Source organism: Lysinibacillus sp. 10T31 (assembly GCF_056394365.1).
Window position 1 is genome coordinate 1 of record NZ_JBFTHS010000020.1, and the last position, 57671, is coordinate 57671.

The following is a 57671-nucleotide window of genomic DNA, read 5'->3' on the forward strand; positions in this document are numbered from 1 at the left end:
AGCAAACAAATTTCGAAGAAGTATCACCAGAAGAACTAACAGAATCATTAAACTATATCAACAACCGACCAAGAAAATGTCTTGGTTGGAAAACTGCAAACGAGGCTTTTAATGAGCAATTGTTGCACTTAATTTGACAAATCATCTAAAGAAAAAACCTATGTTTATTTAGGGACAAGCTATACTTCGAATAGAGAAAACTTTCGAATTGGAAGAATGCGTTTCCATATTCGTTGGGGATATTGGAAAAGGAGAGCTCTTTAACACGAGTTCAGACAATATTATTTTTTCTCGGGGGTCCCGTTATGTCAATTTGTCTAGCAGTCATATCTTATTTTGCTGTGAATACGTTCACTAATGATACACTCCAAAATTTTCTTAATGGACTTTTTTATATGAATGGGTCCCTTTTTCTTTTTACAGCTATTCCGATTATCTATCCAAAATGGTTAAAACCTTATGCTAGATGGTACCGAAACATTAAAAAACTGAAAATATAGAATTTTTGATACCTCTTTAAATATATCGAGTATTACGATATAATCGTTCTAAACGATGTATAAAAGGAGTAAATTTTATGATTAAAGACATAAACAACTATTTTACAACGATTTTCTACCATCTACATACAAAGCATGAAGATACAATTTCGCATCAAAGCGTGCGTATTTTACAGATGATTCAAAAGGAAGATGAAGTAACTGTACGTGATATCGCAGAGTTACTGAATATTTCTCAAAATACAGCGTCTGAGCATATAAAAAAGCTGGAGCGTAATGGCTGGGTGAATAAGGAGAGGGTCATAGAAGATCAGCGCAAAGTAAATCTCCATCTTACAGCAGAAGGGTTTATCATCTTAAAGAAAAACACAGAGTTAGATGATGAAAAACTGCAAAATGCGCTAAACCAGCTTTCAGAAGAACAACAACAAACAGTTTTACAGGCATTTCGTCTATTGAGTGAGGTGTCTAAATAATGTACACATTAGTAAAAATTCTTTGCTCGGCAGCCGTTATTGGTATTGTTACAGAGGTTGCTAGAAGGTTTCCTTCCTATGGGGGCATTATCGCAGCACTACCACTTGTCAGTATTTTAAGCATTATTTGGCTTACTGTGCAAAGTGAGTCGAGTGAGCATATTCAGCGCTTTACGGTTGGTGTAATCGTTGGATTACCAGCAACGATGTTTATGTTGTTTGTTATTTATATGGCGATGAAATCATCTATCCATATCGTATTTGCCATTGGACTAGGTGTCATTTCGTGGGCAGTATTTCTAGGTGTTCAAAAAGCCATTGCTAGTATGTTTAATTTTTCAATTTAGGAGAATGATAGATGACAGTAATTCCTATTCAACAATTACCCCAAAATGATGTATGGCAGTTTTTTAAGGAGCATTGGGGAAGTACAGAAATGGTCATTTCCAGTGGGATTTATGACTGTAGTAAATTAGTTGGATTCGCCTATACAGATGAACAAAACACGATTTTAGGCCTCGTAACGTATATCATTCGTGATAAAGAATGTGAAATTATTTCCCTTGATAGTATTGTGGAGGGAAAGGGGATTGGTTCATTGCTTGTACAAGCAGTTGAACAACATGCATTCGAACAAGGCTGCACAATGATTACCCTCATTACGACAAATGATAATTTACACGCGTTAAAATTTTATCAAAAACGAGGTTATCATTTAGTTGAAATTATACAAAACGCGGTCGAGCAAGCAAGAGCATATAAACCTGAAATTCCTTTAATCGGCAATGATGGGATTCCAATTCGTGATGAAATAAGATTAGCAAAGCAATCTGGCTTATATTGAGTCAGGTTGTTTTTATTTGTATTAAAGGCTAGCGCAAAGAAGTAAATTGACGTAAAAAATCCTCACTAGAACTTGAAGCGACGGATAGACCCTTCGGAATGATGGATAGAACGTCCAAAATCGTGGATAGCCCCTTCGGAATGATGGATAGAACGTCCAAAGTCGCGGATAGCCCCTTCGGAATGATGGATAGAACATCCAAAGTCGTGGATAGCCCCTTCGAAATGATGAATAGAACGTCCAAAGTCGAGGATAGCCCCTCCGGAATGATGGATAGAACGTCCAAAATCGAGGATAGCCCCTTCGAAATGATGGATAGAGCGTCCAAAATCGTGGATAGCCCCTTCGAAATGATGGATAGAACGTCCAAAATCGTGGATAGAACCTTCGGAATGATGGGATAAAACGTCCAAAGTCACGGATAGAACCTTCGGAATGATGGATAGAACGTCCAAAATCGTGGATAGCCCCTTCGAAATGATGGATAGAACATCCAAAATCGTGGATAGAACCTCCGGAATGATGGATAGAACGTCCAAAATCGTGGATAGTCCCTTCGAAATGATGGATAGAACGTCCAAAGTCGCGGATAGACCCTCCGAAATGATGGATAGAACATCCAAAATCGCGGATAGAACCTTCGGAATGATGGATAGAACATCCAAAGTCGTGGATAGCCCCTCTGGAATGATGGATAGAACATCCAAAGTCGCGGATAGCCCCTTCGGAATGATGGATAGAACATCCAAAGTCGCGGATAGCCCCTTCGAAATGATGGATAGAGCGTCCAAAATCGTGGATAGCCCCTTCGGAATGATGAATAGAACGTCCAAAGTCGTGGATAGACACTCAGGAATGATGGATAGAACATCCAAAATCGTGGATAGCCCCTCCAGAGCGACGGAAAAAATCCACTGTTTATTTTCGAGGTTTCATCACCTACGATTTCTCGCTATACTTGATGGGTAGCAAGAAAGTGAGGAAAGAAATGAAAAAATTACTATTTGTTTTATTATTTAGTGTTCTAGTGGTGGGAGCGGCATTTATCATTTATTTAAAAAGCAATCCACCACTTGTCATGAATAGCTATACAAATCCTACAGATGATTCAGCTATAAAAATCGTAGAAATAGAGAATAAAGGACTGCGAGACGTAAAGCTTCAGCAAATACTTGTCAATGATAAAATGCCTGAAAATATCGAGCTCGTCGTGAGTAAATCTGAACCGTTTGAAGCAGAAACGAAGCTAGTGGGTAATCCAAATATTTCGTATTATAAATTAAGGCAGGTAAACATTTTCCCTAGTCAATACATAGATCGCAAAGCCATTGGGAAGCAGCCTCAGTATTATGCCGTGAAGGTCGAAGCACCTAATATTAAAAAAATAACGATTAAGTACGATTATTTAAATATGCCATTTACTTTGAAAGCGGAGTTACAAGCTACTAAATAAAGTGAAACTATATTCAGTGGGGGTTTTCTTTCCCCACTGAATATTAGTTTTTACCAATCGGGGTGGAAGTACTGTACATGACGCTTCGCTTCGGTCCAGATAAATTACTGCTCTTTAATACGCAACATACTCGTTTTTTGTCTTATCATTTATGCCCGTGTCATTTCATAAGATTGTTTGATGAAAAAATCCTATTCCTCCTAAAACATGGTAATCTAATAGTAACAGTCGTTAAGATGTTAGGAGGGACTAAATGGGATTTGTCGTTATCGGCATAGTACTTGTTATCTGTGTTTTCACTGTGACTTTAGTGGTAATTTGGAAGCATTCGAACGAGGATATTAGGCTGGAGGTAACAGCTGTATGTGAAGGAAAAAATGAATTAGATCAAGCTATTATGAAAATATACTTTACATTTTCAATTGGCAAACTGGCACATCGTAAAAAAGAAATAATGGGCAGCATTGATTGGTCAAAAGGATGGATGCCTGTTTGTTATAATTTAAAGGAATATGGAGCCTATCAGGACGAAAAATTACTCCCCGCTACAAATGAGAAAACGTATACAACCTTCGAAATCAACGCTACAAATGCTATAGATCCTCTGGGACGGGGTGAGGGGTATATTGTATTAGTATTAGAGGACCCTATCTCTACAGATAAATCCAGAGCAGGTGTGATTCTTGCAGTAACAGCCAATATGGTGACCTACCAGCTATCTGACTCAACTAGCTGGAATAATGACTTTGCAATGAATCATTAAATAAAAAAGCTATTCGTTAGGAGTAAAGTACTAATGAATAGCTTTTCTATTTGGTAGGGAAATAACGGAACTTATTCAAGTATAATTCGTAGAATATATAAGAAGGAGTGTCTTTGGTGTAATCGTTACTATACTATAAGGAAAAACCTTGGGAGATAGACAATGAAGAGGAATTATACAAATATGCTGCTGGGGTTCAAAAGCACATTGCCATCTTAACCTATGGCAATCAGTTAGATGAACAAGCCTTAGACGAACTTATTGCAACATATCTAACAGAGGATAGCTGCGATGACTCAAATAAATATAATATAAGGTATGATACATATGATGCAGATGTGAAAAGTCCCCATAGGAATCATTGGATTTTTGGAATTCAGATGGATGATGAGCAGCTTTTAGAGTTTGAAGCGACTATCCAACGCTTAGATGGTACTCATGTCCGAATTCAACATAGGAGTAGAGGACATTATGAAGTTGAAATTGAGGGTAAACGATATTCCACAAAGGTATATCGAACTAAAGAGTGCTTGAAGGTTTACAGAGAGCCTGTAGAAGGGGGATATTTACTTTTTATCGACGAGGAGTCAGAAGATAATGTGCTGTTAAGAAGTAAAATGCATATGATGCCAGAAAAATTGCAATCGCTTTCTCTATCAGCGACAATTCCTCGTGAAGAATGGGAAGTATATGTACGAGATTGGATCAAACGATTACTAAAAATCATACAAGAGTGCCGACCAATCATCAACCGAAAAGAAGGTAATAGGTTTTGGATATTTTGACAGATAAATTAATAATGATTGGCTTGTTTATTCTCATCATTCATTCGATCGAAACACTTGCGTATGCAGTTCGATTATCGGGTGCACGTGTAAAATTATTAGCCTCTGCACTATCATTGTTTAATGTCATGGTCATGTTTTCTAGGCTAGCAAACATGATGCAGCAGCCTTTTACCGGAAGTCTGACTGACACAGCACCAACGGAAAACACATTGGCATTTGTGGAACAGCAATTCCGCATACTTATTGGCGCCGCTTCACTAGGTACATTGGTAGGCATTCTACTATTGCCGACATTTGTAGCGATATTTTCAAGGGCTATTATTCATTTGTCTGAGGAAAGAGGCTCCATTCCAGCATTATTCAAAAAAGGTTTTAGTATTGAGTATATCAAACGGGGGATAAAACATATTCATTTGCCAAGCTTTTCATACTTAAAGGGGATTAGCTGGCGTGATATTCCCCTTAAATTATTTATGGTGAATGTCGTTATAACGGCCATCTATACAATTGGTGTCTTGTCTGCACTTTACGCCTCTTTATTAGTTCCTGAAAGATCGAATACTGCTGTGATGTCATCAGGACTTATTAATGGTGTAGCAACGATGTTACTAATTATATTTATTGACCCTAAAATTTCCATTCTGGCAGATGATGTTATCAATCAAAGAGGCAGCTACTTAAGTCTTAAACAAGCTTCTGTTATGATGATGGGATCAAGACTACTAGGCACATTTTTGGCACAGCTATTATTTATACCTGGAGCAAAATATATTGCTTGGTTTACACAATTCATGTAAGGGGGATACACATTGATGACAACTATTCAAGCCGAATAACAGCTTTCTCTATAGAATTAAGAAGGATAGATTGAAGTTGATATTTACATGATAACTTTCAAGGAAAGGAAAATTGATATTTGATGAAAAAATTATGCTTCCTAATTTTGATGATGTTTGTGTTAGTTGCTTGTAGTACGAATCAACAAGGGGAGGTACATTACATAGCGAAAAGTGAGAACTGGAAGGCAGTATATCATAGTAATACCGAGGAGGGCTTACAACTTTATTATCTAGGAGAAGAGAAAGATTTAGGTGATTTACAAATAACTATAGAAGGGTCTAAAGAAAAAATAACATTCGATGACGCCCGAGTGAATATGGATAAGCAGTTTGTCTTAAAGAAAAGAGAAAGTGCAAAAATTTTTAAAAAGGATGCTGTCCCAATTATTCATATTAAGTGGCATTCTGACAAGGAGACTTTAGAAGTACGAAGTGGATGAAAACTTAGCTTAGAGATTGCGATTATATCGCAACTTTCCTGCTAAAAGTGGAATGTGCAGGAAAGGACATACTTGGAAGAATAGTCAAAATTGTTCTGTGAAAAATAATTTTCTAACATTGACAAGTATTGGAGCATTTGTTACAGTAAATAACAATTTCACAAAGCAATGAAATTGGCGATGACAAGGACACGAGTTTTGATAAGCGATTTACAGAGAGGGCGGCCATGGCTGAAAGCTTCCTAATGCAGCTAGCAAATCTTACTACCTTTGAGCAGTGCTTGGAAACTTGCACCGTTATTGCAACGTTACTGCATAGCAATGAGCCACTAGTGCATCTAGTGGGAATTTGGGTGGAACCACGGGTAATCAACACATACTCGTCCCTTTATGGGGCGAATATGTGTTTTTTTTATCTTCATTTACTAAAAAAAGAGTAGAGAACATGTCAAATCAATTAATTAACATTCAATTTCCAGATGGGAAACAACAAGCATTTTCAAAAGGTGTTACACTAACCGACATTGCACAAGCGATAAGCCCAGCTTTACGTAAAAAAGCAATCGTAGGGAGTGTGAACGGGACCATCATTGATTTGACACGCCCGATTTTGGAAGATACACAAATTTCCCTGTACGATGCTAGCTCAAAAGAAGGAATTCAGATTATTCGTCATTCAACAGCTCATTTGTTAGCTCAAGCAATTAAGCGTTTATACCCTGATGCTAAATTGGGGGTTGGGCCTGTAATCGAAAATGGGTTTTATTATGATATCGATATTGCGCATTCCTTTGCCCCTAGTGATTTGCGACAAATTGAAAAAATGATGAAGCAAATTGTGCAAGAAAATATACAAATTCAGCGTAAAGAAGTAACAAGAGCAGAAGCACAACAGCTATTTGCTCATGATGCGCTAAAGCTAGAGTTATTAGAGGATATTCCTGAACATGAAGTTGTGACGGTTTATGAACAAGGAGATTTTTACGATCTATGTCGAGGGCCCCACGTACCTTCTACAGGTAAATTACAACATTTTAAATTAATGAATGTGTCCGGAGCTTACTGGCGTGGAGATAGCAATAATCAAATGCTTCAGCGTATATACGGTGTAGCATTTGCCTCAAAAAAAGAGCTTGAGGAACACTTTGTTTTCTTAGAAGAAGCGGAGAAGCGGAATCATCGAAAGCTTGGAAAAGAACTAGAGTTATTTATGTTTTCGGAAGAAGCACCAGGAATGCCGTTTTATTTAGCAAATGGTCAAATTATTCGCAACGAATTGGAGTCTTATTTACGTCATGTACAAGCAAAATTTGATTATCAAGAAGTACGGACACCATTGATGATGAACCAGCGTCTATGGGAGCAGTCAGGACATTGGGATTACTATAAAGACAATATGTACTTTACACATGTAGACGACCAAAGCTTCGCATTAAAGCCGATGAATTGCCCTGGACATATGTTGATTTTTAAAAATGCTTTACATTCGTATAGAGATTTACCGATTCGTATGGCAGAGTTTGGTCAAGTTCATCGTCATGAATTTAGTGGCGCATTAAATGGACTTTTACGAGTTCGTACTTTTTGTCAGGATGATGCACATATTTTTGTTACTCCACAGCAAATTGAAGATGAAATTGCGCTCGCACTGAAAATTATTGATGAGATATACAAAGTTTTTGGCTTCCAATACGATATTGAATTATCAACACGCCCAGTTGATTATATGGGTGATATTGAACTTTGGAATCAAGCTGAAGCGGCGTTAGAAAACGTACTAACTAATCTAGGCTTTCCTTTTACAATTAATGAAGGTGACGGAGCATTTTATGGACCAAAAATTGATATTCATATTAAAGATGCCATTCATCGCAGTCACCAATGTGCAACAGTACAGCTCGATTTCCAACTACCTGAGAAATTCGATTTAACGTATATCAATGAACAGAATGAAAAAGTAAGACCAGTCGTTATTCATCGAGCGGTATTCGGTTCTATTGATCGCTTCTTAGGTATATTGATTGAGCATTTTGGAGGGGCGTTCCCAACGTGGCTTGCACCTCAGCAAGTTAAAGTAATTGGGGTTGCAGATAGCCATCAAGAATATGTACAGCAAGTAGTTGATGCTTTACAAAAGGAACAAATCCGTGTAAGCATTGACGATCGACAAGAAAAGCTGGGTAAAAAAATTCGTGAAGCTCAAATGAAAAAAATACCTTATATTTTAGTGCTTGGTAATAAAGAAATGGATAATCAACATGTCACTGTTCGTAAATATGGTCAGCAAGCATTAATAGAAAAAACGTTGCAACAGTTTATAGAGGAAATAAAGCAAGAAATACAGCAAAAAGCTTTATCTTATAAAGGGGATTAAACAATTTAGCTCGCCTGCTAGTGGGAATTCATTACCACTAGAGGCGAGTTAAAAAAATGAAATAAATATCGCGATGTATGTTTTTGTAAAAATCACTTAAAAATGTAGTTTTTTTCTTCGAATTTGCTACTATTAATCAATTTTCAAGCATACAATAAATTAAACAACAAACGAAATACATTTAATTGGCGCTGTTCTCTTGATAATTACTATTTCCTAAAAGGATAGTTTGTGTCTCAACGTCAATGACCAGGTATTTATGATAAGTCTCCTGATTATTTTGCTTAAAGGATGCTAAAAAATATACTTGTCGATTGGGATGAATAAAAGTATGTTGAGAGAGGTCTAATTTTTTACGTTTAAAATTTGTTTTTAGATGAAATGTTTCCTCAGCCTTCGCTACGTCCTTAAAGGCTATTTTTTGACGAATGTTTAAGGTAGCATCGTTATATTCCTCATAGATTGTCTTATCTAATTGATGATAAAAATCATTCTCAGTACGAAATGTCTGATATTGATTATTAGGATATTTATAAGATGTAGTTCCAGAAGGTATGCAAAGAATAGGTGCTGTATTTTCTACTGAATCTTGAGGTTGCTGTAGTAAAAAGCTTGAAACGACCAATGATAAAAAAAATACCTGCATTTTTAGGCCTCCTTTTTCCTGTCATAAAGAAGATATCCCATTTTTATGTTGTTTATACGTATCTTTACAATAACAATAGGAATTTTATATTCGGAACCTAAAACAGGATAAAACTAGACGGATCATTGAAAATAGTTTTAGCTTGCTTTATTGATCGCTTTTGAATATTTATTTAGTAGGTCATCTAATTCTTGACTACAATCTACAACGCTAGGATGGGTGAAACCTAAATCCATAGCCTTTTTATACATATCTTTCCTTTTAATTTCAATCTCCATCTTCAAGAATTGTTTAAACGATATATTAACCAAAATCTTTTCCCCCTAAAATTTTTTCTTCATATTCTTGAAATACATTGACCTCGATTCAACTTTTTCATTGTATCTCACCTAAAACGAAAAATATGTCACATTGTGTATAGGTTGAGAAATTCGTAATTTAGTCATAGAAAAATATATTCATTTTTATTTAGTGAATAAATAAGAAATTCTAATATTGTATGTTTTGACCTATTTAAATTACCTTAATTTGCATTAATTATATGTTATTTAACCCTTTATATTAGAATGTTAGGGTTTTTTTTTGGACATATTTAAGGAAAGGGCAAGGGTGATATTTAATAGATTTGCTTCTTTTTTACTATGAAAATCTATGTCGGAATCGACTGAAATTTTAACGGACTACGTATCTTGTCACAATTTATCAAATTAACTTCTTTGCTGTTTGTTATTGAGGAGATTTTATTTTGATTAATAATGTTGAGAATTTTCGAAATATATGGAATGGTGGGTAAATTAGTTTGTGAATCTATTAAATGATAGGAGGAGGGATACGGTGTTGAAGTTAAGGTTACCAATAATATGGGTTATTGTCGTTTCTAGTTTAATGTTAATAGCGTGTTCAGAGATGAAAACAAAAACAGGCGAATCTCCAGGATCAACAGCGGTTACTAACCATTCCGTTCAACACGTGGAAGAGTCTAAATCGACATCTCCGGTCATTGATAGAGATTATGATTTTACATACTTAGAGGAATTGACAGAGGAAAAAAGAACTTTATATGATGAATTTTTACGCAAAGGGAATATTAATAGTTTGAAGACTTTTACACCAGAAGAAATGGTGTTAATTATGATGAATTTAATATTTGAGAATAATTTCGATAAGCTCTATACCATTACCTACAATAACAATGAGCTTCCAGATAAAGAAACCTTTATAGCGGAGTATATAGATTATTTATTAGATGAGCAAATACAGGATTATTTAATGTACAGATACTACGATAATATTTCCTTGAATAAAGATTCTAGCACTGAAAGTATAGCAATAGTTAAAATAGAGATAATTTTTGGAAGCTCTCACTATCTTAAGACATTTGCCTTACTTAAAGAGGATGGTATGTGGAAGGTTGACTTATACAATTATATGAAAGAAAAGAAAGTAAAATCAGAAGAAAAATAGCGGAGGTAATATTGACCGTCATTTACTTTGTAAGACATACTCATTCCCAGCTATACAGCTGATGAGTACAATCGTCCACTTTCTGACAAAGGGTTTGAGGATTGAGGTCATGTAGTCCTTATAAAAGAGCCTTTCAGACGGTAGTGGGCATAGTACAAGAACAAAAATTTAAAGAAAGAATACTATCTAATGGAAATATATTGGATTTTGACGCTGCCATTCATCAAATATGGAGTCATCCAAATTTCGCATTTGAGGATGGAGAATCTAGTGAAACTACAAAGTCTGTTGACCAAAAACCTCAGCGGATGTTATGGAATCGGCTTTGTGCAAGAACAAAACCGATTAGACGCAATTATGCCGAGGCATAATGGATCTGTACCTACATCTGAAGCATTTTAACAATGCCCATAAAACATAAGTTAAGAAATTATTTTTAAGCACTTTAAATAAAAATTTAATTTTTTTAATAATTACTGTAACTTTTATTGGACTTAATCGTACATATTAATAGAATCTAAAACTAAGCAAAGATTAGTAAGATTCACTTTCGCGAATTGACCAGGACTCACTTCATTGCTGAGATTCTGGTCTTTTTGTATTTGTTCCTAAAAAATGTTTTTAAAGCTACTCTTACTCAGGCAATAGCGATATCCAATTGTTTTGATAGCAAAAGCAAAGCGTCAGCTACAATTATTTTCTGTAGCGAAAGCAAAGCGTCAGCTACAGAAGTATGCCGAGGTATAATTGATTGCCTGATGTGTATAAACTAACATTCCAGCATTTCATGTTATGTAAGGTTCAAAGAATTTGGAAAGAATAGAAGAAGGGGCTGTCTACTGGCAGCCCCTTCTTCTATTTTTATCGAGAACTTTATATGATTTATCGAGAAAGCAGATGTTTTTCCACTCTACGAAAAATTGCTTATCCTATTTGAGTCCAATCTTCTCGCAATAAACCAAATAAAACTACATCATGAATTTGGCCGAAGCGGAAAATCTCATTTCGTAGAATACCTTCTTTTGTAAAGCCACATTTTTCATAGGAACGAATAGCTCTTTTATTAAAGCTGAAAACCTGAAGTTTAATTTTATTAATGGAAATATAATTAAAAATAAAATGAATAAGAGTTTTCATGGCATCGGTTCCAAGCCCTTTACCGTGCCATTGTTCGCCAATCGATATGCCTACAAAGCAAGTACTATTTTTCCAGTTGATTCCATAAACACCACAGGAGCCGATAAGCTCATTAGTCGACTTTTCAAATATACCGAAGATAAACTCCTCTTTTTTGCCACTAATACTTTGAAAGAATGAAGAATGATCCTCGAATGTTTTTGGAAAGGGAATTTCGTCGTTGGCAAGGAGCAACGATTTTTTTTCACTTTCAATTTTTACAAATGCTTCTAAGTCGGAGGCAGTCATTTGCTGTAAAGTAATAGATTGACCTGTAAGAAATTCTTTAAAATAATTTTCCATTTTTTTCTCCCTTGTTCAAGGGCTGCAGTTAGAGTCTACACCCCTTGGATTATTTGTTGTATAAACAAAACATCTACTGCAATTTCCGCACTCATATGCACAACTCCTTTAGTTTAGATATCTTTATAGTAGCATTATTGGTAATTAATAGAAATAAATATTTTAATGGCTCATCTCCATAACGAATGGTGATTTCCGTTCCGACTGGGCGCGTCCGATGAGCTTCTTCGCTCCGAGGTTTCAGCTGTGACGCTGATCCCCGAGAGTCGCCCAGTCTCTCCACTCAATTCAACTTATACCATAAATGGCATACGTTTTAATAAATGTATCCCCAATTTTAGGTGATAAATCTATTTAATTATAGTTTTTGAAGGGGGCCAATTTGTCTGATTGTCTACATTTTGTTGCTCTATCCAATTTAGAAAATAGTCTGTGCATTGAATATCGTAGTCTAACACTGCTTTATATACATAAATCGAAGGAAGTACTAGGGATTTCTTAAGTAGTTCTTCTTTAATACTTAAAATATACTTTCGACTCTCCATTGTTAAGGAATCGTTCATTATCGATACTAAATCTCTTGATAGAGGGCCATTCCGTGTTTCAGAAAACAGCCACATATCAATATTCCAAATTTCTGATGGCGTATGCTCATATTGTAAATTAAAATAGTAACCATTAAATGTTGTTTTCGAAAAATTACGATATTTCAATTCTAAAACCTTCGGATTGCTAGTTAAATCAGATAATATCGACATAGCTTTTGCTGCATTCGGGCGAACACAAAATGTTTCGATATCGATATCTTGATCCACTAGTAAATCGCTGTATCGCCGACAATATAAGATTGACCAATTGTATTCCATTTTTCTGGTAGTTCCAATTCTTCTAGAATGAGCATGGCAGTTTCTTTTCGCTTAGAAGCTCTCTCTAATAATTCCAAAATTTACACCTACTCCACAATAAATTTCAAAATCATGTTAGAATACATTATATTTGTCATTTGTTCAATATATTATGAAGAGAATCAACTGTGCCTAGACCAATCTAAAGAAGAAAGAAGGGGAGGTTAATTAAGTAGATTACGAGGACTAAAGATGAAAAGGAGAGCTTCGATGAGATTAAAATTTTATGAAGAAAATGATGATCACTTAATTGAACGATACACGATTACAGAGGAGCAGCTCCGCTATACGATGTCTCCGAAAGAGAGCATTGAACTAGTGAAGCTGGACAAGAATCGTCATGCCATTCTTTTAATAGATCAAGACAAGCTCGTGACCTTCTTTGTGTTACATGAAAAAGAGGGTGTTCAGCCATATTCCTCAAATGAACACGCAATTTTAATCCGTGCCTTTTCGACAGACTTTTATGAACAAGGGAAAGGCTATGCGAAAGCGGCATTACGGCTTTTGCCGGACTTTGTTTTGCAGCATTTTCCAAATATCAATGAGCTTGTGTTAGGGGTTAATCTACCGAATGTTGCCGCACAGTCACTTTATAAAAAATGCGGATTTGTCGATGAAGGAAGGCTGGCAATAGGGTTCAGGGAGAAGATTAAAGTGATGAGTTATTACATGGGTAATATTGATAGAGAAAAACTTGATTAGAAATGGTGTGCTTTAGAAAAATCTTTTTGTCGTACAACCATGAATTTAGCTATAAAAGAATGAGGTGAACAGAATTGCTGGAAGCACGTATGGACCATTTCGATGAAATATGTAGGATTGATCAAGAAGTAATTGGAGATTTTTCGAGAAGGGAGTATTTGCGTACTGCAATTAACGAGAAGCGTTGTATCATTCAACAGAGTGGAAAAGGGATTGCGGGCTTTCTTATTTTTACGAATGACTTTTTTGACAATAGCTTCATTTCATTAGTTATTGTTAAGCCATCTGAGAGAAGAAAGGGCATTGCCACAGCATTATTAGATTTTTATGTAGAGATGTCTACCACTCCAAAAATCTTTTCTTCTACTAACCAATCAAATGCTAGTATGCATAAAGTATTTGAAACGGCGGGATTTATAAAAAGTGGGTTTATTGAAAACTTAGACGAAGGAGATCCAGAAATTATTTATGTGAAATTAAAGTAGTAGAAGGCAAGTCTCGGGCAGTAAGATACTGCTGCGAGACTTGCAACTATGAAAGGTTATTTTTTTGCTCGTATTAATAAAAATGAAGGGCGACGATGCTCATTTTCTAATGAAGGAAGTTTTTGAATAGCTTCTGAATCAGGAAGCGGCTCTAGCATTTTTTCTATCGTTAAGTCATGTGCGATTAATGTATTAATGATTGTAGAAATGCTACGGTGATATTTAACAACACCATCCACAAGCCATGGTCGCTCACGCAAGCCCTCATTATGGTAATCGTCAATTGCGTAATGGCTCCTCTTGCCACTGTCATCATAAATCCAATTATCCTCTATTGATTGACGAGCTGTAACAATCGGATGCTCTACAGAAAAAATAAAAACGCTACCAGGGCGAAGCATTTTCGCAATTTTACCAATTACTGCACTAAAATCCTTAATATAATGTAAGGAAAGCGAGCTCGTTATACAGTCAAAGCTGTTAGGAGCTGCATGATAATCCTCTATTGCTCGCAAATTGTAGTCTATATGCGGATGGGCATGTTCACTTTTAGCAATTGCTAGCATATTGTGTGAAACATCAATAGCGGTTACATGCTGTGCGTTATTTTCTATGCAATAGAACGCAAATCCTCCCATTCCACAGCCGATATCAAGTATTCGTAAATTAGTGATATTAGGAAGCAGGGATTTTAACGCTGGTTTTTCAAGCAAGTTATTATAGTTATTTGGTGCTTGGCGAAGTTTTTGATATTGATGGAAAAATTCAGGATGGTCATAAATATTTTGTTTCATAGTAAACCTCCAATTGTTTTACATAACGTTATGTAACATTTGCGCATACTTATTGTCACATAGCTGCCTCGAAAGAAATAGACTTTTATTTCTAATTTTAGTAAGATGTAGGTTGAGGCATGCCAACTTTTATAGTTCGCCATCTATTTAATTGTATAGATGGTTTTTTGACATGAGGACGTCTTTTTAGAGACCTTTTATACTGTACGTTTTTCACGCCATGAAATTGTAACAATTCGAAAAAATAAGATTATTTAGAGGTAAATGATGGCACTTATTTTTATGAATGACGTTATTTTTATTGGGAGTAATTATGCGGTTTCCCAAAAAATACATTGGAGGATGTTACATTGAGTAAAGAAACATTATTAAGTACAAGTAGTAATTCATTGTTTGTGGCATTTATTTTATTACTAATCGCCATTATACCGATTGGGCTTGCCGTGAAATCAAAAGGAAGGATATTTGGAAAAGTTGGGATATTACTTACATATATTGCTTTTGTCTTACAGCTAGTTTATTTCATTTTAAGGTGGATTGCTGTTGATCATGCACCTGTAAGTAATATGTATGAGTTTATGACATTCTTTGGCATCATGCTTACTGGCAGCTATCTGATCATTCATTTTTTATATAAGCAAATTGTTGTAGGTTTGTTTACCATCTCTGTGTCATTAATTATTCTCGGTTATGGAAGCGTTTTTACAAAAACAGTATCACCACTTGTTCCATCACTGCAAAGCAATTGGTTAACGATTCATGTTATGACCGTTGCATTTTCAAGTGCTATTTTATCGATTTCGTTCGCAACCGGGATTATTTATTTGTTAAGAACATTAGATGTTTCTAAATTTTCGTTTAGTACATTTGCCTTAGAATTTGTTATGTATTGTTTAATTGTCGTAATTGGCTTTATCGGCGTGGCCACATATTTTAACATAGCAGCAGATAAGGTCGAGGTTCAATTTGAAAATAAGCTAGATAAGGTAGAAACAGCCGTTTATACGATGAAGCCGCTAATTGTCAATAAAGATGCAGTAACATCTAGTGGGGATCAGGTTGGTATTTTGCAGATTACAAACAAGTTAGATGCAAAGAAATTGAATTCTATAGTTTGGTCATTTATCGTTGGAACGATTTTGTATGTGTTGATTTTACTCATTACGAGAAGACGGTTAATTGTTTTATTAAAGCCATTAACAAATCGTGTACAGCCAGCATTAATGGATGAAATTACATATCGAGCTGTTGTAATAGGCTTTCCGCTGTTTGCTTTAGGTGGACTTTTGTTTGCCATGATTTGGGCACAGATTGCTTGGAGTAGGTATTGGGGCTGGGACCCTAAAGAAGTGTGGGCACTTATAACATTTTTATTTTATGCTGCTTTCCTTCATTTCCGACTTTCCAAAGGCTGGGAAGGGGAAAAGACAGCTTGGTTAGCGATTATTGGTTTTGGCATTATCGTGTTTAATCAGGTATTTGTAAATCTAGTGATTGCAGGGTTACATTCTTACGCATAAGGATGTTTTGAATGAATTATTTTCTTAAGTTGAATGTAGTGAGTATGTTATATGGGTTAATGTTCTTTATTTCTTTGGAAATGCAAGTGAATTATTATCGCATTGTGAGACTTACGGGGTGGGAAGAGCAATATTTCGATATGATAGCATTACTTTTACATGGTGTTGGTTTTGTTGTAGCAACTATTGTGCTATATAAACTATCATTTAAGTGGATAGCGCATCGTCGATTGGACAACAATTTTGTGGCTACCATATACAGTGCTATTCATTTTTATATTTGTTAGTGTGTATCCGATCACTTATCAGGGAGATATGCCTGCGCCCGTACAAGGGTTAATTCTTTTTGCGATGCTCTTGTTTTATCCATTTTATATAGGAGCTTTGAATATAGTGTGCTATCATTCAAAATTTGAAACTGTACAAATAAAATAACCGTAAAAAAGAGACATCCATCAATTTGGATGTCTCTTGAATTTTGCAATGTTTATTCTAAAGCTAAAATTAAAGCTTTACAACATTAGTTGCTTGTGGTCCGCGGTTACCTTCTTCAACGCCGAATTCTACTTTTTGGCCTTCTTCTAAAGTTTTAAAGCCATCAGATTGAATTGCAGAGAAGTGTACGAATACATCATTTCCACCTTCTACTTCGATGAAACCAAAACCTTTTTCTGCGTTAAACCATTTTACTGTACCTTGTGTCATGTGAACAACCTCCCAAAAAAATTAAACAATCATATTGCTTCGATCGCTTGCAAAAAAATCACATATTCAAAAGCTCGTATTACTTTTGAATACGTGATTTTAACGGCTAAGATGAAGTAATTTAATTATTGTTTTTATTATATATCAGTTCCAAATATTTATCCAGTATATTCCGCTTTTAGTAAGAAAAAATTTACATTAAATCTATTTTTAATAAAATTAGTCTATCCATGCCTTCTCTTTAGCGACAATTACTGCCTCTGCACGGGATTCTACGTTTAGTTTAACAAAAAGTTTGGATAAATAGTTTTCAACGGTGCGCTGTGTGACCCCAATGGCTGAAGCAATTGCTTTATTTGTACAACCTTGTGCGACAAGCTGTAATATCTCTTGCTCCTTGTGGCTTAGTAAAACCTCTTGCTGTACATTTGTTAGATTGGTGCGCTGCTGTACAAAATCTAAAAAATCAGCCGCTAGTAATATCTCACCTCTTAGTGTGGCTTCAATGGTTTGAATAACTTGCTGTTTCGTGGCAAGCTTTGATAATAGTCCATCGACCTTTTTTTCGATAAGAAGTTCGTAATAATCGGAAAGCTCATAGCCTGTATAGAGTACAATCAGTGCTTCTGGTTGCTTTTTCTTAATCACTTCTGAAAGTTGGATGCCATTGATTGGCTTCATATTTATATCGATTAAAAATAATTGAAAAGCTTGAGCATCCATTCTAGACAGAACAGCGGCACTATCCTGCTCAGTGTCTATATGAACATTTGTTAAATCCTGTAATAATGTTTTTGTACCATCTAAAACTACAGGATGGTCATCTACAATAAGAATTTCAATCATGTGATTCCACGTCCTCTTGTATTTGAATAACTATATGCATTCCTTCATTATGACTGGAGGTTATCCTGATGTCCCCATTAAAAGCACGGACACGTTCTCGAATACCGTTAATGCCCATAGAAGCTGAAGATTGCATTAAATCTTCAATATCGCAGCCAATACCATTATCATCGTATTGAAGGATAAAACCTCGATTTATCACTTGTAGTTTTAGTGAAACTTCAGTTGCATCGGCATGCTTAATTGCATTATTTAAAAGCTCCTGTACTAGGCGATAGACAACTAAATGTAAGGTTGCATCTTGAAATTGGACACGTTCTATTTGGGCGTTTAACAAAAAGTCCGCACGTATTTTCACCTTTTGAATCAGTTTTTTTAAGGCGATTTGAAGCCCAAATGTGTCAAGCAATGGGGGGCTTAGATTCTCACAATACTCACGTAAATCCTTCGTTGCATTTAGCAATTGCTCTCGAATGTCTAATACCTTTTCTTTTTTGATAATAGGCGAGCTAGCAATTACATCTAACTCTCTCGCTAAATGAAGTTGCTCTTGCAATATGGTGTCATGTAATTCCTGTGCTAAAATACTTTTTTCCTTTTCAATGATATTCCATAATAATTTATCGAGCCAAGGAAGCTGTGTATCATTGTTATCCTGCATAAGCCTTATTTCACATACTAAATCTTCAATAAGCTTCAAATTATCAATAAACATTGAAACATAGAGGGCAAGTAACTCTAACCAAAGAAGCTCTTCCTTTTGTAATACATGTCTAATTTTTAATATGATTTTTTCTTCACCTGTATCATGTAATAGCAGATGAGTCATTTCATTCTCTATGCTAACTTCGCCATGAGTGAATGGCACATCTTCCGTTATTGATATAATTGTAAAAGCAGTAGTACCTAGCTTTTCTGTTATCTCATACTTGAATTGATCCAGTAATTCTTGCTGGGTTTTTACTTTACCCATACGATTAACGGCAGCATATAAATTATGTACATAATTACCAGTGGATGAAAAAATGATCTTTCGATATTTAAAATCAAGCTGCTCTTTAATATAGAAGCTAATAATGATGACTAGGAATACAAGTATAAAGACAATTGTAATTTCAACAATCGATAGTTTGTCTATTAACAGATAGGTAATGCCTGTAGTTACTATTAATGTACTAAAAAAGGCAAGTGTTGAATAATAGCGTAAACGTGATAATTGATATTCAATATCGAATAATCGTTCATTCACTTGAATGAAGATAAAAGAAAATGGAATAAACAATAAAAATAATGCAGCTACCTCAGAATGCAAAATAGGGTTTTGACTTAATATTTCAGGTATGACGAAAAACAGTAAAAACGGTAAGAAAGGCGTAATAAACGCAATGGAGATTAGTCGGATTTTTGCTAGTTTAGTTCGTAAATAACTAGTTAGTAAAATATAGATGGCATAGAGAACTAGTAAGGCAAACAATCCTAAATTAATTAATGATGCTATCGTCCTGAAATCAGAATTAACTATTATAATGAAATCACTGCAAGGTATTAATAGTATTATTAAATAAAGCCACTTAGTATTGATGTGGCGCCATTCTATACATAGATAGCGGAAATAAAATTGTAAAAAGTGAATAAAAAGCACTATGCATAAAACGATACCAATAGTTATTACTAATGATCCAATTAGATTTCCTCTAGCTGATGCTCCTGTACTTATATATGCCAATGAACAGGTTAACAAAAATAATGTTAGTAGACTAGTTAGTAGATTATCTTTATTTCTTCGACATAAATAAATGGCGACCCCAAAAGATAAGACAAAATAAAACATTGGAAAAATAATTTGCAAATAAAATTCTTCCGGAATATCTTTATGCTTAACTTTAACAGAATGAACATTACCATTAGGCTTCATAAACGTTAGTTCCTTAGCACTTCTAACGATAGAATTGAGTTGGATAGAACGAACATCTTCTGCAGGTTTGCCATCGATTGTCAGTAGAAGATCACCTTTTTCAATGTTGTTTTGCTGCGCCCAATCGGGATAATAGAATTCATCTATGATAGGCTGTCCGCTAGTTGTGTCCACATAAATACAAATTAAAGGTATTTGTATTGCCACTACTAGCACATAAATACCGAGGAGTAAGTAGGTTATGAAAATACTATATGTCCATTTACTCATCGTTTTCTCTCAAATATTTGCATGATAATATTGCCCCATTTCGATCTTAAGTACCTATATATTATCCATAATTATTGGTAATTTTGGAATACCGAAATAAGGTGTTTCGGAAAACCACTATTGCTTTTTCGGAATAACGAAGTAGTTTTTTCGGTGTAGCCTATGATAGTGTAAATCTAGCATTTGTGACGAAAAGGGGGAGCGTTGCATGAAAAAGAAAGGGTTGCTACTAATCCTTTTTTTTCTAGTTGTCATAATGTCGTACCCGAATACAACAATCGCTAAGAACTTTGAGAATGATACGGTGAAAGTAGATATTTGCATTATTGGGGGTGACAATCGTTTTGTCTATAAGATTCCTAAGCATTTACATAATAATACGCCGTATGTTGAGATGAAGAATAATATTGAATCTTCTTTAGAAAGTCATTGGAAGGTCGGGGATGCTCGTTATGAAGCCCACCAGACAGAAGTTGCATATACTTTTTCCATTCAAGATTTAATTAATGAAAAACAAAATGGGCAAATGAAGGTAGCGATACCGTATACTTTTTTAGTAGGAATGTTTGGTGAAAATGATGCCATTCAATTACGCATTTTGGCAAGTAAATTAGTCGATTGGGAAGCCAACTCAAAGGATTGGGCAACACACGGATTTGTTGAACCGCCCACTTATTTTAGTGAGCAGGAATATGTTTATAAGGGAGCGGTCAACGAGCTACTACAGCAGCGGGTAGGACATTTTAATGGCACGGTTATGAAAGGGAAATTGGTTCTACATAGTATTATTTATTTTAACTTTATTATTGCACAGCTTATCTCCTGTATAATTTTATCAAGACGCTTAAAAAAGAGAATAATAGAAGATCCAGAAAACATGCATCAGTTCCGAAAGCTTAACTATATGTATCAAATCATTCCGATATTGATTATCGGTGTGCAAATTGTATTTCTAGTTATGTCAGGGTTACTGACTGCTTTCAGTCTCTATTTTTCTCCAGGGATGGATCTTTTACTTATTATTGTTCCTATTTTATTTAATATTATTTTGTTACCAACATTTTTTGTCACAATTGAGAGCGAAATCTCAAAAGAGCTAGAAAACAATTCCTTTGGTACAGATATGTGAATATTGTTTTTATTGTTTGGTCGTCCAAATGTAGTTATTAGATGTTATAATGGTCAACAGCATACTTGAAGGAGTTGTTGATTCATGGCGCATCCAGAAATCGCGTACTTAAATTTACTACAACATATATTAGAAAATGGCGTTAAAAAGGAAGATCGTACAGGAACAGGTACATATAGTGTATTTGGCTATCAAATGCGATTTGATTTAAGCAAAGGCTTTCCACTTTTAACGACTAAACGTGTACCATTTAAACTTGTAGCAAGTGAGCTACTTTGGTTCATTAAAGGGGATACAAATATTCGTTATCTACTGCAAAATAACAATCATATTTGGGATGAATGGGCTTTTAAAAGATGGGTTGAGTCCGATGAATATTCAGGTCCTGATATGACAGACTTTGGTCGTCGTTGCTTAGTAGACGAATCTTTCAATGCTGACTACAAAAAAGAGTTAGCTACATTTTGTGAGCGTGTTTTAACAGACGATGAATTTGCAGTTAAATACGGAGAGCTTGGAAATGTTTACGGCAAACAGTGGCGTAATTGGACAACATCAACAGGGGAAAGCATCGATCAATTGCAAGATGTAATTGATCAAATCAAACACAATCCCGATTCTCGACGCATTATTGTCAATGCATGGAATCCAGAGGACGTTATCAATGCTGGAGCAAAAGGCAGTAAAGCTGCATTACCTCCATGTCACGTGATGTTCCAATTTTATGTCGCAAATGGTAAATTAAGCTGTCAGCTAATGCAAAGAAGCCTTGATACATTATTAGGCTGCCCATTTAATATTGCCTCATATGCACTACTAACGCATTTAATTGCACATGAATGTGGTTTAGAAGTTGGCGAATTTATTCATAGCATTGGGGATGCTCATATATATTCAAATCACGTGGAACAAGTAAAAGAACAGCTTTCACGCGAGCCTAAGGACCTTCCAACCTTAAAAATTAATCCAAATAAAACGTCAATTTTCGACATAGAGCTCGAAGATCTTTCTATTGAGGGCTATGATCCACACCCAACAATAAAAGCTCCAATTGCCGTTTAAACAGAAGCAGCAGCCATTTTGGTTGCTGTTTTTTTATTGCGAACAAATAGCGAATTGTCGGCTAGAAGAGCTGGAGCTATGGATAGGATAGGGAAAGTGACGGAACGAAAAGACAAAGTGATGGATAGAAGAGGCAGAGCGACGGATAGAAGAGGTAGAGCGACGTGAAGAAGGGCCAAGCGAAGGAAAGAGATGAGAGCGATGGAAAGAATGGCCGAAGCGACGGAAAGAAAGGTCAGAGTGACGGAAAGAATAAGTCAAGTGAAGGAAAGAGATGAGAGCGACGGAAAGAAGAGCTGAAGCGACGGAAAGAAGAGCTGAAGCGACGGAAAGAAAGGTCAGAGCGACGGAAAGAAGAGCCAAAGCGACGGAGAGAATGGTCAGAGCGACGGAAAGAATGGTCAGAGCGACGGAAAAAATAGGTCAAGTGAAGGATAGAGATGAGAGCGACGGAAAGAAGAGCCAAAGCGACGGAGAGAATGGTCAGAGCGACGGAAAAAATAGGTCAAGTGAAGGATAGAGATGAGAGCGACGGAAAGAATAGCCGAAGCGACAGAAAGAAAGGTCAGAGCGACGGAAAGAAGAGCCAAAGCGACGGAGAGAATGGTCAGAGAGACGGAAAAAATAGGTCAAGTGAAGGATAGAGATGAGAACGACGGAAAGAATAGCCGAAGCGACGGAAAGAATGGTCAGAGAGACGGAAAAAATAGGTCAAGTGAAGGATAGAGATGAGAACGACGGAAAGAATAGCCGAAGCGACGGAAAGAATGGTCAGAGAGACGGAAAGAATCGGCCAAGCGAAGGATAGGGATGAGAGCGACGGAAAGAATCGGCCAAGCGAAGGATAGGGATGAGAGCGACGGAAAGAATCGGCCAAGCGAAGGAAAGAGATGAGAGCGACGGAAAGTAGAGCCGAAGTGACGGAAAGAATGGTCAGAGTGGCGGAAAGAATCGGCCAAGCGAAGGATAGGGATGAGAGCGACGGAAAGTAGAGTCAAAGCGAAGGAAAGTAGAGCCAAAGCGATGGATAGATTGCACAGGGTGGTGGAAAAATAGGCAGAGCGTGGATAGAAAGGCCAAAATCGTGGATAGAAGAGCCAAAGTCGTGGATAGAACCATCAAAGTCGTGGATAGAAGAGCTGAAATGATGGATAGAAGACGGAGCGACGGAGAGAATGGTCAGAGCGACGGAAAAAATAGGTCAAGTGAAGGAAAGCAGAGCCAAAGTGATGGATAGATTGCACAGAGGGGCCGAAAATAGGCAGGGCGTGGATAGAAAGGCCAAAATCGTGGATAGAACCGCCAAAATCGTGGATAGAAGAGCTAAAATGATGGATAGAAAGCAGAGCGACGGATATAATCTGAAAAAATACCAAAGTGACAGAAAGAACCATCAAATAGAAGGATTCTACCGCTCCGAAGCGCTGGATAAAATGCTAAAAGAGAGAGCCAAATTAATTAATTTAGAGCTAAATTCTCTAGCACTTTATATAAAGGCTGTTTAATATAATGAAAAATTTTCCGATATAAGTTTTAATCTGGAAGTCTTATTAAAAATTTAGAGGTGAATGATGTGAGGAGATCGGTGATTTTTCAAATAGACGGAAGAGGGCGTGAGCAGCGTTTAAGGACGAAATTGCTTACGGATATTCCTCAACAAAAAGAGGTATTTATTCATCAAGATGAGCTACCACACATCGCCACAAAATTAAACCAGGAGCAAATACATAAAATGATGCAAGTCATTGAGGAAATTCGCCTAAAACGTTATAAAGAAACACTATAAATGTAAGCGCCTTCTAAGCTATAATAACTGAGGAGGTGTTTTATTATGAACGTGATTTTTGTAGATTCGGTTTTAGGTACAGAGCTTTTGCAAATGGTGTCACATGATGTGGCAGGCATATTGGCTGCGGCACAAGGAGAGAGTGTGACGTTTCCAGTTGGTCATTTTAAGTATGAATTTCATAATTTAGACTTTTATGAGGAAGACGGAGAAATACGACAAGAATTAGTTATTTACGTAAAGCAATTATAATTATTGTATAATACTCTGGAAACGGAAAAAAATAAATACAGGTGTAAATAGAGCAATTTGCTTGTTTTTATTTAAACCTGTAACTATAATAGTTACAACAGGTGGTGATACATATGGTGAACAGTCGATTTTCGGTAGCGATCCATATACTTTCGCTCATTGCAACAACATCTGATAAAAACCAGCTGACGTCTGATTTCATCGCAGGTAGTGTGAATACAAATCCAGTGGTCGTGCGACGTATGATCGGGGTGCTAAAAAAAGCGGGCTTGCTTACATCACAACCGGGTATTGCAGGCTATGAACTTTTAGTGGAACCAAAAGATTTAACACTATTAGCCGTTTACCATGCGATTGATGGGCCAGAGCAGCTATTTGCAATTCATGATGAGCCAAATCCAGCATGTGCGGTTGGTCGAAAAATCCAACGGACATTGGAAGGTGTTTATACATCTGTTTGGTATGCAATGGAAGAACAACTGCAAGCACAAACTTTACAGGATGTGTTAGATCAACTTCGTTAACATCAACGAAGTCGGTCTTTTGTATCTAACCTGTAACTAAAATAGTTACAATTGGAAAATAGGAGGAATTATTAATATGAAAATTGCGGTAATTGGTGCAACAGGGAAAGCAGGACAAAAAATTGTAGAGGAGGCACTGCAACTTGGTCATGATGTAACAGCGATTGTACGTTCAGCTTCAAAAGTGACGGCAAATATTCCTGTAATTGAAAAGGAAGTATTTGAATTATCTCAAGAAGATGTAAAAGGCTATGACGTAGTCGTAAATGCGTTTGGCGCTCCTTTTGGTCAAGAGGAATTACATGTGAAAGCTGGTCGTCATTTAATCGATATTTTCACTGGTATTGATACAAAATTATTTGTTGTCGGTGGTGCGGGTAGTTTGTTTGTAGACCCAGAGAAAACTGTACGCGTAATGGATACACCAGATTTTCCAGAAATGTTCTATGCGACAGCGAAAAACCAAGGTGAAAATCTAAATGACTTACAACAATCTACTATTACTTGGACATTTTTAAGCCCATCTGCTTTCTTTGATTCAGAAGGTCCACGTACAGGTAGCTATACTACTGGAGAAGATCACTTATTAGTAAATGCAGCTGGTGAAAGTTATGTTAGCTATGCAGATTACGCGGTTGCGGTGTTAGATGAAATTGAAAATCCAAAGCATGTAAACGGCCGTTTTACAGTTTCTTCTAATAAGTAATAATGTAAAAGCTGTAACTCCAGAGATCTTGGGATAGAACACATTAAAATAGTTTATATTGAGCTGAACTAACACAAACAATTAGTTCAGCTTTTTTATTGTTATAAATGAACGATTGGGAATATTTATCTCGCATTGTAATAGTCCGATTGGTGAAGATTAATAATTAGTAAGGGATTTATGAATAGAGTTCTTTGTCCAAGCAAAAAGCCGAATCCGTACGCAATTATGCTGAGGCATAATTGTAAAAAACGAGAAAAACTGATAACTAAAGTAAAAAGTGTGTAATCTTATGTCTTAATGGTTTCACAGTAGTGCTCGGTTTTTAGGGAATAATAATATCTTTTCATGGAATTTTTCATTTTACAGACAAATGACTGTTTACAATACTGCATTAATTAGCTACTATCAAGTGTGAGGATTACATAAAAGGAGACGACAATTATGTCCACACAACGTATAGAAAAAGACTTTTTAGGTGAACGTGCCTTACCAAGCAATGCTTATTATGGAATTCAGACGCTTCGTGCAACTGAAAATTTCCCGATTACAGGATATACAATTCACCCTGCTCTTATTAAAGCAATGGGTATTGTAAAAAAAGCAGCTGCTATGAGTAATATGGAGGTACACCTACTTTCAACAGAAATCGGAGATGCAATTGTCGAAGCTGCACAAGAAGTTATTGACGGCGAGTGGGATGCTGAATTTATCGTTGACCCAATCCAAGGTGGAGCTGGCACATCTATTAATATGAATGCCAACGAGGTTATTGCTAACCGTGCCTTAGAGATTTTGGGCAAAGAAAAAGGGGACTACAAAACAATTAGCCCAAACAGCCATGTTAATATGTCACAATCAACAAACGATGCTTTCCCAACAGCAATTCATATTGCTGTGTTGAATTTGATAGATGAACTACTTCTTACAATGGAAAACATGCAAGCGGTGTTCCACCAAAAAGCGGAACAATTTGCGCATGTTATTAAAATGGGACGTACGCATTTACAAGACGCGGTTCCGATTCGATTAGGACAAGAATTTGAAGCATATTGCCGTGTTATCACTCGTGATATTGTGCGTATTCGCCAAACTCGCCCCAATTTATATGATGTAAATATGGGTGCAACTGCTGTTGGTACAGGATTAAATGCATTCCCTGACTATATTCAATCAGTTGATGTTCATCTTGCTGAAATTTCAGGATTGCCGCTTAAAGGCGCTACACACCTGGTGGATGCAACACAAAATACTGATGCTTATACAGAAGTATCGGGCGCATTAAAAATCTGTATGATTAATATTTCGAAAATCGCTAATGACCTTCGTTTAATGGCATCTGGTCCACGTGCTGGATTAGGGGAAATCGTTTTACCAGCTCGTCAACCTGGATCTTCTATTATGCCAGGAAAAGTAAATCCTGTTATGCCAGAGGTTCTTAACCAAGTTGCCTTCCAAGTAATTGGTAATGATCATACGATTTCTTTAGCATCTGAAGCAGGACAATTAGAATTAAACGTTATGGAGCCTGTGCTTGTCTTTAACTTAATTCAATCTATTAGCATTATGAATAATGTGTTCCGAGCATTTACACAAAATTGCTTGAAGGATATTGAAGCAAACGAAGACCGTATGAAAGAATACGTGGAGAAAAGCGTTGGTGTATTAACAGCAGTGAACCCGCATATTGGCTATGAGGTAGCTGCACGTATTGCGCGTGAAGCAATTTTATCTGGTCGTTCAATCCGTGAGCTTTGCATCGAAGAAGGTGTACTAACGAAAGAGCAATTAGATTTAATTCTGGATCCATATGAAATGACACATCCAGGTATCGCAGGATCAAGTATTATGAAATTAAAATAATTTATTATGAAAGCACTTTGTCTAAAGCAAAGTGCTTTTATAATTGTTGAAGGAAATCTTGATGAATGTTATGCGCTTTAAATATGGGTGGTTGTTCAAGGTTACTTAGTTCCTATGAACAAGTACAACACGGCTATTTGCGCTTATGTTGTTGCAGCCGCTCCGTTTACGCACAGAAATGTCGTAGATGAGGACCCTGGAGTATGCGAAGCGGCTCATCAGACGACGTAGGAAAGTGCTCAGTCGGAACGGAAATCACCCCCTCGTTTTGCAGATGAGTCATACTTTTATATCACATCTTCATTGACACAATGGTTTTGATAATACGAAAGCACTTTACCTTTTGTAATTCATTTCCCTTACAAAAGTTGGGCTTTTTTCTATCAATTTCAGGAGATTTAAACTATAATAACTACGTTGGAGTAATATTATAGTTGGAGGAATTTAGTATGAGTTTACGAAAAAAAAGTATAATTTGCTTTTCTACTTTAAATGTTCTCATGGGTGTTATATTAATTATTGACCTAGCAAATATAACTTCATTAGGATGGCTATCCACTTTATTAACAGTAATAGGATTTACTATGTCATTATCTTGTATTTTCTATGTAAAATTTAAAATTATTAAGCCTATTAAGCAATTAGCACAATCCGCTCAAGCAATTGCAGATGGAAATTTGCGTACAGCTCCGATTGAAATTAATTCCAATGATGAGATTTCAGACTTAGCTAAAGCGTTTTTAGAGATGAAGAAACAATTACATACGATGACACAAAAAATTGCGAGTAGTTCTACAGATTTATCTGCGAGCATAGAGGAGCTATCAGCAAGTACAAATGAAATTACAGATGCAGTTAATGAAGTTGATTCACAAATGGAGAATACGACTGAGGGTCTTAAGAAAGCAGCTCAATCAGCAAATGAAAGTGCTATTGCTATGCAGGAAACTGCTGATGGCATTGAACGTATTACCGTGGCAACGCAAGATGTATTTGATCATGCAAAAGAAGCAAATGACATTGCAGGTAACGGGGCGGAAATTTTACACGTAGCTAAAAATCAAATGGAGTTTATTTCAACTTCTACTGAAAAAACAAGTGAATTGATGCAGCAATTATCAGGTAAAATGACAGATATCAAGTCTATGACAGAGATGATTACAGCTATTACAGATCAAACGAATTTGTTAGCATTAAATGCAGCAATTGAAGCAGCGCGTGCTGGCGAGCATGGTAAAGGCTTTGCGGTAGTAGCAGAAGAAGTTCGAAAATTGGCAGAGCAATCTAAGCATTCTGCTATTCAAATTGTCGAGCTAGTTGTTGGTATTGAAAGCGATACAAAACAAGTAGCTACTTCTGTTGAAGAGGACTTGAAAAACGTTCAACAGGGCGTCTATGTCATTGATGAGGCTACAAAGTCATTTGGCACGATCTCTCAGCATGTTAGTAAAATGACGAACCAACTCGAGGATATTTCCGCAACAGCTGAAGAGCTTTCAAGTAGCGCGAATGAGGTTACAAAATTAGTGTCGACAATCGCAAATGGAATGGATAGTTTGTCTAATTATACAGGTGTCATTCTGCAGTCAGTTGATGAGCAAAGTGCTTCCATGCAAGCTGTAAACATGGTAGTGTCACAAGACTTATGTGTACAAGCAGAAAATTTACAAAAGCTTACACAGAGATTTAGTGGACAATAATTGAAAGAAATATAATATTAATTAAAAAAGGCTATTTTGCAGGAGTAAAATTTTCTGCGAAATAGCCTTTTTTATATCAAGCGCATTGATTAACCAGTGTTATCAACCGCTTAATAGCTTCGGAATTAAGCGTTAAATAAGCCGAAAAAATCAGTTGTTATCGTCAAAAATACTATGCTAATCATAAACAACATTTCTGCCAAAGTAGCAACAAAATCTCTTTTATTTTCCGCGTATTTCCATTCCATATATGTTCTTAACAATTCAGTTGTTATTAAAAATACAATTAAGATAAACCATGTTTCGAAATACCAAGGAATTCCAAATGTATCATTATCAATCATATAATAACTAATTAAAAATAAACTCATAAATATTATTCGTACAGACCAATCTAGTTTTTTATGTCTTTCATTAATGTGATTATAAGAAAACCATTTCTTTCTTTCGACACCTAACAACTTTCTAATGACAAATCCAAAAGTACTAACTACTAAAACAAGCACAATTAGAAAAAGCATTAGTGGTCCAAATTGGATATTAATATTAGTCAATTTCATTCACCTCTCAACCTGATCTTTTCATTACATAATGAAAGTGACATTAGCTATAGATTATTTATGTATTCTTATTGCTTGAACAATTAATGTAATTCCTATAATACATAAACTTCCTGATAAAACATGAAGAGTTATATTCCATCCTTCGCTGACTTTTTGAAAATATTTGATATATAAAGACACGCCATATATGAACATTGTGACACCCCAAATGCCTCTAAGCTTCTTCATATGGTCCCGATCCTCCCTTTACTAAACTAACTGAAAATTTTATCTGTATAGAGAGTGTAGCACAGCAGATCATTGTTTGGTAATTAATTGGAGATTGTGCGACAAACGGGAGTCCTGGTTATATGCATACACTTAAGTCATTAGATTTATATGTGAGGGGGCAGTTTAACATTTATGTTTATACGTTAACTACTTACAGAGCTTTGAGTTAGCATACATGAGTATGCGACATCTGGAGCTTGAGGAGACTTTGAAATTTACTTGAAAATACTAAAAGTTATTTAGGAATTAATTGATTTTATTGGTATAATTTTGAAAGAAGGGTGGGGAATATGAATGGATATAAATTTTAATAGTTTTCTTAAAGAAGAATTGTCAGTAATCGATATTCAGACAGCTATGGTAAATGGTGATATAACATCAAAAGAATTAATTATGTATTATTTACACAGAATTGCTAAGTATGATCAAGGCGGGCAGAAGATAAATTCTATGCTTGAAATTAATCCTGAAGCGATATTTATTGCTGAAGCATTAGATGAGGAAAGACTAACAAAGGGAGCTAGAGGGCCTCTACACGGAATTCCGGTAGTTTTAAAAGATAATATTGAAACGAAGGATTTTATGCATACTAGTGCAGGCGTAATAGCATTAGAAAATTATTTAGCTAAGCAGGATGCATTTTTAGTTAAAAAGCTCCGTGAAGCAGGAGCTGTTATTTTAGGAAAAACAAATATGACTGAATTAGCAAACGCTATGTCGAGCACGATGTGGGCGGGTTATAGTTCTCGTGGTGGACAAACACTTAATCCTTATGGTGATCCAGAACTTTATGTGGGAGGATCTAGCTCAGGGTCAGCTGTAGCAGTTGCATCGAACTTTTCTGTTTTATCAATTGGAACTGAGACAGACGCCTCGATTTTAAGTCCAGCTATTACAAATTCAGTAGTTGGCATAAAACCGACTGTTGGGCTCATTAGTAGACAGGGCATTATTCCGTTTACATACTCTCAAGACACAGCAGGGCCAATGGCTAGAACAGTAACAGATGCGGCTATTTTATTGGGAGTATTAACAGGAGTAGATAAAGACGACGTCGCTACATATAAAAGTGAAAGAAGGTTAAATAAGGATTACACCAGTTTTTTAGATGCCACAGGTTTAATTGGTGCTAGAATTGGTGTTTATAATAATGCCTCAAAAGCTTATTATGACTCAGAGGAATATGACGAAACACTTTTTAATAATACAATTCAGGTTTTAAGAGAGCAAGGAGCCGATATTATTGAAGGTATCGAAATTCCTTCTTTTCATAGAGACTGGAAATGGGGAGTACCGCAATACGAATTAAAGCATAGTTTAAATAATTTCCTTGTCAATCTACCTTCCCACATGCCTGTGCATTCTATCTCTGAGTTAATCGAATTTAATAAACGTTCAAAAGGAAAGTCGTTAAAATATGGTCAGGATAAATTGGAATCGAGAGAGAAATTATCGAACACATTAAGAGATTCTGAATATATTAATGCAAAGCTAGAAGATATGTATTTTTCTCAAGAACAAGGAATCGATTATACATTAAAAAAATATGAATTAGATGCAATTTTGTTTCCATCATATATAGGTTCAACAATTAGTGCGAAAGCTGGTTATCCGTCTATTGCCGTCCCAGCAGGGTATAAGAAGAATGGGAGACCGTTTGGCATAACTTTCGCAGGAACAGCATTTAGTGAGGATGTACTAATAAAACTCGCATTTTCATTTGAACAAGCAACTAAACTGCGAAAAGCTCCGAAGTTGTATTAAGATTCTCTGGCAAGCAGTAAGGGGAAAAGTAGCGACGATCATAAGGGAGGATACCTACCTATTAAGAGTACACACCGTAAATCTGATGACCCCAAAGTCCATGATTCTGAATGGTTATTCAAACAATGAGCAAGAAATTCAAGCTGGGGGAAAATACATAATGATAATTAAACCGACAAAAAAAGTTTTACTGTCATGGATGGAAAGTTATGTCCCTGGAAGAGATTTATTTTTTCTATCAGAAGAACATCTTAATCATGAAATTGACTTTACAGATGTATTGTTAATGCCTATAGATGAGTTTTATACTCATAGCACGTATCAGCATTTAAATTATGTTAATAGTTATGAATACTGGAATATAAAGAATGCACAATACGTAATTATTGCTGAAAAAGAATGGATTGAGAGCAAATCGAAAGAGGATCAACAATTGATTTTAAGTTTTCAAGTGCAATGTGAAAGAGGGCTTGTACTCCCCATTAAATTTATAAAGGAGATAGAAAAAGTACCTTCCAGTTATGTACAGAATGGGCACGTTATCATACAGCGTTCAATGTGGGAAGATCTTGACGAAGCATTGAAAGAACAGTTACTTACAACAATGGTTTATGAATGGTGGGATAAGGGAGAATGTGAGGAACCTCCAAAATCATTACCTAGTTTTCTACAGCTATTTGCCAATACTTTTGGGCATCGCCAAGGTGCAAATTGTTTAGCAGCGGTTTTGTATGCAATTTCAAAAGGGAAACAAAAGTGGTTTATTTATGAATGGATATATCAAGAAACATTTCTTGAAAAATTGAGTCAGTATAACTATGAAGAGGTCCTAGGTGAAGGAATACAACAAGGCGACATTGTGATTTGGAAGGATAAAAATGCTATTATTCAACATGCAGCTTATCATATTGGTGAAGAACTGTATTTTAATAAGCACGGACAAACGATGTTTAATCCTTGGAAGATACTTTCGAAAAAGAAACTATATAAAGAGTGGGAGCACCTAACTCCTGTGAATATGAGAAAGAGGATAACGAAATAATAAAAGTGTATCTACAATCCGAGTTAAAAAGACTAGAAGAAAAAGAACAAGAAACTGGAATATATTGTGTTATTTGACTTTAGAAATACACTCATTTACAATTAATTTAATAATCAATAAGGAATGTAGGTTTACTAGATTCCTTTGACAACTGAATAGCATGGAGTAATAGGTGTAAATTGCGTGCAATTTACTTAAAAGGGAAGTCGGTGCAAATCCGACACTGTCCCGCAACTGTAAATGTGAGCGACTTTTCATAGACCACTGTTTAACGACGGGAAGGAGAAAAGTAGCGATGATCATGAGTCAGGATACCTGCCTATTATGAGTACACACCATAACCCTACGAGGAATAGGAGGTGGCATGTTGACAAAACAGAATGCTCTGTTCGTCACTGTACGTCAAACGCCCAAAATAAAAAAAGGTATTGGCTATCGAGCTAATTCTTTCATATTTGGGCATTGTTTGACAGTATATGATGAATGAAAAAGATAGAATGAAGGATTTCCTCGCGTTAAGAGGAAATCCTTTTTTTACTGATGACTTCCGTTTTGAAAATATGTACGAAAAGAGGATGCAAGTATGACGAATATTCATGTATGTACAGCACAGCAATCGCAATCTTTAGATATGAAAATTTGTAAGCAACCACGCACTGAAGTTACTAAGAAAGCTACAACAAGAATGGTTATAGAATCACTTGTTGATCAATTAATAGCTAGTAATCTTATTAGTAATGAACGATTATTTGAGCAAATTTTATATAACAAAGATATTATATGGATTCAAAATGAAAATATTAATGGGCATCTTTTTGCAAAGGCGGATATTACAGATCAGCTTAAAACAAAGACAAATTGTTTTATGATGTATATGCCGACAAATCCAATAGTTTATGAGGTGAATGGCGAGCATTATCATTTAATTACACGCATTGATTCAACTCGTGCAAAACCAAATTTAGAGAGACTTTCCCAAGCTCCTAAGCCAATATTAAGTGCTGCTCGAGTCAATGATTTATTGTGCTCGATCGTAATGCGCTTTTATGAAACATATTTAGAGGATTTATCACAGGTAGCTCAAAAAGACAAACAACTGATTAATTTTGTAGAGCGAGAGTATCATCAATTTTTAGGAGCTGTGAAGGAACTTAATGATTATCATTTAAACTGGCACCCACGTGGTAACGGTCATGAACTACTGCTCGAATTAATTGATAATTTACAACTTTTGAGGAGCCGACCTGGCAAGGTTTTAATTGATTTTTCTAATTCCCATAGCCACATTGTAGTGGCACCTTCATATTGCATTTTTAAACAAGCACAGAAAACAGTACAAGCTTTGTGAATTAAATTCGCGCGGGATGAAGGGGAATACCCGCGCGAAGGCAGAACAAATACCCGCGGAAGGAAGCCAAATATCCGCGAAAGCAGAGCAAATACCCGCGGAAGGGAGTTGAATACCTGAGCGAAGGCAGAGCAAATACCCGCGGAAGGGAGTCGAATACCTGAGCGAAGGCAGAGCAAATACCCGCGGAAGGAAGTCGAATACCCGCGCGAAGGCAGAACAAATACCCGCGAAAGGGAGTCAAATACCCGCGGAAGCAGAACAAAGTAAGCGCCAAATACAACACACCTTCTAATGAAGTCTGTGCTATGTGATAATCACAGTACATTCATTCTTTAGGAGGTTTATTCATGACACAATCAGAACGACAAGCGATGTGGCAAGAACGGATCGCTGCCTTTCGAGCAAGTGGAGAAATGTTTCCGTAAACAGTACGTATGCTGAGAAACTCGCACGTACGGTGTAAAGTGGGGAAAAGCCGGAGATAACGTCAAAGGCGTACCTATCCTATAAGATTCAGAAATCGTAAGTAAACATTTTTTATTATCCATTTTTGAACATTATTGATTTGATTGATCTGTATTTAAACACCTTTAAAACAGCGTTCCACTAAGTATATTGTAGTAAGCTCTAGTTTTATTTGAGGGGAATTAAATGACTTTATAAATATCCATACATGATTTCTAGGACGAAGCGCCTGAAAAAAATGAAAATAAAGGGGTAGCTTTTATGTCTACTCCTTTATTCTTATATAAGAATAATTTTTCTACCCAAATAAAGCCAGATTTTTGAGCTCGAATGATTATTGTTAGGTTTTGTCAGTAGTGTTAGAGTTTATAAATGATAAAACAGCCTCTTTCCTTCTGCACAAAGAGAAGAGACTGTTTTAACACTGCAATTCTTTTTGCTTCAGCGACGTCAATACATGACAAAGGGGGGAAGGAACGAAAAGATCCAAATGGTTAATATAGCATTACTGGAAACTTATAGTCACTATAACCGGATTTACTTAAGGTCTTCGGAGTAGCAAGATTATATTGCTTTATTGCGAAATGAAATGTTTATGCGATTGGGATTTTCTAGGGAATAGCGAAAGTAACTCTTTTTATTTTAGCTCGGTGTTTGCTGGAGGGAGATGGTACAGAGAGAAAAACTCTATTTAAATTTATTATCTTAATATAATAAATATGCGATTTTTATAATGTAAGAAATAATTCGTACAGAAAAAGGGAGGCCCCATATGTTACATAAACCACTAAAAGTATTAGCAACATCTGCTATTTTAACAACTACATTATTTGCTCCTATCATGACAAATAATATAGTTGTTCATGCTGAAACACAAGAACAAACTGCAGAAACACAAGTATCAACAGAACGTATTTTTCAAGTGCCAGGCAAGGGAAATATAGAACAAATCAGAGATAGAGATAGACGACAATTTACGTTTAGTCCCTATGAACCAACTGGACTATACGCAAGTCCCAATGAAAAAATAACAATTCAAGTAGAAGGAACACAGAACATTCAGGCTTATATAGGAGCATATGGCTATGATGCAGGATGGCGTGAATATGGGACAAAAATAAAGTCATTTACTTTAAATCCAGGAGAAAATACAATCGAAAATCCAAATGGTGGAATGATTTATTTTTATAATTCACAACAAGGTGGTACAGTAAAAGCTGCGATTAAAACAGGAGGAACACCTATACCTTTCTTTGAATTAGGAAAACATACGAAACAAGATTTAGTTAATATGCTAGATATGTACCCTAATGCTCATGCAGTGGAATTAAAAGGAGAACGGTCCTTAATAACTGCCAGTCCAGAACGTGTAAAAAAATACTTATTAGGTTCTAATACAGATCCTGCAGAACTCTTAAAAAAAATAGATGAAGCTATTAGAATTCAAGATAAGCTTGCAGGTTTATCCGAGGAACAGGCAGATAAGCATTACGTAGCCTTTGCAGAAGATAATCATACTCCTGATTATTATATGTATGCTAATAATTTTGTAACATCATATGTCGGAGATTCGATTCAGCATGTACTAAACTTGAAAGAATTTACAGAAAACGGATGGGGTCCTTGGCATGAAATGGGTCATCAACGTCAACAAACTCCTTGGCTGTGGGATGGATTAACGGAAGTCACTGTAAATATTTACAGTATGTCTGTACAACGTAATTTAGGACAGAAATCAAGATTAGAAGTAGATTCTTATGAAAAAGCATTTAATTATTTAAGTAAGTCTCAATCGGAAAAAGATTTTAATAAAATTGATGATGTCTTTACGAAATTAGTAATGTTTTGGCAATTAGATTTAGCATTTGGAGAAGAATTCTATCCTGAAATACACCGATTATACCGTGCTATTCCTGATGGAGAACTACCTAAAACTAGCGAAGAAAAGGTACAAGGTTTTATTTACAACACATCCAAAGTAGCAAAGCAGAATTTACTTCCATTCTTTGATAAATGGGGATTAAAAGCATCTACAGAAACTCGACAAAAAATAGAATCTTTGAATCTGCCAACATTAACTGCGCCTATTTGGGAAGCAACTGATTCTAAACGTGTTCCGTTAAACACATTACCTAAAGAAAACATGAAAGTAATTGCAAGTAGTGAAGAATCAGGGCCTGAGCCTGCAACTAATGCAATTGATGGGAATCCCTATACAATTTGGCATAGTAAATGGAGCGAACAAAACCAATTTCCATTTAATTTAACGATTGACCTTGGCGATACTCATACGATTACACAACTCGCATATCTTCCAAGGCAAAATGGACCTGCAAATGGTCGTATTCTAAACTACAACATTTACACAAGTACAGATGGTGTAAATTATCAAAAAGCAACTTCTGGAACATGGGAAAATAACACGAAACAACAATTTGCAACATTTGATCCCGTATCTGCTAAATATTTGAAATTAGAGGTGTTAAATGGAATGAACGGATATGCCTCAGCCGCAGAAATAGATATTTTAGGAAATTAATTTATCTCAAAAACGAAAAAGACGTTATCCTGTCTATAGAATTATAGAAAAGGATAACGTTTTTTCATCTCTCCAACTATCTCTTTATCAGTTCGATTTGCGTACATGTTTCATTTTAATCATCTATTTCGCGGTCTTGATTTTTAATTGGTATCCATACTTCTTCTTTTTCGTTTACTTTTACTTTTAAAAACTTGTATTAAGTCTGATATCGATTTTAAAAATGAACAAAAGTACATTTCGATCATACTACGTTTGTTTAAAATGCTTCAAAGTGAGCTGTGGATTGAATCAATCAGAAAATAAAAAAATGAATCAAGAAGCTTTGTATTTTCAAAAAAATATATATCTAAAATCCTGATACTTTATTCAGAATACCCGCGATAGCACAGTAAATCCCCACGAAACATAAAAAACAGGACATGATTTTGATCGTACAAATCAAAATCATTTCCTGTTTTATAAATTTAGTCAATACAGTGCATCGCGGCTTGCGCTTCCTGCCATGGAACGGAGTAGCCCTTACCTTTTGCACAAAAAATACTAGAGGATGTATATTCAGGATCGGCATTCTTGTCATAGCCAATTTGCGTAATAATGTCTTCTGTATTGTGGCACACATCGTATCCGTAAAATTGTAGAGAAAGTACGCCCTTGCCATTGGTGTAGGCGGCAAAGGTTGTACTGTAGCTCATAAATGTTGAGACAGGAGCGCGGCCAGTTAAAATCGCATCATTTTCAGTTAAGATTGGCGCGTCAAATGTACCAGCAGCTTGTTGAATATCAGTCATCATGCGGCCGATAAACTCACTAGGAGCTTTAAGCTTAAAGCGGTAATACGGCTCTAGTAATATATTGTCTGCTTGTTCCAGCCCCTGTCGTAATGCACGGAATGTTGCCTCACGGAAATCGCCACCATCTGTATGTTTAATATGAGCGCGTCCTGTTAAGAGAGTGAAGCGAATATCTGTCACAGGGAATCCAGTTAACAAACCATGATGCTCGCGCTCGAATAGATGTTTTTCAATGAGTCGTTGATGCCCAACCGATAAATCATCCGCATGACAAGCATTGACGAATGTATTGCCAGTACCACGTGTATTTGGCTCCATCAATAAATGTACTTCTGCATAATGCTTTAATGGCTCAAAATGACCATAGCCTGTCACAGTTGTTGCGATCGTTTCCATATATAAAATCTGTGGTTCGCTAAATGAAATGTCTAGCGAAAAGCGTTTATGAAGTACGTCGATTAGAACCTCGAGTTGGATGACACCCATAATATGTACATGAATTTCTTGGAATTTTTCATGCCATAGCACACGTAATGTTGGCTCTTCTGCTTCAAGTGTGCGGAAAATTTTTAAAACTTCCTTTATATGCTGATCGCCATCATATTGTACTTTAGCCTGTAAAGTCGGTACTAACTCATAGGGCTGTGGGTTAATTGAATAGCCAATGATATCGCCTATGTTTGCTTCGCTAATGCCCTTTACTGCGAAAATCTCCCCGGCCTCGACCTCTTGAGCTGTTACAAAACGGGTGCCATTGTAAAGCCGAATCTCAGTCACTTTTTCTGTCACATCATCAAAAGAAAACTCATCACGTACATGTAACGTTCCTTGCAATGCCTTGATAAAAGTTAAGCGTTGATGGCCATCGTGACGGATTTTAAACACCTCGCCTTGAAATGGAGCATTGTTATTATAATGTGTCTTTGTAAGAAGAGGGAGCTGTGTAAGGAATTCCTTTATACCAATATCTTTTAAGGCAGAGCCGGTAAAGCATAAAAAGGCTTTTTCCTCTTTAATCATCGTATATATATGAGGTAGGCAACTAGAGCTATCCAATGTCTCATTAAGAAAAGCATCGAGAAGCTGCTCATCACGTTCAGCTAGCCACTCCATCATGTGCTTTGAAACATAGTTTGAACGGAGCGGTTCATCTACGAATAATACATCCTCAGAACAGTCCTTTTGAAGCTGTGCCATAACGGCTTCAACATTTGCCCCTTCACGGTCAGTTTTGTTAATAAAGAAGAAGGTAGGGACGTGATATTGGCGTAAGAGTTGCCACACTGTTTCCGTATGACCCTGTAGTCCTTCAACCGCACTAACAATAATAATGGCATAATCCATAACTCGAATAGCACGCTCCATCTCTGGGGAAAAATCGACGTGTCCAGGTGTATCGATTAACGTATATGTATCATTCCCAATCGTCATGCGACCTTGCTCCGCAAAAATCGTAATGCCTCGTTGACGCTCCAGTTCATGGTTATCTAGAAATGTATCCTGGTGATCTACTCGTCCACGGGCTTGAATACTGTTTGTATGAAATAGCAACTGCTCAGAAAATGTTGTTTTTCCTGCATCTACGTGAGCAAGTACCCCGATTGTTACATGCATAAAAAATCCTCGTTTCTATTAATTCATTTATCAATATTGTAACAGAATTGAGTTGAAAAATATTTCAAAAAAGTGTTTATGTCTCAATAGTATTAATATATTTATGATTTAAGGATATTGTGAATCTGCTAGTCTATCAATATTATTTGCAACAAAAATTAATACGACGTATTGGTGCAAATTCGAGGCTGTCCCTCAACTGTAATGGGAAGTATATACAGATACCAATATAGCCACATTATGGGAAGGTGTATAGGCGATGAACCTAAGATACCTGCCAATATGAGCAAGGGCGATTTACCTTTTCATCGATGATTTTACTTTGAAGATTTTTAAATCGAATAGGTGAAAAATTCAACAGAAGAGTAAGTGTACAAATAATGCATTTCGTATTATCTGATTTTTCTGAAAAATAAAATGACAATTTGACTATGCCATGATATGGTAGTTAAGAAAACGTTTTCTTAACGTGAGATCTTATAGTAATAGTAGGTGAAGATTATGAAAAGATGGACCATTAAAGATATTGCGAAAAAAGCGGGTGTTTCTATTACCACTGTTTCGCGAGTGTTGAATCAAAAAGAGGAGGGAATGTCCCTAAAGACACGTGAAAAGGTACTTAAGGTAATGGAAGAGGTAGATTTCCAGCCTAACCAATTTGCTCGTGGTCTAGTTACGAAGCGATCGAAGATATTCGGATTAATCATTCCGAATATTTCTAATCCATATTTTCCTGAATTATGTCGGGGGGTGGAAGATGAAGCGAATGAAAGAGAATATAGCTTAATCATCTGTAATTCCGATGACCAATCGGATAAAGAAAAGCGATACTTGCGCCTATTAGAAGAACAACAGGTTGATGGAATCATTTTTTCAGCAAAGGATCATTTGGAGCCATCTGATGAAGAGCAATTATCACGTGCAAAAATTCCTTTCGTTCTCGTTGATAGAGGAAAGAATGAAAAAAAACATTCCAGTGTCTTTTTAGACAATGATAAAGGTGGATATTTAGCAGGAAAACATTTAGTAGAACTGGGACATAGAAAGATAGCATGCATGATTGGTCCAAGGTCTATTTCTTTGTCTAATGAACGTTTAGCAGGTTTTAAAAGAGCACTGTCTGAATCAGGTGTTGAACTTTTGCCATCACATATAATTGAAGGGGATTTTCAGATGGAAATGGCGTACCAAAAGTCCAAGGACCTCCTTATGAAAAAAGAAGTGACGGCTATATTTGCCTTTAATGATGTAATGGCTTTCGGTGTTTACCGTATGGCTCACGAGCTTGGTATTCATATACCAACGGATCTATCTATCGTAGGTTTTGATGATATTCCGTTAGTATCCGCTTTAATACCTACGCTTACTACAATTCGTCAGGATACTTATCAAATGGGGCGGGAGGCTGTAAAACTTTTAATACAAAAACTTGAAAATAACGAAACGTCATCTGTTATGTTTAATCCGACTCTGGTAATACGAGGAAGTAGTACATCACCAAATCTATGCTTATCATAATAAAACAACTAGAAATATAGATTATTTAAAGGAGTGAATTTGATGGGAAAAATACCAGTAATTATTGATTGTGACCCAGGAATTGATGATGTAATGGCACTATTATTAGCCTTTTCCCGAGAGGATCTGGATATAAAGTTAATTACAACGGAACCGGGAAATCAAACGCAAGATAAAACAGTCTACAATGCTAGAGCCTTCACAAGCTACATGAAACAAAATATTGAAATCGCAAGGGGGTTGGATGATCCTTTCTTCCGTGAACTGGAGGTTGCTGATGACGTTCACGGGGAAAGTGGGCTAGGAGAAGTCATTTTACCGGAGCCGGATTTACTCGAAAGTGATAGAACAGCCATAAATGCTTTAATAGATGTTTTAACGGAAAGTGAGGAACCAATTGTTTTAATCGCAACTGGCCCACTTACAAATATCGGAGCATTGCTGCTTGCTCACCCAGAAGTAAAAGATAAAATCCGTTATATTTCCTATATGGGTGGTGCAGCTGTCGCCGGCAATATGAGTCCTTTTGCAGAATTTAATGTTTATGTTGATCCGCATGCAGCCGATATCGTTTTTCGTTCCGGAATTCCTATTATCATGAGTGGACTTGATGTTACTCATAAAGCCTATGTAAATATGGAAGAGTTGAGTCAAATTGAAAGTATGGGGACAGATTTATCACAAAAAATTGGTGCAATGCTTCGCTTTTATATACAAAATGCAAAAAATAATGATTTCCAAGAAACTGATTTCGAAAATGGGTTTCGTTTGCATGACCTTTGTGCTGTGTCATATGTTGTCACGCCAGAACTTTTTGAAGGGGAAGATTGCTATGTAGCGGTAGAAACAGAAGGCCGCCATACTGCTGGTGCGACCGTTGTAGATTACATGCACCGTTCCGGAAAACCGCATAATGTAAAAGTATTACACTCGGTAAATCGTGAGGCTTTTGTTAATCAATTTATGGAAGCGATTGCAAAAATGGGCCGTCAAATCGGTCAATAATTAAAAAAGGTGGGAAACCAAGATGAAACGCAGTTTTAAAGAGGACTTTAATATGATGTCTATGCTTCTTATTCCAATTGGTGTAGCAGTGAATATTGTCGGTTTTCAAATTGCTAACGTTTTAAGGCTCCCTATTTTTCTTGATACAATTGGAACCATTTTAATCGGGGTCGTTGCAGGTCCTTGGGTTGCTTTACTTGCTGGCTTAATTACAAACCTTATAAATGGTATTTTCAATCCTACGTATTTTCCGTATGCCATTACATCGGTGGCGATTGGGTTAGGTGTAGGATACTTGTCTAAAGGAGGAATGTTTAAAAATATTCCTAAAACAATTATTTCTGGTATTGTCATTACATTGATTGCTGTTATAGTATCTGCTCCGATTACAGTGTTAGTTTTTGGAGGAGCTACTGGAAATACATCATCCATTCTTACAGCTACACTCCTTGCTTCAGGACAAGAAATTTGGAGTGCCGTATTCGCCTCATCCTTTATCTTTGAAATTGCGGACAAAGTAGTATCGGCTCTAATCGTTTACTTTATTGTAAGAAAAATGTCTGATCGTTATTTATCAAAAATGAATTATGGGACTCTGTATATGAAACGTGAAGATCGATAATTGAGATCTTTCCGTTCTGCCTGAGCGGAAAGATCTACTTTTTCTGAGGAGGGTTCGTCGTGCAGAAAAATTTCATTCAGCGGTTACATCCAATGACTAAATTCTTCTTTGCATTACTTGTAGTAGCTGCCGTTCTTATTATTCCTGGGTTTAAATTCTCATTTTTAGTTTTTCCAATTTTACTTGTTATAGCTACCGCTGCAGGCATTGTGAAAGAATTTTTGGGAACAGTCATGAAGGCTTTGTTATTTTTACTAATAATCATTTTCTTCATGCAGCTCTTGTTCTATCCAGGTGATCATGTGATGGGACAATGGGGAATATTCAAGTGGACTGAGGAAGGCTTAAATTACGGATTAACGCTTACATCTCGTATTCTGGCGATGGGTTCTGCCTTCATATTATTTTTCCGTTTGACAGAGATTCGTGACTTTGTAAAATCGCTAGAAGATGCCGGCCTCCCACCAATGGGAGCTTATGTTGTCTTATCGACATTACAAATTATTCCTGAAATGCGACGCCAAGCGAACACTATTATGGATGCTCAAAAAACACGTGGGGTAGAAACGGAAGGATCGATGTTAACGAGAGCGAAAGCATTTATCCCAACCTTAACTCCTCTTATATTATCATCAATATCAAGTACTGAAGAACGAGCAATTACTTTAGAATCGAGAGCATTTTCTGCTCCAACAAAGAAGACTAGTTTGCATAAGCTGACAAAAAATAAAGCTGATCGAATTCTACCATTCGTCTACATGATCATTTTAGTAGGATTGGTGTTATGGAGGATCCTCACATGAATTCTATCATTGAAATGAAAAATGTCTCATATCGATATCCAGTTAGTGATGATTGGAATATAAAAAATGTGTCTTTTACAATTGAAAAGGGGAAATTTACAGCCATTATTGGCAATAATGGTTCCGGTAAAACGACCCTTTGTAATATCATACGTGGGTTCATTCCGCACTTTTATAAAGGTGACCTTAAAGGGGATGTAATTGTCGATGATAAAAAAATAGTAGAATACCAACTAGGTCAATTAGGAGAAAAAATTGGATATGTCTTTCAAAACCCTTTCATCCAAGTATCTGGAGTAAAAGATACTGTCTTTGACGAAGTTGCGTATGGTCTCGAAAATTTAGGTGTAGAAGAAAATGAAATTATTGACAGAGTAAATGAAATCTTAAAGTTTATTAACATCGAGCATTTACGAGAAAAACATCCTATGGGGCTTTCAGGTGGTCAACGTCAACGTGTTGCACTTGCTTCAATCATCGTAATGAATCCGGATATTCTTGTCATTGACGAGCCCACATCTCAGTTAGACCCAATTGGAACGGAGCATGTATTTGAAATCATCCGTCTCATGAAAGAACAGGGAAAAACAATTATCCTAGTAGAACATAAAATGGACTTAATTGCTGAATATGCAGACAATCTAATTGTCCTCAATAAAGGAGAAATTGTTTTACAAGGTCCGACACGAGAAGTTTTTGCGGACTCACAATATGGAGAATATAACATTCAATATCCTCATGTAACAGAGGTCGCTTTAAATTTACAAAAAAACGGTGTTCAATTAAAATATGTTCCGATTCGCGATGAGGAATTACCTGACAGCATAAGTTGGGCAAGCGTAGGGGAGAGTGCTTATGACTGAACTTCAACTGAAAAACGTTAGTTTCGCTTACCCCGATGGAACAAAAGCATTAGAAAATTTGACACTTACTGTTCCTACTGGTCAACGTCTAGCTATTATTGGACAAAATGGTGCCGGAAAAACAACCGCAGTAAAATTGATGAACGGCCTTTTAAAGCTGACTGAAGGTGCAGTATATGTTGGGGATTGGAATACAAAAGATTTTACGACAGCTCAAGTATCTCGAAAGGTTGGCTATGTATTTCAAAACCCGGACGATCAAATTTTCCACAATAATGTGGAATTAGAAGTACAGTTTGGACCTAAAAATATGGGCTTTGATTCAAAACGTGTATCAATACTGACAGAATGGGCGATGGAATTATGCGGAATTAGTAATGTTTCTCATGAAAATCCTTATAATCTCCCGTATTCCGTACGTAAATTTGTTACCATTGCATCCGTTTTGGCAATGGATTCCGATGTGATTATTTTAGATGAGCCGACAGCTGGACAGGATCGTGTCGGATTAGATTTATTAAGTAAGCTTTTAGATGAATTGGAGGGGAAGGGAAAGACTGTTATTGCGATCACACACGATATGGAATTTGTCACGGATTATTTCTCTCGAATTGTTGTAATGGCAAATCGTAAAATTATTGCAGATGATGTTTCAGAACATATTTTTTATAATTCTACGATATTAGAAGAAAGTATGCTGAAGCCACCTGCAATTGCTAAAATGGCTAACTTATTGGGCTTGGAGAAAGGTATCATGACAAAAGGTCAATTATTATCCGTATTAGAAAAGAGATTTTAAGAAAGGATGATAACTGGCATGGATATTTCAATAGTCGGGAGCATCAATATAGATCTTGTGTATCGTGTTCCTTATATTGTTAATAATGGTGAAACGCTTCACAGTTCGTCCCATAGTGTTCATTTCGGTGGAAAAGGTGCTAACCAAGCAGTAACAGCAAGCCGCCTAGGAGCAAATGTTCATTTTATTGGAAAAGTAGGAAAAGATGATTTCGGGGAACAAGCGATAAGAAATTTACAAGATAAAGGTGTTAATGTTGATTCCGTTCAAAAGGAAGGAGCTACTGGGCAAGCGATAATCCAAGTGACAGATGCTGGTGATAATGCGATCGTTTTGTTTTCCGGTGCAAACTTTTTAGTTACTCCTAAACAAATAGAACAGGAGGCTGATATCATTTCTTCAAGCAAGGCACTCCTTCTGCAGCTTGAAGTACCGCTCGATACAGTTAAAAAGGCAGTAGAAATCGCATCTCAACATGGGAAAATCGTCATCCTTAATCCAGCACCATCTCAAAAATTACCTGATTCTTTATTGAAGAATATTACATTCTTAACCCCGAATGAAACAGAACTTGCGCAGTTGACGGGTATTGAAGTTGCAACAGAAGAAAATATTCGCTCTGCATGTAGTGTATTGCTAGAAAAAGGGGTCGGAACGGTAGTCGTAACACGTGGATCTAAAGGATCTTTTTATATGAACCATGTAGAAAGTGGCTGGGTTCAAGCGTTGAGCGTTGACACGATTGACACAACTGGTGCGGGTGATGCATTTAATGGTGCTTTGGCAGTCGGACTATGCAGGGGAGAGTCTCTTCAAAGCTCAATAGATTTCGCCACGAAAGTTGCTGCTTATGTTGTTACTCAAATGGGTGCACAGCCAGTTATCCCTGATTCAATCTTGAAATAAATTATATCCGTAGCTCTTCGTAATTATTGCGAAGCAGCTACGTTTTTATATAAAAAAACAATTTCTTGTTAAAAGGAGGAATAATACTTAGGGTGTCGAAATATTGTACTTAAGTAATGAAATTTTTACATAAAGGGGATAAAAAATATGACATCGAAACAAGGTATTCAAGCAGAAGATCTATATCATTTAAAATCAGTGGCAGATCCACAAGTATCACCTGATGGAACCGAAGTTGTGTATGTAGAGACTCATATTGATGAGAAGAAAAAGGACTACGTATCTAATTTATTTTACATAAACTTGAATGATAAAAAGCCTCAACAATGGACATTTGGTGAAGATAAAACGAATTCACCCGTTTGGTCTCCAGATGGCAGTAAAATCGCGTTTGTATCAACGAGACATGGCAAACCGCAAATTTTTGTGCTTTCTAAAGCAGGCGGGGAAGCGAAACAGCTTACTAATTGTAAAAACGGTGCGACATCGCCTGTTTGGTCTCCTTGTGGTAAGAATATTGCTTTCTCAGTAAAGCTAGGTAAAAATGAAAGCATTTATGATAAATCTGAAACTGATAAGAAAGAAGATAAAGAACTTAAGCCACTTGAAATAGAAAAGATGAAATATAAATCAGATGCAGCTGGGTTTATTGATATGGAGCAATTTTCTCAAATTGCAATCGTCAATCTTGAATCTGGAGAATTAGAACTGGTTACGGAAGGGAAACATAATTTACAGCTTGGTAAATGGTCTCCAAATGGAAAATATTTGTCTTATATTGCTGACTTAACAGAGGATCTAGATTTTTCATTCATAAATGATATTTACTTATTGGATTTAGAAACGAAACATGGTCGCAAGCTAACGGAAGGAACAGGGGTGTTTTACCAAACATCATGGTCACCGAATAGCCGCTACGTAGCTTATGTTGGAAGTGAAAGAGAATTTGAAAATGCGACACAAGCAAAGCTATGGATTTATGATTTGGAAAATAACATTACGACATGTGTAACGAGTGAATTTGACGCGCCAGTCGGTGATTTTGTCGTTGGTGATTTCCTTCAAGGTGTTGTTGCGCCGCGTGTCCAATGGTTGGAGGATAATAAAAGCTTTTACTTCCAAGTGACTGATCACGGAAATACAGCTATGTATTTTGGTAATCTATCAGGAGAATTATATCCAGCTATAAATGATGATCAGTATGTCTATGGTTTTTCACTTGATCCTAAAAATGATAAAGCGGTAGTCGCTATTAGCACTACTACAAACCCTGGCGATCTATTTTACGTAAATTTAAATACTGGTGAAAAGGAACAGCTTACTAAAGTTAATGAAGCATTTTTAAAGACGAGAGAATTGTCTGTTCCAGAAGCAGTAGAATATGAAGGGGCAGATGGCTGGAAAGTAAGCGGCTGGATAATGAAGCCTATTGGCTATGAAAAAGGGGAGAAATATCCACTTATTCTTGAAATCCATGGCGGTCCGCACGCTATGTATGCCAACTCATATTTTAACGAATTCCAAATCCTTGCTGCACAAGGTTTTGCGGTTCTCTACACGAATCCTCGCGGAAGCCATGGATATGGTCAAAAATTTGTTGATGCAGTCCGTGGTGATTATGGTGGCAATGATTATAATGATCTCATGGCTGCTGTTGATTTTGCATTGGAACAATATGATTTTATTGACCAAGACCGTCTCGGTGTTACAGGTGGGAGCTATGGGGGCTTCATGACAAACTGGATTGTCGGACATACAAATCGCTTTAAAGCAGCTGTTACGCAACGTTGCATTTCTAACTGGATTAGCTTTTACGGCGTAAGTGACATCGGCTATTACTTCAATGACTGGCAAATCCAAGCGGGTCTAGATAATATAGAGAAGCTATGGAATCATTCACCACTGAAATATGTGGACAATGTGGAGACACCGCTGTTAATTTTACACAGCGAAAAAGACTATCGCTGTCCGATTGAACAGGCAGAGCAATTATTTATCGCCTTAAAACACCGTAAAAAAGAAACAAAATTTGTTCGCTTCCCAGAATCCAATCACGAACTTTCTAGGAGCGGAAAACCAGCGTTAAGAATCAATAGACTAGAATATATTAAGGATTGGTTCGTGGAATATCTATAAGAGAAACATGGGTGGCTTAAGAAGTGAAAATACTTCTTAAGCCATCTTTTATATTTAACACCGAGAATTAATAGTTTGAGAAACTAGGCTATTTGTTAATTATTCCATAATACACCAAATCCTCATATTTACCGTCTTTGATAATATGTTCCTTTAAAATTCCTTCTTGTTTCATGTCAATCTTCTCCATTACTTTTCCCGACGCAGGGTTCGATGAAAAATATCGGGCAAACACTTTATGCAGTTTCTTTTCTTCAAAAGCGAATTGTACAATCGACTGCGCCGCTTCCGTGGCATAGCCTTTTCCCCAATGCTCCTCGCCAATCCAATAGGCTATTTCACCTTGATTAAACTGTTTATTGTTCGATAATGCTATGGCTCCATATATTTCACCAGTTTCCTTATCTGTAACTGCAAATTCGTACGAAAAATCCTCCATAAAATTATCGTAATGAAGTTCCATCCATGATAATGCATCATTTAAACTATATGGATAAGGTAGGTACATGGTGCTTTTATAAATATTATAGTTATTGCAAAGCTTTACAACTTTTTCTGCATCGGATGTTTGAAATAATCTAAGAATGAGTCTTTCTGTTGTAATCATTAATTTTTCACGAACATATCCCATTTAATCATCTCCTCTATCAATATTTAATAAATTACGTGACATATCACCAAAGTGTGAGGTTGATTTCCGTTCCGACTGGGGGCTTTGTAGCTGTCGCTTTGCTTTCGCTACAGATAAAACATTTGTTGCTGTCGCTTTGCTTTCGCTACAGATAAAACATTTGTTGTTGCTGTCGCTTCGCTTTCGCACAGATAAAACAATTGTAGCTGTCGCTACGCTTTCGCACAGATAAAACATTTGTTGCTGACGCTTCGCTTTCGCACAGAGCAAAGCTTCCTTGGAACGTCCGATGAGCCGCTTCGCTGCAGGGTCTCGGGCCAACAGATGATTTTTGCGCGAAAGCGTAGTGCTAACGCAGCGTCAGCGGCACCGATGTTGGTCACGAAGGCGTTATCACAGGATGTGATAACGCCTTCGTTCCTCTATTACTATTCCCCAAGGAGTCGCTCAGTCTCCACTCCAATCAACTAATACGTTTGAGAATATTATCCCAAATTTTAGGGATGGGATGATTCAATTGTATAACAAACCGAAAATTCAAACAATTATACGTAAGGGATTATCAAAATATTTTCCCAAACAAAAAGACAGAATCACCAGGAAGTGATTCTGTCTAGGTTCATTTAGTTGAGTTTTTTAATAAAAACAACCTTTAAGTAATTGAATTCTGGATATTCGCGTGTGGCACGGAAATCCTTTGGTAAGCTGTATTCTTCAACGATTTTATAGGCTGTTTTAGTTTCTTTAAATGCTTGGTCAATAAAGCTCTTGAACTTTTTCATACCGAAGCTTGCATTGTTCGTTGAAGCAACAATGATACCGTTTTTCTCCGTAATGACGATTGTATCTACGAGTAATTTAGGATAGTCTTTCGCAGTGGAGAATGTTCTTTCTTTCGTACGTGCAAAGCTAGGTGGATCTAAAACGACAAGGTCAAATTTTAAATTATGGCGCTGTGCATATTTAAAATAGTTAAAGACATCCATTACTTTAATATCTTGTGATTCGTAGTCGATGTTATTGACGCTAAATTGCTCAATTGTTTTGGCTAAACTACGCTTTGCAACATCTACACTTGTTGTTTTTATTGCTCCTCCAAGTGCAGCTGCGACAGAAAATGCCCCAGTATATGAGAATGTATTGAGCATGTTTTTACCGTCTGAATAACGATCTCGAATGGCAAGTCTTACTTCTCGTTGATCGAGGAAAATACCTGTCATGGCTCCATCATTTAAATTGACAGCGTAATTCATACTATTTTCCGTTACGATAATCGGAAATTCGCCAGGTGTTCCCATTACGAAATCGTCCTGTTCCATATACTGTCCTTTCGTATCGAAACGTTTTTTCTCATAAATGGCTTTGTAATCTACTGTCTCTGCAAGTGCTTCATATACCATTTCTTTAAATGAATAAATGCCTTCGCTATACCAGCTCACCATATAGTAAGAATCGAAAAAGTCGATAGTTAAACCGCCAATGCCATCACCTTCACCATTAAAGATTCGAAAGGCTGTTGTGTGAGAATCGTTGAAAAAAACTTCTCGATTTTGAATGGCCTTTTTAATTTTTTTCATAAAAAAGGCTTTGTCTATTTTTTCGTTCGCATCGGTTGTTAGCACCCAACCGATACCTTTGTTTTGTAAACCATAGTATCCTGTGCCAATAAAACGGTTATGATTATCCGTAAGTCTTAGAAGTGTACCTTCTTCTTTTGGAAGATGACGTGCATCAACTGCATCTTTTGAAATGAGAGGGTAGCCTTTTTTTAATTGATTAGAATAAAGGTTGTTAATTTGTAAAGCAATAGTTTGTGTCATGTTGTCATCCTTTAAAAAACATTTTGCTCTATTATCGCATTATTTAATGGTGATAGACAAACTTATTTCACGAAATTAGCAATTTTTTCAGCTGTTTCAATTGTTGCTTGTTCAAAAAAATCCATTTTACTAAAGTAACTATGGATTAAACCAGGCATGTTTACATGTTCAACAGTCACTCCGGCATCTGTAAGCTTTTGTGCATATGCAAGACCTTCATCGTAAAGGACATCCGCCTCTGCAGCTATAATGATCGTTTTCGGTAAAACACTTAAGTCGTCAATTTGAAGTGGGGATACAAGTGGATCCATATAGTTTTCTTTATCTGTATAATGACCTGCAAACCACTGCATACCTTGTTTGTCTAAGCCGTAGTGTTCACCGTAAGCATTATAAGAAGCTGTTGTAAAATCTACATTGACTACAGGATAAATAAGTGCCTGCGCCTTAATCGCTGGTCCATTTAATGTCGCTGCTAAGTAGGAGACAACTGTTGCTAAGTTTCCGCCTGCGCTATCACCAGCGACTGTAAGATTTGCTTTATCTCCACCGAAATTTTCGATGTTTTCGAAAACCCACATGAAACTGTCATAGGCATCGTAGAGCGGTGTAGGGAATGAGTATTCTGGTGCTAAGCGATAATCAACAGATACAACGATTGCTTGCGCTTTTTCTGCTATTAGCAGACATCCAGCATCCGTAGAATCTAAATTTCCAAAAACCCAACCGCCTCCATGATAATAAACAATAACAGGAAGTTTATTGTCTAAAACAGGTCTATAAATGCGCACATTAATTTGTGCTCCATCTCGAACTGATATTTTTTTATTGTCGATTGACGCAAGCTGTGGGCGATGAGGTGACGTCCACTTTGGCACTATACGTATAGCTCTCGCTTCTTGTGGTGTTAAATCATAATAATGTTTAGAAGAATCACTTGCTTTTATATAACGGATCGCTTCATCTCTTAATTTTGTCATCATCATCATCAATCCTTTTTAATTTCTTTTGTAAATCTTATTATAAACTATTCATATAAAAATACTAGGATTTAATATTGGAAAAGAAAATAATTTGATTTTTAAGTAGAAATAATCTGATTGTAAAGTAAAATTATGTTTATAATATAATGAACGATAGTATTTGGAGGGACAATATGATTTCTTTAATTGTGGCACATGATAATAATTATGTGATTGGCTATGAAAAAGGCATGCCGTGGCATTTGCCTGGGGACTTAAAATATTTTAAGGAGAAAACGATGGGGAAGCCAATGATTATGGGGCGTAAAACGTTCGAATCCATCGGTAGACCGCTTCCTGGTCGACGCAATATCGTAATTACGCGTGATGAAAACTATCAGGCGGATGGGATTGAAGTAGTGACTAGCCTAGAGGGTGCCCTCGCCCTTGCTGGGGATGTTCCAGAAATAATGATTATTGGTGGCGAGCAAATTTTCCGCCTATCTATGGATATCGCAGATCGCCTGTACGTTACAAAAATCAATCATTCGTTTAATGGGGATACATACTTCCCGAAATATGAGCAGGATTTTGTACAAGTATCCTCAGTGGAGCCAGAAACAGCACCAGAGGGTTACACATTCCAATATCAGATTTTTGAACGCAAAAACTAAATCATAAAGTAAACGAAGCACGGTGATAAATCACCGTGCTTTTAATGTGGAATGGATAATTATGAGACTTGTCACTATAACGTATGGTTGATTTCCGTTCCGACTGAACGGGATAATTTTAATAAGTCTATCGTCATGATCATTTTCCGACAAGTTTGTTTTAGCCAGACGAAGGAAAGAGCTATCGAAGCGACGGAAAGAAACGTTGAAGAGACGGATAGACCCATCGAAACGACGGAAGAACAATCGAGCGACGGAAAGAGATATCGATGCGACGGATAGAGACGTCGAAGAGACGGAAAGAAACGTTGAAGAGACGGATAGACCCATTGAAACGACGGAAAGACAATCGAGTGACGGAAAGAGATATCCGAGCGACGGAAAGAGTCATGGAGGCGACGGATAGAAACGTCGAAGCGACGGAACAACAATCGAACGAAGTAAAGAAACGTCGAAGTGCCGGACTGATCCCGAGAGCGTCCGATGAGCCGCTTCACTTGCGCTCCAAGATCTCATCTGTGATGGCTGAAGCCTATAACAAAAAAATCGCTCCTTTGTAAAAGAGAGCGATTTTTATATATTTATAAGTAAAAATAAACACAAGCATACATCGAGCCACAACCAGCTAACACAAATAAATGCCAAATTGCATGATTGTAGGGAAGGGAACGCCATGCGTAAAAGATCGCTCCAATCGTATAGAAAAGCCCACCTGCTAACAGTAAAGCAAAACCATGAAAACCTAAGAAAAGATAGACAGGCTTGATGGCAAAAATAATTAACCAGCCCATACCGATGTAAAAAATTAAAGAAAGCTTCTCAAATCGATTAATAAAAAAACATTTAAAAATAACGCCTAGTATGGCAAGCGACCAAATAATACATAATAAAGTAATACCTAGTGTGCCACCAATTGCAATTAAAAGGAAAGGTGTATACGTTCCTGCAATTAAAATATAAATAGAAGAATGATCAAGAATAGCGAAAAAGTGTTTGTATTTTTCTGGCATACTATGTAGTAGCGTTGACATTAAAAATAAAACGATCACAGAGGCGCCAAAAATAGTAAACGTTGTAATTTGGAGTGCACTCCCTGTTTGTACAGCTGCTAAAATAAGAACAATTAGTGCTGGAATACTTGCGATAAATCCAATACCATGTGTAATGGCATTCCACAATTCTTCCTTCCATGTTTTGTAGTCAAAAGAATCAATCATATCGAACACTCCTTTCGTGCATACATTTACTATACCCCAATAATTTTCATCCTGGTATTTACATTTGTCATGTTTTCGACATCAAAAGTGTCATATAAATGCTCCTATGCTTGGGGGACTTTGTTAGACAAGGAATCAACAAAGCGCTATAGTATCCAAGGTAGCGGTTTCAAAATGGACTAAAATGAATGAAACCAAATGACAAATGTCATGTTTACATAATGATTCATTAGTCTATATAATAAATTTTAATGAAGTAAAAGGATGTGTCGAAGTGGGACGAATTCATATTGTAACGGACTCAACTTGTGATTTAACGAAAGAAGAAGTAGCGCAGCACGGTATACATATTGTGCCTTTAACGATTCAAATTGATGGAAAAACATATACAGATGGTGTTGATATAGAGCCGCAATCTTTTTTAAGCGCCATGAAGAATTCCGAAAATTTGCCTAAAAGCTCGCAACCTGCACCGGGGAAATTTAAAGAATTATATGATGAGCTAGGTAAAGACGGAGATCAAATTATTTCAATTCATATGACTGGTGGCATGAGTGGAACAGTTGAATCAGCTCGTCAAGCAGCGCAAATGACCGATGCAGATGTAACTGTTATTGATTCACGTTTTATCGCCTTTGGTCTAGCTTTTCAATTACGAGAGGCAATTAAAATGCGTGATGCAGGTGCTACTGTAGAAGAGATTATTGCACGTCTGGACAAGGTTCGCGAAAATACGTATTTGTATGTTGTTGTCGACACACTTGATAATTTAATTAAAGGCGGACGAATTGGGAAAGGTAAAGGCTTTATCGGTTCTTTGCTGAACATCAAAGTAATTGCGAACTTAGAAGGTGGCGCATACAATCCTGTAACTAAAGTACGTAGTCATAAACAAGTTGTGAACTACTTATTTAAACAATTCCAAGCGGATACTGCTGGAAAAACAGTAAAGTCAATTGGAATTTCTCACGCCGAGGGTTTAACAACTATGGGCGGACCATTAAAAGAATTAATTGAGGGATCAGGTTTTAATGAAGTAGAAGTTGCCTTTACTTCACCAATCATCTCAACACATACTGGCCCAGGTGCAATCGGTTTTATGTATTATACAGAATAATATATGAGAGCTACTACATAAATAATTGTAGTGGCTTTTTATTGTTGAAAGGTGTCATGCTTATTTATACGAAAAAAACGTTATAGACACACATTTTTACTCAATACCTAGGTATAGTCACTTTTCATTGCAGTGCGAACTATTCTATAATAGAAGTAAGCAAATGATGGAAGGTGGTCAAATGAGCATTTGGCGAATGATAGTTTTGTCATGTTTGACCGTCTTAGTACTAAGTGGTTGTGCAATATCAATAGATGAACCGAATCCGCAAGCAGAACCAGATGGGGAGCACGCAGGGACGGAGCAAGATATGAAACAGGATGAGCAACAAACAGAAAATGAGGAAAAAACCTCAAAGAATGTATTGACGCAAATTTTTGAACATTTTTTTGAGCCATCACCAGAGGATTTACGGAAAATTGATGATAAAAGCGCAAAGCAACTGCAGTACCTAGCACTCGGCGATTCTTTGACAGCCGGTGTTGGTGATGAGTATAGTAAAGACGGTTTTGTTGGAAGATTAGCAGATTCATTGGTAGCTTGGCCTTCGATTTCTGATGTTGAAGTCGATAATCGAGGAAAAAGAGGAAGACGTAGTGATCAGCTATTAAAATTAGTGGAAAAAGGGCATTATGATGAAGAGTTGCAAAAGGCACAGCTCATTTCAATTACAATGGGTGGAAATGATGTCATGAAGATTGTCAGACAAGATCTGTTTAATTTGAAACGAGACGCTTTTGATAAGGAATTGAAGGCATATAAGAAACGTTATAGTAAGATTGTTGAAGGCATACGAGAAAAAAATCCAAATGTGCCTTTATTACTTATCGGTTTTTATAATCCATTCTCAATCGTGACAAATGAAGCGAATGAATTTGATACGATTATTACGGAGTGGAATAAAGTCATTGAAGACATAGCAAAGAAAGATACAAATGCGTGCTATGTATCAGTGGAGGACTTGTTTGATTCAAATAAAGAGCTCGTTTATCATACGGATTTCTTCCACCCAAATGCAAAAGGCTATGACAAAATGACAGAGCGAATTAAAAAAGCAATGGAGAAATGTAACATGGAACAAAAGATTAACAAGGAAATAGGCTTCGAGGAGTGACGAAATGAATAAATGGAAATTCGCATTTTTTGCCTTAGCGGGCACAGTGCTTTTTGCAATCCTCCTCGTCGTTTTTTTAGCAACTAGACCTGTAGATGGAGTAAATTTAGCAGAGAGTTCAAAAGATGAGAGTGAAGTAAAAGGAAATGTACTCGTTGTCCAAACAACAACAAAGGAATTAGAATCTATATCTAAGAAATATTTAAAAGATGCGGGGTCACCATTACCGCTGGACTTTACGATTGGTGATGATATTCAACTAAAAAGTACATTAAAGGTGTTCTACACAGAAATCCCCATTTCAATGAACTTTGATCCGATAGTGGATGAGAAAGGGAATATCATATTAAAACAGACAGGAATGAATGTTGGGCTGTTAAATATTCCACCTGAGACAACGATGAAAATTATGCGAGACACGGTGGAATTCCCTTCTTGGATTACAGTTAATCCGAATAAGGCAGAAATCTATATTGATTTATCGCGCATTAACATTGCTTCTGGATCTCGTATTAAAGCAAAGGAATTAGACTTACCAAAGGATAAGATTCTACTGGAAATTATTGTTCCTGGTGAATAAGGAGTGAGATAAATGGCAAAGCAATTTGCAACGTTTGCAGGTGGTTGTTTTTGGTGTATGGTCAAGCCCTTTGACGAAACACCTGGCATTGAATCAGTAAATTCTGGCTATACGGGTGGACATGTTGTCAATCCAACATATAAACAAGTATGTTCTGAAACGACAGGGCATGTTGAAGCGGTTCAAATTACGTTTGACGATGAATTATATTCTTACGAGCAATTACTCGCGACATTTTGGACACTAATTGATCCAACAGATGCTGGAGGACAATTTTATGATCGTGGAGAGTCCTACACAACCGCGATTTTTTACCATAATGATGAGCAACGTGATTTAGCTGAACGTTCTAAAGCAGATTTACAGGCAACTGGTAAATTCGACAAGCCTATCGCCGTGAAAATTTTACCGGCAAGTTCGTTTTATCCGGCCGAAGACTATCATCAATCTTATTATAAGAAAAATCCAACGCACTACGAGCGCTATGCTGTCGGGTCTGGTCGCAAAGCGTTTCAGGAGACACACTGGGGGCTGAAAAATGAATAAAGAACAACGTTTAAAAGAGTTAACGGACATGCAATATTACGTGACCCAGGAAAATGGAACAGAGCCACCGTTCCGTAACGAATTTGATAAGCACTTTGAAGAGGGTATTTATGTAGATGTCGTGTCAGGGAAGCCGTTATTTAGCTCGTTAGATAAATTTGATTCAGGTTGTGGCTGGCCAGCGTTTGCAAAACCAATTGAAAAGGAAGAAGTAACAGAGCATTTTGATGCTTCTCATGGAATGCGTCGCGTAGAAGTTCGAAGCACAGACGCTGATTCTCATTTAGGACATGTTTTTCCAGATGGACCAAGTGAGCTTGGAGGCTTACGCTATTGTATTAACTCCGCAGCCCTCCGCTTCGTACCAAAAGAAGATTTAGAAAAAGAAGGCTATGCAGAATATCTTTCATTATTTAAATAACAAAAACTCCTAGCAGGATTTATCATGCTAGGAGTTTTTTTAAGGTTATAAAATTGTAGCAACACGACGGAAAAGGTCATCGAAACATTGGAAGACTAATCAAGTGACGGAAAGGGTTATCGAAACGACGGATAAAACAACCGAAGAGACGGAAAGAGCTATCGAAACGACGGATAGAACCGACAAAACGATGGATAGCCCCGTAGAATCTCCGGATAGAGCGTCATAATTGTCTAGAGTTATTAAATGATTGAACGAGCAATTCTAAATCCGATATCATCAATAAAGAAATCAGGCATACT

Annotated in this window: 63 protein-coding genes, 1 pseudogene and 1 riboswitch (1 of these 65 running past the window's edge); of the genes and pseudogenes, 43 read left to right on the forward strand and 21 right to left on the reverse strand. The window is 36.6% G+C overall.

What is annotated here, in order from left to right:
- The 4 genes and pseudogenes from AC1DCY_RS12885 to AC1DCY_RS12900 form a co-directional block, all read left to right on the forward strand.
- Window positions 1-137: pseudogene (locus tag AC1DCY_RS12885) on the forward strand (IS30 family transposase); the annotation flags it as partial.
- A gap of 440 nt (window positions 138-577) precedes the next feature.
- A complete protein-coding gene (locus tag AC1DCY_RS12890) occupies window positions 578-976 on the forward strand; it encodes a MarR family winged helix-turn-helix transcriptional regulator (RefSeq protein ID WP_477350662.1) in 399 nt (132 codons plus the stop codon).
- Window positions 976-1323 carry a DUF3147 family protein gene (locus AC1DCY_RS12895; protein ID WP_477350664.1) on the forward strand — a complete coding sequence of 116 codons (348 nt, stop codon included), beginning with the start codon at window positions 976-978 and terminating at the stop codon, window positions 1321-1323. The genes AC1DCY_RS12890 and AC1DCY_RS12895 overlap by 1 nt, the downstream gene beginning before the upstream one ends.
- Window positions 1324-1334: 11 nt before the next feature.
- Entirely contained in the window at window positions 1335-1820 is a 486-nt protein-coding gene (locus AC1DCY_RS12900; RefSeq protein ID WP_477350666.1) for a GNAT family N-acetyltransferase, read from the forward strand.
- Between the two features lie 65 nt (window positions 1821-1885).
- Here AC1DCY_RS12900 and AC1DCY_RS12905 read toward each other — a convergent pair whose 3' ends face one another.
- Window positions 1886-2695, reverse strand: coding sequence for a hypothetical protein (locus tag AC1DCY_RS12905; RefSeq protein ID WP_477350668.1), 810 nt, complete (start codon window positions 2693-2695; stop codon window positions 1886-1888).
- 113 nt (window positions 2696-2808) lie between these two features.
- Between AC1DCY_RS12905 and AC1DCY_RS12910 the strand changes: the two genes are divergently transcribed.
- From AC1DCY_RS12910 to thrS, 6 genes are all read left to right on the forward strand, one after another.
- The gene (locus AC1DCY_RS12910) at window positions 2809-3273 is read left to right on the forward strand and encodes a hypothetical protein (RefSeq protein ID WP_477350670.1); all 465 of its coding nucleotides are present in this window, start codon (window positions 2809-2811) and stop codon (window positions 3271-3273) included.
- Between the two features lie 253 nt (window positions 3274-3526).
- Entirely contained in the window at window positions 3527-4036 is a 510-nt protein-coding gene (locus AC1DCY_RS12915) for a hypothetical protein (RefSeq protein WP_477350672.1), read from the forward strand.
- Window positions 4037-4416: 380 nt separating this feature from the next.
- On the forward strand, window positions 4417-4821 hold the full coding sequence (locus AC1DCY_RS12920; RefSeq protein ID WP_477350674.1) for a hypothetical protein: 405 nt from the start codon (window positions 4417-4419) through the stop codon (window positions 4819-4821).
- Between the two features lie 14 nt (window positions 4822-4835).
- The gene (locus AC1DCY_RS12925; RefSeq protein ID WP_477350825.1) at window positions 4836-5621 is read left to right on the forward strand and encodes a lipid II flippase Amj family protein; all 786 of its coding nucleotides are present in this window, start codon (window positions 4836-4838) and stop codon (window positions 5619-5621) included.
- A gap of 122 nt (window positions 5622-5743) precedes the next feature.
- Window positions 5744-6103 carry a hypothetical protein gene (locus AC1DCY_RS12930; protein ID WP_477350827.1) on the forward strand — a complete coding sequence of 120 codons (360 nt, stop codon included), beginning with the start codon at window positions 5744-5746 and terminating at the stop codon, window positions 6101-6103.
- 445 nt (window positions 6104-6548) lie between these two features.
- Entirely contained in the window at window positions 6549-8477 is a 1929-nt protein-coding gene (gene thrS / locus AC1DCY_RS12935) for a threonine--tRNA ligase (RefSeq protein ID WP_477350676.1), read from the forward strand.
- 181 nt (window positions 8478-8658) lie between these two features.
- Here the strand turns inward: thrS and AC1DCY_RS12940 are convergent, their stop codons facing one another.
- Together AC1DCY_RS12940 and AC1DCY_RS12945 are read right to left on the reverse strand one after the other, a co-directional pair.
- Window positions 8659-9123 carry a hypothetical protein gene (locus tag AC1DCY_RS12940; protein WP_477350678.1) on the reverse strand — a complete coding sequence of 155 codons (465 nt, stop codon included), beginning with the start codon at window positions 9121-9123 and terminating at the stop codon, window positions 8659-8661.
- 137 nt (window positions 9124-9260) lie between these two features.
- Complete coding sequence (locus tag AC1DCY_RS12945; RefSeq protein ID WP_387083105.1) at window positions 9261-9434, reverse strand: aspartyl-phosphate phosphatase Spo0E family protein; 174 nt, start codon at window positions 9432-9434, stop codon at window positions 9261-9263.
- Window positions 9435-9960: 526 nt separating this feature from the next.
- On the opposite strand from AC1DCY_RS12945, the gene AC1DCY_RS12950 reads away from it, so the two are divergent.
- Complete coding sequence (locus tag AC1DCY_RS12950) at window positions 9961-10587, forward strand: hypothetical protein (RefSeq protein ID WP_477350680.1); 627 nt, start codon at window positions 9961-9963, stop codon at window positions 10585-10587.
- A 270-nt stretch (window positions 10588-10857) separates the two neighbouring features.
- Window positions 10858-10989, forward strand: a complete 132-nt coding sequence (locus tag AC1DCY_RS12955) for a hypothetical protein (protein ID WP_477350681.1) — start codon at window positions 10858-10860, stop codon at window positions 10987-10989.
- Between the two features lie 522 nt (window positions 10990-11511).
- Here the strand turns inward: AC1DCY_RS12955 and AC1DCY_RS12960 are convergent.
- The 3 genes from AC1DCY_RS12960 to AC1DCY_RS12970 form a co-directional block, all read right to left on the reverse strand.
- A complete protein-coding gene (locus AC1DCY_RS12960; protein WP_477350683.1) occupies window positions 11512-12066 on the reverse strand; it encodes a GNAT family N-acetyltransferase in 555 nt (184 codons plus the stop codon).
- A gap of 350 nt (window positions 12067-12416) precedes the next feature.
- A complete protein-coding gene (locus AC1DCY_RS12965) occupies window positions 12417-12881 on the reverse strand; it encodes a hypothetical protein (RefSeq protein ID WP_477350685.1) in 465 nt (154 codons plus the stop codon).
- Entirely contained in the window at window positions 12881-13009 is a 129-nt protein-coding gene (locus tag AC1DCY_RS12970; protein ID WP_477350686.1) for a hypothetical protein, read from the reverse strand. The genes AC1DCY_RS12965 and AC1DCY_RS12970 overlap by 1 nt, the downstream gene beginning before the upstream one ends.
- Before the next feature lie 172 nt (window positions 13010-13181).
- On the opposite strand from AC1DCY_RS12970, the gene AC1DCY_RS12975 reads away from it, so the two are divergent.
- Complete coding sequence (locus AC1DCY_RS12975; protein ID WP_477350687.1) at window positions 13182-13676, forward strand: GNAT family N-acetyltransferase; 495 nt, start codon at window positions 13182-13184, stop codon at window positions 13674-13676.
- Window positions 13677-13765: 89 nt separating this feature from the next.
- Window positions 13766-14161: a GNAT family N-acetyltransferase gene (locus AC1DCY_RS12980; protein WP_477350828.1), complete on the forward strand. Its 396-nt coding sequence runs from the start codon at window positions 13766-13768 to the stop codon at window positions 14159-14161.
- Between the two features lie 56 nt (window positions 14162-14217).
- On the opposite strand, the gene AC1DCY_RS12985 is transcribed toward AC1DCY_RS12980, so the two are convergent.
- Window positions 14218-14955: a class I SAM-dependent methyltransferase gene (locus AC1DCY_RS12985; protein ID WP_477350689.1), complete on the reverse strand. Its 738-nt coding sequence runs from the start codon at window positions 14953-14955 to the stop codon at window positions 14218-14220.
- A 350-nt stretch (window positions 14956-15305) separates the two neighbouring features.
- Here AC1DCY_RS12985 and ccsB point away from each other — a divergent pair, with 350 nt between their 5' ends.
- Together ccsB and AC1DCY_RS12995 are read left to right on the forward strand one after the other, a co-directional pair.
- Window positions 15306-16475, forward strand: coding sequence for a c-type cytochrome biogenesis protein CcsB (gene ccsB, locus AC1DCY_RS12990; protein WP_477350691.1), 1170 nt, complete (start codon window positions 15306-15308; stop codon window positions 16473-16475).
- Window positions 16476-16486: 11 nt separating this feature from the next.
- On the forward strand, window positions 16487-16762 hold the full coding sequence (locus AC1DCY_RS12995) for a hypothetical protein (protein WP_477350693.1): 276 nt from the start codon (window positions 16487-16489) through the stop codon (window positions 16760-16762).
- A gap of 217 nt (window positions 16763-16979) precedes the next feature.
- On the opposite strand, the gene AC1DCY_RS13000 is transcribed toward AC1DCY_RS12995, so the two are convergent.
- From AC1DCY_RS13000 to AC1DCY_RS13010, 3 genes are all read right to left on the reverse strand, one after another.
- Window positions 16980-17180 carry a cold-shock protein gene (locus tag AC1DCY_RS13000; RefSeq protein ID WP_053592785.1) on the reverse strand — a complete coding sequence of 67 codons (201 nt, stop codon included), beginning with the start codon at window positions 17178-17180 and terminating at the stop codon, window positions 16980-16982.
- Between the two features lie 219 nt (window positions 17181-17399).
- Window positions 17400-18026, reverse strand: a complete 627-nt coding sequence (locus tag AC1DCY_RS13005) for a response regulator transcription factor (protein ID WP_477350695.1) — start codon at window positions 18024-18026, stop codon at window positions 17400-17402.
- Window positions 18019-20211: an ATP-binding protein gene (locus tag AC1DCY_RS13010; RefSeq protein WP_477350697.1), complete on the reverse strand. Its 2193-nt coding sequence runs from the start codon at window positions 20209-20211 to the stop codon at window positions 18019-18021. The genes AC1DCY_RS13005 and AC1DCY_RS13010 overlap by 8 nt, the downstream gene beginning before the upstream one ends.
- Window positions 20212-20419: 208 nt before the next feature.
- Here AC1DCY_RS13010 and AC1DCY_RS13015 point away from each other — a divergent pair, with 208 nt between their 5' ends.
- Both AC1DCY_RS13015 and AC1DCY_RS13020 read left to right on the forward strand, forming a co-directional pair.
- The gene (locus AC1DCY_RS13015) at window positions 20420-21340 is read left to right on the forward strand and encodes a hypothetical protein (RefSeq protein ID WP_477350699.1); all 921 of its coding nucleotides are present in this window, start codon (window positions 20420-20422) and stop codon (window positions 21338-21340) included.
- A gap of 84 nt (window positions 21341-21424) precedes the next feature.
- Window positions 21425-22402, forward strand: coding sequence for a thymidylate synthase (locus AC1DCY_RS13020; protein ID WP_477350701.1), 978 nt, complete (start codon window positions 21425-21427; stop codon window positions 22400-22402).
- A gap of 235 nt (window positions 22403-22637) precedes the next feature.
- Here the strand turns inward: AC1DCY_RS13020 and AC1DCY_RS13025 are convergent, their stop codons facing one another.
- Together AC1DCY_RS13025 and AC1DCY_RS13030 are read right to left on the reverse strand one after the other, a co-directional pair.
- Complete coding sequence (locus tag AC1DCY_RS13025; RefSeq protein WP_477350703.1) at window positions 22638-22868, reverse strand: hypothetical protein; 231 nt, start codon at window positions 22866-22868, stop codon at window positions 22638-22640.
- A gap of 223 nt (window positions 22869-23091) precedes the next feature.
- Window positions 23092-23421 carry a hypothetical protein gene (locus AC1DCY_RS13030; RefSeq protein WP_477350705.1) on the reverse strand — a complete coding sequence of 110 codons (330 nt, stop codon included), beginning with the start codon at window positions 23419-23421 and terminating at the stop codon, window positions 23092-23094.
- Window positions 23422-23577: 156 nt separating this feature from the next.
- Here AC1DCY_RS13030 and AC1DCY_RS13035 point away from each other — a divergent pair, with 156 nt between their 5' ends.
- The 7 genes from AC1DCY_RS13035 to AC1DCY_RS13065 all read left to right on the forward strand — a co-directional run bounded on the left by AC1DCY_RS13035 (window position 23578) and on the right by AC1DCY_RS13065 (window position 29233).
- Window positions 23578-23907: a hypothetical protein gene (locus AC1DCY_RS13035; protein ID WP_477350707.1), complete on the forward strand. Its 330-nt coding sequence runs from the start codon at window positions 23578-23580 to the stop codon at window positions 23905-23907.
- Between the two features lie 80 nt (window positions 23908-23987).
- The gene (locus AC1DCY_RS13040) at window positions 23988-24188 is read left to right on the forward strand and encodes a hypothetical protein (RefSeq protein ID WP_477350709.1); all 201 of its coding nucleotides are present in this window, start codon (window positions 23988-23990) and stop codon (window positions 24186-24188) included.
- Window positions 24189-24233: 45 nt separating this feature from the next.
- Window positions 24234-24440, forward strand: a complete 207-nt coding sequence (locus tag AC1DCY_RS13045; RefSeq protein ID WP_142507970.1) for a thymidylate synthase — start codon at window positions 24234-24236, stop codon at window positions 24438-24440.
- A 113-nt stretch (window positions 24441-24553) separates the two neighbouring features.
- Complete coding sequence (locus AC1DCY_RS13050; RefSeq protein ID WP_477350711.1) at window positions 24554-24964, forward strand: Rrf2 family transcriptional regulator; 411 nt, start codon at window positions 24554-24556, stop codon at window positions 24962-24964.
- Between the two features lie 76 nt (window positions 24965-25040).
- A complete protein-coding gene (locus AC1DCY_RS13055; RefSeq protein ID WP_477350713.1) occupies window positions 25041-25670 on the forward strand; it encodes an NAD(P)-dependent oxidoreductase in 630 nt (209 codons plus the stop codon).
- 444 nt (window positions 25671-26114) lie between these two features.
- Window positions 26115-27533 (forward strand): aspartate ammonia-lyase, encoded by a 1419-nt coding sequence (aspA, locus tag AC1DCY_RS13060; RefSeq protein WP_477350715.1) that lies wholly within the window; start codon window positions 26115-26117, stop codon window positions 27531-27533.
- Between the two features lie 449 nt (window positions 27534-27982).
- Window positions 27983-29233, forward strand: coding sequence for a methyl-accepting chemotaxis protein (locus AC1DCY_RS13065; RefSeq protein WP_477350717.1), 1251 nt, complete (start codon window positions 27983-27985; stop codon window positions 29231-29233).
- 125 nt (window positions 29234-29358) lie between these two features.
- Here the strand turns inward: AC1DCY_RS13065 and AC1DCY_RS13070 are convergent, their stop codons facing one another.
- Window positions 29359-29793, reverse strand: coding sequence for a DUF4181 domain-containing protein (locus AC1DCY_RS13070; RefSeq protein WP_477350719.1), 435 nt, complete (start codon window positions 29791-29793; stop codon window positions 29359-29361).
- A gap of 567 nt (window positions 29794-30360) precedes the next feature.
- On the opposite strand from AC1DCY_RS13070, the gene AC1DCY_RS13075 reads away from it, so the two are divergent.
- From AC1DCY_RS13075 to AC1DCY_RS13090, 4 genes are all read left to right on the forward strand, one after another.
- Window positions 30361-31830 (forward strand): amidase family protein, encoded by a 1470-nt coding sequence (locus AC1DCY_RS13075; protein ID WP_477350720.1) that lies wholly within the window; start codon window positions 30361-30363, stop codon window positions 31828-31830.
- A gap of 160 nt (window positions 31831-31990) precedes the next feature.
- Window positions 31991-32872 carry a hypothetical protein gene (locus AC1DCY_RS13080; RefSeq protein WP_477350721.1) on the forward strand — a complete coding sequence of 294 codons (882 nt, stop codon included), beginning with the start codon at window positions 31991-31993 and terminating at the stop codon, window positions 32870-32872.
- Window positions 32873-33025: 153 nt separating this feature from the next.
- Window positions 33026-33209: riboswitch (cobalamin riboswitch) on the forward strand.
- Window positions 33210-33455: 246 nt separating this feature from the next.
- Entirely contained in the window at window positions 33456-34220 is a 765-nt protein-coding gene (locus AC1DCY_RS13085) for a hypothetical protein (protein ID WP_477350723.1), read from the forward strand.
- 1240 nt (window positions 34221-35460) lie between these two features.
- Entirely contained in the window at window positions 35461-37227 is a 1767-nt protein-coding gene (locus AC1DCY_RS13090) for a M60 family metallopeptidase (RefSeq protein WP_477350724.1), read from the forward strand.
- 467 nt (window positions 37228-37694) lie between these two features.
- Here the strand turns inward: AC1DCY_RS13090 and AC1DCY_RS13095 are convergent, their stop codons facing one another.
- A complete protein-coding gene (locus tag AC1DCY_RS13095) occupies window positions 37695-39635 on the reverse strand; it encodes a GTP-binding protein (protein ID WP_477350725.1) in 1941 nt (646 codons plus the stop codon).
- A 501-nt stretch (window positions 39636-40136) separates the two neighbouring features.
- On the opposite strand from AC1DCY_RS13095, the gene AC1DCY_RS13100 reads away from it, so the two are divergent.
- The 8 genes from AC1DCY_RS13100 (at window position 40137) to AC1DCY_RS13135 (ending at window position 48287) form a co-directional block, all read left to right on the forward strand.
- Window positions 40137-41153, forward strand: a complete 1017-nt coding sequence (locus AC1DCY_RS13100) for a LacI family DNA-binding transcriptional regulator (RefSeq protein WP_477350727.1) — start codon at window positions 40137-40139, stop codon at window positions 41151-41153.
- 42 nt (window positions 41154-41195) lie between these two features.
- Window positions 41196-42158 (forward strand): nucleoside hydrolase, encoded by a 963-nt coding sequence (locus AC1DCY_RS13105; RefSeq protein ID WP_477350729.1) that lies wholly within the window; start codon window positions 41196-41198, stop codon window positions 42156-42158.
- 22 nt (window positions 42159-42180) lie between these two features.
- Window positions 42181-42780 (forward strand): ECF transporter S component, encoded by a 600-nt coding sequence (locus tag AC1DCY_RS13110; RefSeq protein ID WP_477350730.1) that lies wholly within the window; start codon window positions 42181-42183, stop codon window positions 42778-42780.
- 59 nt (window positions 42781-42839) lie between these two features.
- A complete protein-coding gene (locus AC1DCY_RS13115) occupies window positions 42840-43583 on the forward strand; it encodes an energy-coupling factor transporter transmembrane component T family protein (RefSeq protein ID WP_477350732.1) in 744 nt (247 codons plus the stop codon).
- Window positions 43580-44446 carry an energy-coupling factor ABC transporter ATP-binding protein gene (locus AC1DCY_RS13120; protein ID WP_477350734.1) on the forward strand — a complete coding sequence of 289 codons (867 nt, stop codon included), beginning with the start codon at window positions 43580-43582 and terminating at the stop codon, window positions 44444-44446. Before AC1DCY_RS13115 ends, AC1DCY_RS13120 begins: the two co-directional genes overlap by 4 nt.
- Window positions 44439-45245: an energy-coupling factor ABC transporter ATP-binding protein gene (locus tag AC1DCY_RS13125; protein ID WP_477350736.1), complete on the forward strand. Its 807-nt coding sequence runs from the start codon at window positions 44439-44441 to the stop codon at window positions 45243-45245. Before AC1DCY_RS13120 ends, AC1DCY_RS13125 begins: the two co-directional genes overlap by 8 nt.
- Window positions 45246-45263: 18 nt before the next feature.
- Window positions 45264-46151 carry a ribokinase gene (gene rbsK / locus AC1DCY_RS13130; RefSeq protein WP_477350738.1) on the forward strand — a complete coding sequence of 296 codons (888 nt, stop codon included), beginning with the start codon at window positions 45264-45266 and terminating at the stop codon, window positions 46149-46151.
- A 147-nt stretch (window positions 46152-46298) separates the two neighbouring features.
- The gene (locus AC1DCY_RS13135; RefSeq protein ID WP_477350739.1) at window positions 46299-48287 is read left to right on the forward strand and encodes a S9 family peptidase; all 1989 of its coding nucleotides are present in this window, start codon (window positions 46299-46301) and stop codon (window positions 48285-48287) included.
- Window positions 48288-48375: 88 nt separating this feature from the next.
- Here AC1DCY_RS13135 and AC1DCY_RS13140 read toward each other — a convergent pair whose 3' ends face one another.
- The 4 genes from AC1DCY_RS13140 to AC1DCY_RS13155 form a co-directional block, all read right to left on the reverse strand.
- Entirely contained in the window at window positions 48376-48918 is a 543-nt protein-coding gene (locus tag AC1DCY_RS13140; protein WP_477350741.1) for a GNAT family N-acetyltransferase, read from the reverse strand.
- Entirely contained in the window at window positions 48919-49239 is a 321-nt protein-coding gene (locus AC1DCY_RS13145; protein ID WP_477350743.1) for a hypothetical protein, read from the reverse strand. It abuts the gene before it with no gap.
- 302 nt (window positions 49240-49541) lie between these two features.
- Window positions 49542-50738 (reverse strand): class I SAM-dependent rRNA methyltransferase, encoded by a 1197-nt coding sequence (locus AC1DCY_RS13150; RefSeq protein ID WP_477350745.1) that lies wholly within the window; start codon window positions 50736-50738, stop codon window positions 49542-49544.
- Between the two features lie 62 nt (window positions 50739-50800).
- Window positions 50801-51718 (reverse strand): alpha/beta hydrolase, encoded by a 918-nt coding sequence (locus AC1DCY_RS13155; RefSeq protein WP_477350747.1) that lies wholly within the window; start codon window positions 51716-51718, stop codon window positions 50801-50803.
- A gap of 176 nt (window positions 51719-51894) precedes the next feature.
- On the opposite strand from AC1DCY_RS13155, the gene AC1DCY_RS13160 reads away from it, so the two are divergent.
- Entirely contained in the window at window positions 51895-52374 is a 480-nt protein-coding gene (locus tag AC1DCY_RS13160) for a dihydrofolate reductase (RefSeq protein ID WP_477350749.1), read from the forward strand.
- Between the two features lie 74 nt (window positions 52375-52448).
- Here the strand turns inward: AC1DCY_RS13160 and AC1DCY_RS13165 are convergent, their stop codons facing one another.
- The gene (locus AC1DCY_RS13165) at window positions 52449-52871 is read right to left on the reverse strand and encodes a hypothetical protein (RefSeq protein WP_477350751.1); all 423 of its coding nucleotides are present in this window, start codon (window positions 52869-52871) and stop codon (window positions 52449-52451) included.
- Window positions 52872-52955: 84 nt separating this feature from the next.
- Entirely contained in the window at window positions 52956-53591 is a 636-nt protein-coding gene (gene trhA, locus AC1DCY_RS13170) for a PAQR family membrane homeostasis protein TrhA (RefSeq protein ID WP_477350753.1), read from the reverse strand.
- Between the two features lie 274 nt (window positions 53592-53865).
- Between trhA and AC1DCY_RS13175 the strand changes: the two genes are divergently transcribed.
- The 5 genes from AC1DCY_RS13175 to msrB all read left to right on the forward strand — a co-directional run bounded on the left by AC1DCY_RS13175 (window position 53866) and on the right by msrB (window position 57369).
- On the forward strand, window positions 53866-54708 hold the full coding sequence (locus AC1DCY_RS13175; RefSeq protein WP_477350755.1) for a DegV family protein: 843 nt from the start codon (window positions 53866-53868) through the stop codon (window positions 54706-54708).
- 181 nt (window positions 54709-54889) lie between these two features.
- On the forward strand, window positions 54890-55822 hold the full coding sequence (locus AC1DCY_RS13180) for a GDSL-type esterase/lipase family protein (protein WP_477350757.1): 933 nt from the start codon (window positions 54890-54892) through the stop codon (window positions 55820-55822).
- A 4-nt stretch (window positions 55823-55826) separates the two neighbouring features.
- Complete coding sequence (locus tag AC1DCY_RS13185; protein ID WP_477350759.1) at window positions 55827-56402, forward strand: YpmS family protein; 576 nt, start codon at window positions 55827-55829, stop codon at window positions 56400-56402.
- Between the two features lie 12 nt (window positions 56403-56414).
- Complete coding sequence (msrA, locus tag AC1DCY_RS13190; protein ID WP_477350760.1) at window positions 56415-56948, forward strand: peptide-methionine (S)-S-oxide reductase MsrA; 534 nt, start codon at window positions 56415-56417, stop codon at window positions 56946-56948.
- Window positions 56941-57369: a peptide-methionine (R)-S-oxide reductase MsrB gene (gene msrB, locus AC1DCY_RS13195; protein WP_477350762.1), complete on the forward strand. Its 429-nt coding sequence runs from the start codon at window positions 56941-56943 to the stop codon at window positions 57367-57369. The genes msrA and msrB overlap by 8 nt, the downstream gene beginning before the upstream one ends.
- A gap of 242 nt (window positions 57370-57611) precedes the next feature.
- On the opposite strand, the gene AC1DCY_RS13200 is transcribed toward msrB, so the two are convergent.
- A protein-coding gene (locus tag AC1DCY_RS13200; RefSeq protein ID WP_477350764.1) for a formylglycine-generating enzyme family protein crosses the window boundary here: on the reverse strand, window positions 57612-57671 show its 3' portion. It continues 687 nt past the right edge of the window; 60 of the gene's 747 nt are visible here — the last part of the coding sequence; its start codon lies beyond the right edge, outside the window — the gene reads right to left on this strand; it ends in the stop codon at window positions 57612-57614.

Excerpts from the sequence above, each read along its gene's own strand:
- AC1DCY_RS12890 (WP_477350662.1), top strand. The coding sequence starts at position 578 with ATGATTAAAGACATAAACAACTATTTTACAACGATTTTCTACCATCTA.
- AC1DCY_RS12895 (WP_477350664.1), top strand. The coding sequence starts at position 976 with ATGTACACATTAGTAAAAATTCTTTGCTCGGCAGCCGTTATTGGTATT.
- AC1DCY_RS12900 (WP_477350666.1), top strand. The coding sequence starts at position 1,335 with ATGACAGTAATTCCTATTCAACAATTACCCCAAAATGATGTATGGCAG.
- AC1DCY_RS12910 (WP_477350670.1), top strand. The coding sequence starts at position 2,809 with ATGAAAAAATTACTATTTGTTTTATTATTTAGTGTTCTAGTGGTGGGA.
- AC1DCY_RS12915 (WP_477350672.1), top strand. The coding sequence starts at position 3,527 with ATGGGATTTGTCGTTATCGGCATAGTACTTGTTATCTGTGTTTTCACT.
- AC1DCY_RS12920 (WP_477350674.1), top strand. The coding sequence starts at position 4,417 with ATGGATGATGAGCAGCTTTTAGAGTTTGAAGCGACTATCCAACGCTTA.
- AC1DCY_RS12925 (WP_477350825.1), top strand. The coding sequence starts at position 4,836 with ATGATTGGCTTGTTTATTCTCATCATTCATTCGATCGAAACACTTGCG.
- AC1DCY_RS12930 (WP_477350827.1), top strand. The coding sequence starts at position 5,744 with ATGAAAAAATTATGCTTCCTAATTTTGATGATGTTTGTGTTAGTTGCT.
- thrS (WP_477350676.1), top strand. The coding sequence starts at position 6,549 with ATGTCAAATCAATTAATTAACATTCAATTTCCAGATGGGAAACAACAA.
- AC1DCY_RS12940 (WP_477350678.1), bottom strand. The coding sequence starts at position 9,123 with ATGCAGGTATTTTTTTTATCATTGGTCGTTTCAAGCTTTTTACTACAG.
- AC1DCY_RS12960 (WP_477350683.1), bottom strand. The coding sequence starts at position 12,066 with ATGGAAAATTATTTTAAAGAATTTCTTACAGGTCAATCTATTACTTTA.
- AC1DCY_RS12975 (WP_477350687.1), top strand. The coding sequence starts at position 13,182 with ATGAGATTAAAATTTTATGAAGAAAATGATGATCACTTAATTGAACGA.
- AC1DCY_RS12980 (WP_477350828.1), top strand. The coding sequence starts at position 13,766 with ATGGACCATTTCGATGAAATATGTAGGATTGATCAAGAAGTAATTGGA.
- AC1DCY_RS12985 (WP_477350689.1), bottom strand. The coding sequence starts at position 14,955 with ATGAAACAAAATATTTATGACCATCCTGAATTTTTCCATCAATATCAA.
- AC1DCY_RS12995 (WP_477350693.1), top strand. The coding sequence starts at position 16,487 with ATGAATTATTTTCTTAAGTTGAATGTAGTGAGTATGTTATATGGGTTA.
- AC1DCY_RS13000 (WP_053592785.1), bottom strand. The coding sequence starts at position 17,180 with ATGACACAAGGTACAGTAAAATGGTTTAACGCAGAAAAAGGTTTTGGT.
- AC1DCY_RS13005 (WP_477350695.1), bottom strand. The coding sequence starts at position 18,026 with ATGATTGAAATTCTTATTGTAGATGACCATCCTGTAGTTTTAGATGGT.
- AC1DCY_RS13010 (WP_477350697.1), bottom strand. The coding sequence starts at position 20,211 with ATGAGTAAATGGACATATAGTATTTTCATAACCTACTTACTCCTCGGT.
- AC1DCY_RS13015 (WP_477350699.1), top strand. The coding sequence starts at position 20,420 with ATGAAAAAGAAAGGGTTGCTACTAATCCTTTTTTTTCTAGTTGTCATA.
- AC1DCY_RS13020 (WP_477350701.1), top strand. The coding sequence starts at position 21,425 with ATGGCGCATCCAGAAATCGCGTACTTAAATTTACTACAACATATATTA.
- AC1DCY_RS13035 (WP_477350707.1), top strand. The coding sequence starts at position 23,578 with ATGGTCAGAGCGACGGAAAAAATAGGTCAAGTGAAGGAAAGCAGAGCC.
- AC1DCY_RS13045 (WP_142507970.1), top strand. The coding sequence starts at position 24,234 with ATGAACGTGATTTTTGTAGATTCGGTTTTAGGTACAGAGCTTTTGCAA.
- AC1DCY_RS13050 (WP_477350711.1), top strand. The coding sequence starts at position 24,554 with ATGGTGAACAGTCGATTTTCGGTAGCGATCCATATACTTTCGCTCATT.
- AC1DCY_RS13055 (WP_477350713.1), top strand. The coding sequence starts at position 25,041 with ATGAAAATTGCGGTAATTGGTGCAACAGGGAAAGCAGGACAAAAAATT.
- aspA (WP_477350715.1), top strand. The coding sequence starts at position 26,115 with ATGTCCACACAACGTATAGAAAAAGACTTTTTAGGTGAACGTGCCTTA.
- AC1DCY_RS13065 (WP_477350717.1), top strand. The coding sequence starts at position 27,983 with ATGAGTTTACGAAAAAAAAGTATAATTTGCTTTTCTACTTTAAATGTT.
- AC1DCY_RS13070 (WP_477350719.1), bottom strand. The coding sequence starts at position 29,793 with ATGAAATTGACTAATATTAATATCCAATTTGGACCACTAATGCTTTTT.
- AC1DCY_RS13075 (WP_477350720.1), top strand. The coding sequence starts at position 30,361 with ATGGATATAAATTTTAATAGTTTTCTTAAAGAAGAATTGTCAGTAATC.
- AC1DCY_RS13080 (WP_477350721.1), top strand. The coding sequence starts at position 31,991 with ATGATAATTAAACCGACAAAAAAAGTTTTACTGTCATGGATGGAAAGT.
- AC1DCY_RS13085 (WP_477350723.1), top strand. The coding sequence starts at position 33,456 with ATGACGAATATTCATGTATGTACAGCACAGCAATCGCAATCTTTAGAT.
- AC1DCY_RS13090 (WP_477350724.1), top strand. The coding sequence starts at position 35,461 with ATGTTACATAAACCACTAAAAGTATTAGCAACATCTGCTATTTTAACA.
- AC1DCY_RS13095 (WP_477350725.1), bottom strand. The coding sequence starts at position 39,635 with ATGCATGTAACAATCGGGGTACTTGCTCACGTAGATGCAGGAAAAACA.
- AC1DCY_RS13100 (WP_477350727.1), top strand. The coding sequence starts at position 40,137 with ATGAAAAGATGGACCATTAAAGATATTGCGAAAAAAGCGGGTGTTTCT.
- AC1DCY_RS13105 (WP_477350729.1), top strand. The coding sequence starts at position 41,196 with ATGGGAAAAATACCAGTAATTATTGATTGTGACCCAGGAATTGATGAT.
- AC1DCY_RS13110 (WP_477350730.1), top strand. The coding sequence starts at position 42,181 with ATGAAACGCAGTTTTAAAGAGGACTTTAATATGATGTCTATGCTTCTT.
- AC1DCY_RS13120 (WP_477350734.1), top strand. The coding sequence starts at position 43,580 with ATGAATTCTATCATTGAAATGAAAAATGTCTCATATCGATATCCAGTT.
- AC1DCY_RS13125 (WP_477350736.1), top strand. The coding sequence starts at position 44,439 with ATGACTGAACTTCAACTGAAAAACGTTAGTTTCGCTTACCCCGATGGA.
- rbsK (WP_477350738.1), top strand. The coding sequence starts at position 45,264 with ATGGATATTTCAATAGTCGGGAGCATCAATATAGATCTTGTGTATCGT.
- AC1DCY_RS13135 (WP_477350739.1), top strand. The coding sequence starts at position 46,299 with ATGACATCGAAACAAGGTATTCAAGCAGAAGATCTATATCATTTAAAA.
- AC1DCY_RS13140 (WP_477350741.1), bottom strand. The coding sequence starts at position 48,918 with ATGGGATATGTTCGTGAAAAATTAATGATTACAACAGAAAGACTCATT.
- AC1DCY_RS13150 (WP_477350745.1), bottom strand. The coding sequence starts at position 50,738 with ATGACACAAACTATTGCTTTACAAATTAACAACCTTTATTCTAATCAA.
- AC1DCY_RS13155 (WP_477350747.1), bottom strand. The coding sequence starts at position 51,718 with ATGACAAAATTAAGAGATGAAGCGATCCGTTATATAAAAGCAAGTGAT.
- AC1DCY_RS13160 (WP_477350749.1), top strand. The coding sequence starts at position 51,895 with ATGATTTCTTTAATTGTGGCACATGATAATAATTATGTGATTGGCTAT.
- trhA (WP_477350753.1), bottom strand. The coding sequence starts at position 53,591 with ATGATTGATTCTTTTGACTACAAAACATGGAAGGAAGAATTGTGGAAT.
- AC1DCY_RS13180 (WP_477350757.1), top strand. The coding sequence starts at position 54,890 with ATGAGCATTTGGCGAATGATAGTTTTGTCATGTTTGACCGTCTTAGTA.
- AC1DCY_RS13185 (WP_477350759.1), top strand. The coding sequence starts at position 55,827 with ATGAATAAATGGAAATTCGCATTTTTTGCCTTAGCGGGCACAGTGCTT.
- msrA (WP_477350760.1), top strand. The coding sequence starts at position 56,415 with ATGGCAAAGCAATTTGCAACGTTTGCAGGTGGTTGTTTTTGGTGTATG.
- msrB (WP_477350762.1), top strand. The coding sequence starts at position 56,941 with ATGAATAAAGAACAACGTTTAAAAGAGTTAACGGACATGCAATATTAC.